The sequence below is a fragment of the Candidatus Avelusimicrobium faecicola genome, from assembly GCA_900540405.1.
Taxonomy (GTDB): Bacteria; Elusimicrobiota; Elusimicrobia; order Elusimicrobiales; family Elusimicrobiaceae; genus Avelusimicrobium; species Avelusimicrobium faecicola.
Genome location: UQFW01000001.1, coordinates 1 through 57,671 on the forward strand (window position 1 = coordinate 1; position 57,671 = coordinate 57,671).

Here is a 57,671-nt window from a genome sequence, read left to right on the forward strand (position 1 = left end):
CGCTCCGTTAAAAGCGGGAAAAGTGTGTGCGCCTGTAATCTCCCCATAAAAGCCGCCGCCGTTTTTTTATATACTTTGTATATGGTGCGTAAGATTTTTCAAGATAAATTTTTGCTTTATTTGACGCTGGCCGTACTTCTGTTGCGGGTGGGTCTCTTTTTTTATGTGATGGCTTTTAATCCGCTAGGGAGTGATTTTTTGCACTTCCCGGATTCGCTGTATTATACCGCTCCCGCCCAAACTCTGCTTACTTCCGGCCAATTAACGGACCCTTATTCTTTGGCGCCGCTTACGTTCCGCACGCCCGGCTACCCGGTTTTTTTGGCCCTCATTTATGCCGTAAGCGGCCAAAGCGCGTGGGCGGTAGTGTTTGTGCAAATCCTGCTCATTACGGCGCTAGTCCCGCTCGTATACCATAGCGCGGCGGTGTTTTTATCCAAAACGGCGGCGCGGGCGGCCGGCGTGCTTTGCGCGTTCAGCACGGTTTTAGCGGCGTATGCGTTCGCCCTGCTTTCGGACGTTTTATTTGCTTTTTTGCTGACGGTATTTTTGTTTTTTGCGCTCTGCTATATAAAAAGCGGAAAATGGCCGCGCTTATTGGCGGCGTCCCTCTTTTTGACGGCGGCAATTTTTGTGCGCCCGGTGGCTTATAACTGGCTCTATTTGGGGGCCGTGTTGGTAGGGTTGAAAACGTACCGCCAAGGGTGCCGAAAATGCGTGTGCGCGCTACTGGTTTTCTGCCTGCCCATACTGGCCTGTACCGGCGCTTGGCAATGGCGCAATTACCGCCAGGCCGGATATGCGGGGTTTCACTCCTCGGCCGCGTATAATTTGTATTTTTGGAATTTAGATGCCGTCGGCCACGCGCGCGGGCTCAATGCGCAAGGGGGCGATCAGTTATTGCATCAGGCACTCCCGGCCGGATTTTGGCAATTTTCGCCCACGCAAAAAGATGAGTGGCTGTTGGCACACGCTAAACCCATGTTGCGCAAGTTCTGGCCTTATAAACTGGCGCACGCGCCATATTGGTTAGCCAAAACATTACTGGGCGGTTCTTACACCCAAATCAGCCGTATTATAAGGGGAACGCCGCCCCTTTCCCAAGCGGAGTTTGACTATCAGCTGAACAAAACAACCGCGCTTCCCACGCAACATTTGCGCACTTGGCAGGACTACATCTTGTTGGGATTATGCGGCGCGCAAACCTTGCTTACGGCGTTATTGGCCGGATTGGGCGCAGTGATTTTGTGGATAAACAAACGGCGCGCGGAAACGGTTTTTTTAGGGTTGTTTGCCGGATATTTTTGGGCCATTTCGTCCGTATTTTTCGGCGCGGGCGGGCGCTACCGCCTGCCGTTTGAAACGGCCCTTTGCCTGTTGGGCGGCGCGGGTTTAGCGTGGTTGTGTTCCAAACTCCGCCCCCGCCTTAATCGTTAACACCCCGCTTTCCTGTATGCGTTCCAACGCCGTTTGCGCGGTAATGCTTGCCAGGCAAACAGGGTTTTCTAGCATACAGCGCTCTTGCCAAGTTTTAGAATAAAATTCACAATGGATGGGACACGCTTGCGAAGATAAATTGATATTTTCACTATATCCGAATACTTCCGCAGAAGTGGGACCAAAAAACACGCAACTGGGGCCCCCTCGCAACGCATGGCGCAAATGAACGAGCCCGCCGTCACAATCTATATGCAGGGCGGCGTGTTTGAGAAGAACTTTTATTTCTTCCAAAGAGGTTTTACCCACCAAACTGCTATGCGTATTCCCCAAGCGTTGGCCGCGCCCGCACCCCACTTCTACCAGTGTATAGGCCGGATACGCTTGCTTTAATAAATCTATCAGTTGACGGTAGTGGTTTAACGGCCACAGTTTGGTGCTTTCTGTCGTTTTTGCAAAGCCGACCTCTCTGTTTACCGTAATAAATTTTTTGGTTGTCAGCTCAAAGCGCGTCAAAGTGTCCGCCTCTTGGATTAAAGGTATTTCCCATAAAAATTTTTCCTGCAAGTGGTAGGCGTCCACCCAATCCGGCTGATGCCAACGCTTTATGCACGGGGAAAAGATATTTTGGGTGATCGCGTCTTTATAGGGCGTTAGAGCTATCAAGGGTGCGTGTTCTTTTTCAAAGGCCAGTAATGTGGAAACATATTCAGCCAAGGGTGCGGGCAAGCGTTCTGCGGCGGCGTATTGCACCACAGGCACCCGTATACACGTTATTTGTAAGTCATACGCAACGGCGTTTTGCTGGCGCGGGGCGGATATGTGACGCACAAACGCCGGGGCGAGCGCGGCCACCATTTTGGGGTTTTGAAAACAAACGTCTATTTGCATGGAGTGGTCAGTATTCCATCTTTTTTCAAAAGCGCACGCCCAGTTTAGGCCGATTAACAAATCCCCTAGCCCGCCTTCAAAGGTTAAACAAACCTGCAAGGGGGCGTTTGTAGTATTCGGGCGGGGTGTCCGCCACCACATCAGCCGCAAGCACGACAGCGCTAAATGCAGGGCAATTTGAGGGGCGGTGTGGTATTTTTCCGCATAGCGGGCTAATCGGGCCGATAAATAATTTAAGCCGGCCTTTATTTGCAACCTTTGCCGAAGCCAACGCCGGCTATCCGCCCGCTTGGCAAACAAGGCGGATTGTTCCAAAATTTCAGCGTCGCGTTCTGTGCGGGCCTGCCGCTCCGCCCGGGCTTTTATTTTAATTTCCGGATATTTTTTCAGGCAACTCTGCCACAACAGCGGCCCCTGTAAACAAAAGCGGAGGGCGTGGCTTAGACGTAAGAGCGGGTCCTGCACGTTTTTCCATACAAACAGCGTGCGGTTGCGTTTGGATAAAAATTTGGTGTAGGGGTTGGTTTTGCTTTGGATTGTGCCGCCGCATTTGTGCCGGGGGCGGGTATCGGGTGCGTATACAATTTTCCACCCACGTTTTAAGCCGCGGTATGCCAGGTCCGTTTCTTCCAACATATACGGGTCAAACAGCTCATCAAACCCGCCTAATTGTTCAAAATGGGCCCGTTGACAAAAGAAATAGGCCCCCTGTACGCCCCATGAAAAATAAGTTTCTTGCTTAGGAAGATTTTGGTTATAGATGTTTTGGGTAAAGCGCGGAAACCCGTGTTTCCAGTAAATCAGTTTTACGCCGTCTAACGGCTCCAACCGGCCGTTTGCCGCGGGCGCGGCTTTGTAGCCGGCGCAGGCCACGCAAAAGGCTTCGGGGCGCAGGTATTTGGCGGCCGTATTAAAAAACTCCGGCTCTAAAAAAACGTCATTATCTAAAAAGCAGAGCCAAGTTCCCTTGCTTTGCCGGGCCCCAAAATTGCGCGCGGAGCAGACCCCGCTTTTCGGGTTTTTTACAAAAGTAATGGCCGGAAACAGCGCGGGCCCCATTTGCAGGGTTTCATCTTGGGAATTATCGTCTACCACTATAATTTGAGCAGTTCCGTGGAAGTTTCGGGCGGCCGCCACTACCGTAGGCAAACACTCTTTTAAGTGCTTAAACCCGTTTTTAGAAGCAATTACAACATCTATTTGCATAGGTTTCTCTCAGTAATTTCATGGGTGGAAGGCTACCGCCCGCGCCGGTTTACACCGGGAAAGGAACCCTATATGCAAGGCATAAAAAACGGCTGAATAATGCCAAGTCTGAGAGAAGCCTTGCCATTAGACAGCCGTGGTTCCGCCCCTATACAGGTGCGAAACACTCGGCAGAAGATAAAGGGCTCATGACTTCCCTTTACCTTCTGCCTAAACCAGCTGCTTTTGGACTCTCTCAGCGCTTTGGATTTCTCCAAAGCCTTCCTATTCTTCATAGGATTCCAAAAACAGAATAAATTGTATCAGGCACAAAGCCTGTAATAATGCTAATTTATTGTAGCTTATTTTGCAACTATAAACAAAAACTATAAGATAATTCCGCCGCCAATTACAGGCCGAGGGTCAGGCTGTCTATCAAAAAGGCGGGCAGTTTGGCGGCAAGCATTTTTTGTTGGGTGGGGCGGAAATCGTATTCCTGGCGGATAAAACGGAACGTGCCGGCCGCCGTGTCCCAAATGCCAAACGAGGCCCGCGGGTCATTATCGCGCGGTTTGCCCACGGAGCCGGGGTTGATAACATAGCGCATGGCCGGGTCCAGCTTTACGGTAAAATCGGCCTTGCGGTTCAAAAAAATGCCACATTCTTCTGCGTTCCCGCGGATAAAAAACGGCAAATGGGTGTGCCCCACAAAGCAAATTTGCCCTTTCCAAAGCGGATAATTCACCTTAAATTGCGTACAGCTGGAAAAATACTCTTTAATGGGGTCCAGCGGCGTGCCGTGTACGGCGGTAAAATTTTTCCCCTGGTATTTTTTGGGCAGGGTGGCTACATAGCGCACGCTTTCGTCACTCATTTTACTGCGGCTGTAATCCAGGGCCAGGGCGGCCTCCCGGTTGAAGAAACTTTCCAGCTCCGGCAACACAAAAACGGCATCATGGTTGCCCATCACGCACACCAGGTTTTTGAGTGCCCGCACGCGCTTGACACATTCTTCCGGGTCCGGGCCGTAGCCTATCAAATCCCCACAGCAAATGTAATGGCTTACGCCCTCTTTTTTCAGGCGCTCCAAACAGGCCGTTAAGGCTTCCAAATTCCCGTGCGGGTCCGAAAATACACCGTACTTCACTTATCCCTCCGCCATGGATTCAATTTCTTCTTTCTTTTGCATGCCGGCCACGGTGCGGTCTTCCAAATTAACAGACATTACTTTGGATACGCCGCTCTCTTCCATGGTAATCCCATACAGCATGCGGGCCGATTCCATGGTGCGCTTGTTGTGCGTGACGACAATAAATTGCGTGGTTTTGGAAAACTCTTTAATTAGGTTTACATACCGCTCCACGTTGGCTTCGTCCAGCGCGGCGTCCGCCTCGTCCATAATGCAGAACGGGGACGGATTGTGCGTAAAGAATGCAAATAATAACGAGAGCGCCGTGAGTGTCTTTTCCCCACCGGACATAGACGAAATGTTGAGCAGTTTTTTGCCCGGCGGCTGGGCGTAAATTTCTATGCCGGTTTCTAGCAGATTTTCCGGCTGGGTGAGTACCAAATCACACTCGCCGCCGCGGAACAGCGTTTGGTAGATGTTTCTAAAGTGCATACGCACTTGGTCAAACGTGTATTTGAAATTTTCCCGCGTGGTTTGGTTGATTTTATTGATAGCGGCTTTTAAGTCTTTCTTGGCGGAGTCCAAATCCCCAATTTGCGTTTTTAAGAACGTGTGCCGCTCGGTCAGCGCGTCGTATTCTTCCGGCGCGGTCATATTAACGGCCCCCATATTTTCTATGCGTTTGCGCATCATTTTTACGCGCTCGTAATCCACGGGTTTATCGCCAAAATTCATAGCGGCTTCTTCCGGCGTGATGTTCCAACTTTCAAACAGGTTGTTTACAACCGTGGTGCGTTGGCGGCGCGCGTTGGAGAGGGCGTTTTCCAAATCGTTCTTTTTAATGGTTAAGTCCGCCTGTTGTTTTTTGGTGGTGTTGAGCGCGGCGGTTTTATCGCTGAAGTCTTTTTTAAGAGCTTCTAATTCTTGGCGCAGTTGGTGTTCGTCCAACTCCAGTTTGGCCAATGTGTCGCGCTCGCCGGACAGTTTGGCCTGGGTGGACAGTTTTTCGTCCGCCAACGCTTTTAAGCGCGCGTTGGAGGCGGCCATTTTTTCGTTGCGTTTGCCTTCGCCGTCCAGCAAGGCGCGGTATTCAAAATCGGTGGATTTCAAATCCAGCTCCACATTATTTTTTTTGATTTTTACTTCGTACAGCTTGGAGCTTAACGCATTAATTTGCGTTTTTAAGTTTTCGCCTTCCTGCTGTAAAACAGCTTTGCGGGAGGTGGCTTCTTCGGCTTGCCGCACCAGGCCGTCTTGTTGGGCTTTTAATTCGTCCAACGTCTTTTTTAAGGCTTCCGCGGCGTGTTTGCGGCTTTCCAACCGGGCCGTCATTTCCTGCTTGCGGGCCGCCGCACGGGCTAACTGGGCCTGCGTTTGGCGGACTTCGTTTTCTTTGTTGGAAAGCTCGTTGCGCACGGAGTTTTGCGCCAGTAATTCTTCCTGATATTTGGCGCGTTGTTGGCGCAAGGCTTCTTCCGCCTTGGAAAGCAAATCGTAATTAGCAATAATTTCTTTGCTGACGGCTTCTTCTTCCTGCGCGCGCTCCTGCGCCTGCCGCCGGACGGATTCTTCTTCCCCCCAGTAGGCTTCCGGCGCTTTTACGCCCGCGGCCCCGCCGGCCACAAAAAAGGCATCACGCACTTCGCCTTCCGCCGGGCAGTTGTATCCGCCAATGATAAAATTAATTAAATTTTCCAATTCCGGCGCATAAGTAAGCTGCGTTTTTAAGGTGCCGTTCTGCGTTGCCGTTTGCGGCACTTGCGGCAAAATAATAAATTTGGCGCGCGCCTTGCCGTGTTCTTTCAGTTTGGCAATCGCACTGTCTGCGGCGGCGGCGTTTTCACACAAAACGGCATCTAAATATTTGCCGAACGCATCTTCCACCGCCACCCCTAACGCGGCCGGATATTTTAAGGCTTTGCGCAAAGTACCTTTGATACCGCCGATACCGCTTTGCGTGACGGTTTGCACGCCCACCCAATAGGGGTCGTTTTTCCCTTGGGTTTGGATGAGTTCCAATTTGGCGGCCAACGCGGCGCGGGCGGATTTTACGCCGGAGAGTTTTTCGTTCAGCGCGGCGCGTGCGTTTTGCAAGGCGCGCAGTTTTTCTTCGTCGGCGGTGATGGCGGCTTTGGCGCTTTCGGCCGCGCGGCGTTTTTCTTCCAGCCGGGCGCGGATTTCCTGCGCCGCCTGTTCCAACCCGGCCAGGCCGCTTTGGGCCGCTTGGTTGGATTTTTCCAGGGTGATTAAATCTTCGTTTTCGCGCTGGGCGGAAGATTCTTCAATAGAAATTTTATTGGAAACTTCCATTTGGCGTTGCACCAGGCGCATGCGCTCGTTACTCGCGCGTTGGGCTTGCGTATCGGCTTGGCGCAAATCCTGTTCCAACTTTTGGGAAGAAGCTACTTTTTGGTTGTATTCGGCCTGGAGCGGTTCCAGCTCTTTGGCCACGGTTTGGAGCTGTTCTTTTAAGCGGGTGAGCGCCGGGCCGAGTTCCGCAATACGGCTCTGCCCGCGTTGGGCTTCGGCCCCGCTGGCGGCTAACTGGTTGGTTAGCTCCGCGGTTAAATTGTCACAATTTTTAATGGCGCCTTCCAACAAGCCCACCTGGTATTTACAGGCGGAAATTTTTTCGTTAAAGGCGCTGGCTTCTTTTTGTTTATGGGTTAAATTTAAGTCCAGCGCGGCGGTTTGCCCTTCCTGCGCGGAAATGCGGTTGTCCAAATCGGCCAGTTGCCGGACGACCGGGTCTAACTCGCCGGACAGGCGGGCAATCGTCTGGTCGGATTCTTTAATGGAACAAACGGAAATGGCAATTTCGCTTTCTTTTAGTTCTTCGCGGTAGCGTTGGTACAGGCGGGCTTTTTTGGCTTCACTGTCCAACTTTTTGATTTGTTCTTCTATGAGCGCCACCGTGTCGGCCAGGCGGGCCAAATCCAAATCCACGCGCTCCAACCGCTTGATACATTCTTCCCGCTTTACTTTATATTTGGATACGCCGGCCACTTCTTCAAACATTTCGCGGCGCTGTTCCGGCGAGGCCGCCAACACGGTATCTACCCCGCCCTGGTCAATAATGGCGTAGCCTTCCCCGCCGATACCCGTATCCAAAAACAAATCACGTATATCACGCAAGCGGCATTGTACTTTGTTCAAAAAGTATTCGCTTTCCCCAGTGCGGAAAATTTTGCGCGTGACGGTAATTTCATCAAAATCCAGTGGCAGTTGGCGCGTGGCGTTATCAAACACCATGCTCACTTGTGCCATATTTAAGGGGGCGCGTTTGGCGGTGCCGTTAAAAATAATATCTACCATGGAGGAGGAACGCAGGGACTTCCAGCTCATTTCGCCAATGGCCCAACGCACGGAGTCAATCACGTTGGATTTGCCGCACCCGTTCGGCCCTACCACGCAGGTAATGCCGGGCTCAAAATCCAGGCGGGATTTATCGGCAAATGACTTAAAACCGATGATTTCTATTGCTTTCAAATACATATACAGTCCCCTTTAGGCAGATATATTCCCATTATACCATTTCCCTATACCTTATATAAGGCAAAAAGCGGATTCCGCGCGCGCGGGGGAGGCTCTCTCGGAACATAGACGGAAAAAACTGCTTGCAAAGTATTCGTTTTTTTATTAGACTTTTTCTGTAAGACTGTTTTTCCTTAGAAAGGAGGATACTTCACATGGCAGAAAAAGTGCTTAAAGTTGGAATGGAACGCGAAGACGGCTTCCTGTACTACATTGATAAAGACGGTGATATTGCCCGTGTGCAAATGGCCCGCGGCGGCAAAAAAGGCGGTAAGCCGAAGAAAGTTGAAAAATGCGGCATCAAAAAAGAAAAAGGATATTTGTATTTCTTGGATAAGAAAGGCGATATCTCCAGAGCCAAAATGGTGAACGCAAAATAAATTTAAGAACCCCGCATAAGCGGGGTTTTTTATAGCTTTTAACGGAATACTTTTGCCCAAAAAGAAAATCTTTTTGTGCCAAAACGCCCGGCCAATGCCAAGAAAAAGTTTATTCTCCACCTCCCAGTGCAGTTGCAAAATTCTTTATCCCGTTGCAAATAGATGAATGCGCGTTTTACAACGGTGTCGTTTTCTAAACAGGCACCCCCTTTATTTAACTGCCGCAATGCACCTATTACACATCTTAATAAAGCAATAGCTACTTCCGGGGTTAAAAAGCCCCGCCGGGCAAATTCATCACATAAATAGAGCCGGTTGTGCAGAGTGCCGTGGTCCATGGTGTGTTTTTGTGAGGTAATACAGAAAGGAACTTCCCTCCTGTAATAATAATTGCTTTTAGGAACGGTATGTATGCGCTTTGCCGTCATAAAAGTAAGAATACTGAAAGACGAATCCTCGGCGGTGGCTCCGGTTAGAAATTTTATCTGCTCTTTTTTAATAAAATCGGCGCGGTATAATTTACCCCAAACCACGGGGTCATAATAACCGGCCAAAAAACGCTGTTTGGGCGTAGAACCGATGGGGCGGAAAAAACTGCTGCCGCAAAAGGGTTTTTGCCATTTTTTTGTTTGTTCGTTCCATTCCTTAAAGAAACACCGCGTTATATCCGCCTGATTTTTTTGGGCGGCGGAGTACAGGTCTTCCAAATAGGTGGGGGCTACCCAATCGTCTGCATCCACAAAAGCTAAAAATTTCCCGTACGCTTCTTGCAAAAGCCGGTTGCGGGTGGCCCCTACCCCGGCATTCGGTTGGTTTATAAAGCGGAAACGCACGTTGCCGGCCGCAAATTGTTCCAGGATTTTTTGCGATTGGTCTTTAGAGCCGTCATTGATACAGAGAACTTCAAAATCTGTAAAGGTCTGCTCTTGCAGAGAACGCAGGCAAGCGGGTAAAAATTTTTCGGCATTGTATACAGGAATTAATACAGATACGGCGGGGTGTTTCATAGGGATTCTCCTTGAACCCCAAGGAAGAACAAAAACGGCCATTTGCCCCGAGCCACATCACTAACCCGAAACAAACAGCCGTAGCCTTTTGCCATATAAAAATATGGCAAAAAGCATTCAACACAACCTATGCGGGTAATTAGTCCGCACGGGTTGTGTTTCAAAACGGCTGTTTTTGGAGTGATGTGTGCCGCGGTATACGGCGCATCCCGTTCTTCGCGGGATTCCAAAAACAGCTAAAATTGTACAGGGAAACGGCCCCTGTTTTATCCGGCACTAAAAACGAAAGAAATAGCACCTTTACCCTATCATAGCAAATTTATTTTTTAGGGGTTGATTTTTTTGTTCTCCGGCGTATACTACCAATAAGCATTAGCCACAGGGGAGGACATCAAATAACCGCTATTCTTGCCGGGTAGTATGCACCGCCTAAAGGCCGCCTTGGCCTGTTGAATGAGTTGTAAATTCCGTTAACGTCCGTACGCGTTGACACACCTTTTTATTAATGGTTTAATTAGTATACGGGGAAAACTCGCAATTCCTATACGGAGGCATTTTATGGATATTAAAATTACTGCCAAAAACATTAAACTCACGCCTGCCATTAAAAAACACATTAATGAACGCGTCAGCAAGATTGAAAACTTTTTTGACAATATTGTTTCTGTGCAAGTGTTAATTTCTGTGGAAAAGAAAATTAACCAACGCGCGGAAATTATTGTACACACCGGCGCCAAAACCACGCTGACCGCCAGCGCCGTGGAAGAAAACTTGTACAAAGCCATTGATTCCGCCGCTGTAAAAGTGGAAAGCCAGGCTAAAAAAGTAAAAAGCAAAGCGCAGGCCCGCAAAGTGGCCAAAAAAGCCGTAAAAGAAGTAGCCGAAATTAACCCGTTTGCGGACCATGTACTCCTGCCGCAGAACGACGTTAAATTCTCCGTGATTAAACAGGTGGAAGTTTCCCCGATGAACCCGGAAGATGCCGCTTATGAAATGGAACGCCTGGGGTATTCCTTCTGGATGTTCTTAGACGAAGATTCCAAACAAATCAACCTGATTTTCAAACGGTTGGACGGCACTTACGGTTTAATTAAACCGATTAAAAAGAAATAACCGGCCCCGCCGGGAGAAGGCGTTATAGCGCAATTTACAAAGTCTGTCACAGTTAGCGAACTGCTCCAGGTTAAGCGCCTTAACCTGGAGCTGGTTTGCGGCAAGCGGTATATCCACCGGGAAATTACGCAGCCTAGCGTAAACCGCCCGGGCCTGGCTTTGTGCGGGCATTTGGATAATTTCCGCGCCCATTCCGTGCAGGTGTTCGGCCAGGGGGAACAAGCGTTCTGCCAGCGGGCCAACAAAACCAAATTGCGCCAAAATGTGGAAAAATTATTGAGCGAAGGGTCTGTTCCGTGCGTGATTATGGCGGCGGATTTGGACCCTTTGCCCGCTATTAAAAAGGCGTGTTTAAGCGCGGATGTGCCCGTCTTAAAAACCTCGTTGGATTCGTCGGCCTTTTTGGCGGCGTTTTCCCGCTGGTTGGACGAAAAACTTTCGCCCGTCACCCATATCCACGGGGTGTTGGTGGGCGTAAGCGGCATTGGCGTTTTAATCCGCGGGGCGGCGGGTATCGGCAAGAGCGAATGTGCGCTGGAGCTGATTAAACGCGGACATATTTTAGTGGCGGATGACGTAGTGGAAGTACAAGCGCGGTGGAACCGCTTTTTGGTGGGCTCTTGCCCGGCCATGCTCCGGCATTATATGGAAGTGCGCGGCCTGGGCATTATAGATGTGGAGCTGTTGTTTGGGGTGGGCTCCACGCTGGACGAAATGAATATAGAGTTGGAAGTCGTCCTGACCCCGCCGTTAAAAACCGGCCTAGACCGCTTGGGGGTGGACCAAAAAACCACCAAAATTTTAGGGGTAGAAATACCGTCTTTAACGCTGCCGGTCACGCCGGGGCGCAACTTGGCGGTACTAATAGAAGTGGCCGCCTTAAACCAGCGGTTAAAATCTCAGGGGATATTCTCGGCCAAAGAATTTAGTAAAAAAATTCTGGACCGTATGAAAAAAACAGCCAATAAAGATGAAAAATAAACGCAAAATTTTTATTATTACCGGTATGAGCGGCGCGGGCAAATCCCAAGCGCTCAAAATTTTTGGGGACTTCGGTTTCTACTGTGTAGATAACCTGCCTTTGGCTTTATTTGGCAATTTTATTGAATATGTTTCCGGCCGGGCGGACTTAAATAATGTGGCGTTGGGCATTGACATCCGCGAGGGGGAAAGCCTGAAAGAAATGCCCAAACTGTTAAAAACCCTCAACCGCAACGATTTTGCCCCCAAAGTGATTTTTTTAGACGCGGGCGACGAGTGTTTAATCCGGCGGTTTTCCGAAACGAAACACAAACACCCCCTGCATAAAAAACTGGCCGCGGCCATTGCGCACGAGCGGCAACTGTTAAGCCCCATCCAGGTTTTGGCCGATAAAGTAATAGATACGTCCGACTTAAAACTGGGCGAACTAAAAGAAAAACTTTCTGCGCTGTTGGAATCCAAGCGGGAAGACGATATGCAAATTTCCGTAGTGTCTTTCGGGTTCAAACACGGCATTTTGAAAGATTGTGATATTGTAATGGACGTGCGGTTTTTGCCAAACCCGTATTACATCCCGGAATTAAAGGAAAAAACTGGCTTGGATAAAGCGGTGCAAGATTATATTATGTCTTTTAAGGAAACCGGCGAATTTATTGAAAAATTTGCGGACCTTATCAAATATTTGATACCAAAGTATATAAAGGAAGGTAAAAGTTATTTAACTATCGCCATGGGTTGCACGGGCGGGCACCACCGCAGCGTGTTTATGGCGCACGAGCTGGCACAACGCCTGCGCAAGGCGGGGCTGACGGCTTCCGAATTTCATAGGGATATAGGAATTTAATATATGGTAAAAATTATTTTAGTCACCCACGGCAATTTAGCCCGGGAAATGTTAAACACCACGGCGCAAATTATCGGCAAAACGCCGGACGATTTTGCAACGCTGTCTATTGCGGCGGCGTCTTCGGTAGAAGCAGAAGCGGCCAAACTGAAAGCGTTGCTGAGCGACTGCCCGGACGGCGCCGTGATTTTGACGGATATTTTTGGGGGCAGTGCCACCAATGTTGCGCTGACCGCCAGCAAAGATAACCCCAAATGCAACGTCATTACGGGGCTCAACTTGAGTATGCTACTAACCGCGGTAAACAACCGCAAAAAATTATCCGCCAAAGAATTGGCAGAAAAAATTGAAGCAGACGGCAAACGCGCCGTTATTAACGCCACGGAATTGTTGATTAAAGGATTATAATGCCTATCGTTTTCGCGCGCGTGGATGACCGGCTTATCCACGGGCAAATTGTGCAAGCATGGTTGCCGGAGCTGAACGTTGATGAAATTGTCATTCCCCGCTCTCCCAAAGCGCAGGGGAACTTCAACGAGGGGCTCCTGCGCCTTAGTTTGCCGTACGAATATGAATTAACCGTGTTGGATGCGCACCGCTGTAAAGATTATATAGAACATTCCGCCAAAAATATTTTTCTGTTGGCCGCCTCACTGGCGGACGTCATGCCGCTACTGGAAGACGGGCTAAAAGTAAAATCCTTAAACATTGGCGGTATGCACTTTAAGCAGGGCGCGCAAAAACTGGATGACAATGTGTTTTTGGACGAGCAGGATAAACGCCTGTTGTCTATTTTCAAAACATTGGGCTTAAATATAGAAACCCGCGCGGTGCCGAATTCTAAATCCATCTCGTTGGAGGCTGTATTGCCATGACCGCATCTATTATCGTGCTTTGCTTACTGGCGGCCTTGTTGGAACTGGATACTACTTACGCGGGGCAGTGGCTTATTTCCCGCCCGATTATCGCGGGGCCGCTGTTCGGGCTGATTACCGGGGATTTAATGGCCGGGATACAAGTGGGGGTGTTTGCGGAACTTTTGTTTGTGGATATTTCCCCTTTGGGCGGCATTATTCCGCCCAGCGGGGTCATGACGGCGGCTATCCCCATGATTTTGTATTCTTTGGGCATAGAGCTGTACTTCGGGTTTTTCCTGGGCGTACTGGCCGGTATTTTGTATGCCCAGTTGGACCGTTGGTTGCGCAAAACCCGCTTTAGACTGATGGTATTTTTGGAAAAAAACGCCGCCGCACATCCGCAGGCTATCGGCCGTACGGTGGGGTGGCTGTTATTAACGGTTTTTTTAATGAATTTGATTTTTGTTTCCGTTTGCGCGTGGATTTGCACCCAGTTGATGTACAACATTGTGGCGTATATTCCCATTAAGGCGTATGCGGCGTTTAAGTTTGCTTATATGTCGGTACCGTGGATTGGCCTGGCCACATTAATCCCGGCGTTCCGGTTGAAAACAAGGTAGCGTATGATGAATTTTTCCATGCATTTGCGTTTATTTTTACGCTCGTTTTTCTTACAAACGGGGTGGAATTATGTAAAATTCCAAAATTTAGGGCTCACTTATATTATGATGCCCTTTCTCACCCGCTTGTATGCGCAGGACAAAGAGGCCCTGCCCGCGGTGACCACCCGCTATTTGGACACCTTTAACACCCAGCCGGTGATGGCTTCCTTTTGCATTGGCGCACTGGCTAAAAAGGAAGAAGCCGTGGCGCAGGCCAAAAGCGTGACCGATTTTAAGGAGCGCGTGGCCGAATGGATAGGGGCGCGGCGCGGGCTTTCCATTACGGCGGCTTCTATTGGGGACCGTTTGTTTTGGGGCACCTTAAAACCGCTCACCCTGCTGTTGGCCATTTTTATTTGGCTGTGCCTGGGGGTCAACTTTTTTGAAATTGAATTATTGGAAAACCCACTGCCGCTGGATGCTTTTTGTGCCGGAGCCGCCGCCTTTTTTGTATATAACAGCGTGGCTTTGTTCGTGCGGTGGGAAGGTATTACCATTGGCTATAATTCCGACGAAAAAACCTGCTTCGGCCTGACTAAATTTGATTGGAACAAAACCATTTATAATGCCAAACGCCTGGGCATGGTGCTGGCGGCCGGGCTCATGTTGTTTGGGGTGTATTATTATTTCAAAAATTTAGCGTTGGATTTGCATTTTATTACCCGCGCTATATTGGTGTTGTTTTTTGTAATAATCAGTTTTTTAACGCGCAAATTAAAAGTGCCTAATATGTATTTGTATTTGGCGGCAGTAATTATTTTTAATATTGCGTGCTATTTATAAAAAGGGGAATTAAGTGATTACGGAAACTGTTAAAATTTCCAACCGTTCGGGCTTGCACGCCCGGCCTGCTATGATGATTGTGCAAAAAGCGGGCGAATTTAACTGCGATATTACTATTGCTAAAGAGGATGTAAAAGTAAACGCCAAAAGCATTATGGGGGTTATGATGCTGGCGGCGGAATACGGCGCCAGTATTACGCTGACGGCCGACGGTGCCGACGAACGCGCGGCACTGGATGCCCTCAAACAACTTTTTGACGAAAAATTTAACGAAGAATACTAAAGGGATGGGTATGTTTGTAATAAAAGGCGTAGGGGCCAGCCCCGGGGTGTCTATCGGACCGGCTGTTATTTTGCCGGGGGATTCTTTTGCCGTTGCCCGGCAGTATGTGGAACCGGGCGAGGCCAAAAACGAACTTGCCAAAATGAAAGCCGCCGTGGATAACACCATGCGCGAATTGGACAGTTGCGAAAAAAAAGTGCTTGCCACTTTGGGGCAGGAATACGCGCAGCTGTTGTCCACCCATAAACTCATTTTGCAAGACCCTACGTTGCACCAATCCGTACGCCATAAAATTTTGGATGAACATCTTTCGGCCCAAGCGGCTATTTTTATTACTTTGCAGGAGCTTGCCGCCAGTTTTGAAAAAATAGAAGACCCCTTTTTTAAGGAGCGCCGCAACGACGTTTTTGACGTGGGCAAGCGCCTAGCTAAAAATTTGGAGGGCGATAAGGGCGAGTTTTTGGCTTCCATAAAAAAGCCGTCTGTTTTAATTGCCCATAATTTGTACCCTTCCGATACGATTAACCTGCAAGAAAACCAGGTACTCGGTTTTTGTACGGACGTGGGCGGCAAAACAAGCCACACGGCCATTTTGGCCCAAAGCCTTAAAATGCCCGCCGTGGTGGGGCTTTCCAACGCTACTAAAAAAATCCAAAACGGCGATACCGTCATTGTGGACGGGGATAACGGCCTGCTCATTATCAACCCGGACCGCTACACCCTGGCCAACTATAAAAAAATCCAGCGGGAAAACAAAAAAGCGGAAGCGTTGCTGAAAACCATTAACCATTTGCCGGTTATCACGCAAGACGGCCACCCGCTAAAGCTGTTTGTAAATTTTGACCCCCGCACCGATACCAAAGAAAATAAAAAGCTGATTACGGACGGCCTGGGGCTGTTGCGTACGGAATTTTTATATATGAATACCCCCGTGCCGCCCACGGAAGACGACCAGTACCAAATGTACTTGTCTATTGCCAAACGCTTTGATATGCGCCCGGTCACTATCCGCTTGGCGGATTTGGGGGGCGACAAAATGCCGCAGTTCCCGCTGGACGAGTTTGAATTGGAACAAAACCCATTTATGGGGTGCCGGGGTATCCGGCTGTTCTTAAAAAACCCGGAACTTTTGCACACCCAACTGCGGGCCATTTTGCGCGCCGCGTGCGAAGTGCCCGCCCAAGTGCGCATTATGATTCCCATGGTGTCGTCGGTAGAAGAAGTCCGCCATGTGCGCGCCGCGTATGAGGCGGCCCTGAAAGCGTTGGAAACGCAGGGTAAAAAGCCCATCAACCGGGTGGCGTTGGGGGCCATGATAGAGGTCCCCGCCGCGGCCATGGCATTAGACGGCATGATTGGATTATTGGATTTTGTTTCCATTGGCACGAATGACTTGATACAATATCTAATAGCGGTAGACCGCATTAACCAGGAAGTGGCCCACATGTACGACCCTTGCCACCCGGCGGTTATCCGCACCTTAAATTTAATTATCCAAACTGCGCATAAACGCGGCAAGAAAGTAAGCATTTGCGGGGAGCTGGCCTCTGATTCCAAAATGTTGCCCTTGTTGTTGGGGTTGGAAATAGATGCCTTATCCGTCACGCCGCGTATGTTTTTACGCGTAAAAAACAACATCCGCAATTTGAATTTTGAAACCTGTTCCGACCTGGCCCAAGCTGCACTTTTAATGGGCAGTTCGGAAGATATACGCAATTTAATTGAGCAAAACAAAAATGAAGATTCGTAATTTTTCTATCGTGGCACATATTGACCACGGCAAAACCACCCTTTCGGACCGTATTTTGGAAGACACCGGCACCGTGCCCAAGCGCAAAATGCAGGCCCAACTGTTAGACGGTATGGACCTGGAGCGCGAACGCGGCATTACCATTAAAGCCAAAGCGGTACGCATCAAATATAAAGATTATATTTTGAACCTGATTGACACCCCCGGCCATGTGGATTTTTCCTACGAGGTGGCCCGCTCCCTGCGCGCGTGCGAAGGGGTACTGCTGTTGGTGGATGCCTCGCAAGGGGTGGAAGCGCAAACGGTGGCGCACGCCCATTTGGCCAAAAAATTAGGGCTTACCATTATCCCGGTCATGAACAAGGTGGATTTGTCCCAGGCGGATGCGGACTCGTCCGAAGAACAACTGTGGGATATTTTGGGCGAGCCCATTGAGGCGGAGCGCGTCAGCGCCAAAACCGGGCTGGGGATAGAACATCTGCTGGACCGCATTATTGCGGATATTCCCGCCCCGCAAGGGGATGAAAACGCCCCCGTGCGCGCCCTGATTTTTGACTCTTTTTATGATGCTTTCCGCGGCGTAATTATGTATGTGCGCATGGTAGACGGCACTGTAAAACCGGGGCAAACCATCCGGTTTATGTCGTCCGGCGCTACTTACAAAATTGAAGAACTGGGCTACATGACCCCCAAACAACTGCATAAAGACACGCAGTTAAGCGCGGGGGAAGTGGGCTATTTAGTGGCTGGCATTAAAGATATTCACCAGGTAAAAGTGGGGGATACCGTCACCCTGGCCGAGCGCCCGGCCCAAACGCCCTTACCAGGGTACGAAGACGCCAAACCGGTGGTTTTTGCCAGTATCTTCCCCATAGAAACTACCGATTTCCCGCTCTTGCGTACGGCGCTTGAAAAACTGAATTTGTCGGATTCTTCTTTCCACTACCAGAGCGAAACTTCCAAGGCACTTGGCTTTGGGTTTCGCCTGGGTTTTATGGGTATTTTACATATAGAAATTGTAAAAGAGCGTTTGGAAAGAGAGTTTAATTTATCGTTGATTGCCACCGCTCCAAACGTGGTGTATCACGTTAAATTTACGCCGCGCAAAACGCACCCGCAGGAGCTTTCCGCCTTGCCGGACGCGACGGACGACCCGGGCTATAAAATTATTGATAACCCGGCCAACTTCCCGCCGCACGGCGATATTATAGACATCAAAGAGCCCGTTATCCACATTACCATTGTCACGCCGGTTGAATTTATGGACGGAGTCATGACTTTGCTGAAAGAAAAACGCGGTACGTTTATGAATTTAGACCACCTTTCCAACCAGCGCGTTATTGTGAAGTATGAAATGCCCATGGGCGAAATGGTGATAGACTTTTACAACAAGTTAAAATCCGTTTCCAAGGGGTACGCTTCGTTTGATTACGAGGTGGCCGGGTTCCGCAGTTCGGACGTGGTACTTATGGAAATTTTACTGCACGGGACCCCGGTGGATGCGCTTTCCGTAGTGGTGCATAAAGACAAAGCCCAAACGCTGGGCCGCGCGTTGTGCGCCAAGTTAAAAGAGCTTATCGGCCGCCAGCAGTTTGAAGTAGCCGTGCAAGCCGCCGTCAACGGCAAAGTAATTGCGCGTGAAACGATTCCCGCCTTCCGCAAAGACGTAATTGCCAAATGTTATGGGGGGGATATTTCCCGCAAGCGCAAACTGTTGGAAAAACAGAAAGAAGGTAAAAAACGCATGAAGTCTATCGGCAGCCTGAACATTCCGCAGGAAGCCTTTGTTTCCATGCTTAAAATCAGCGAAGAATAACGCCGCCCCCGGGCCGGACGTTAAAATTTGGTAAAATATCCGTAATATGCTTTTAGAAGGAAAAACACTTGCCGCAACTATACGCCAAAGCCTGCCGGAGCGGGCGGAAGCCGTGCGCCGTAAATTGGGCCGCGCGCTCAAGCTCTATGCCTATGGTAATGCGGACGATTACGCCGCGTATGTGTATTTGCATAAAGAAGTGCAGGCCGCCCAAAAGTTAGGGGTGGAAACTAAAATTTTCCCCTTATCGGACGACATGGGCGCGGCGGCGTTTTTGGAAATGCTGACTAACGCTTCCAAAGACCCGGCGGTGGATGCCATTTTAATCGCGCGGCCGTTGCCTGCGCAGTTGGCGGCCTGCGGCTACGAGCGCGTACTGGCGCCGGAAAAAGATATAGACGGTATGTCTTGCGCCAATATGGGTAATTTGTTTTTGTGTAAAACCTGGCAGGAAGTGGAACAACTCCCCGGTTTTGTGCCGTGTACGGCGCGGGCCGTGGTGCGGTTGCTCCAATACCACCATATTCCCTTGGAAGGGGTGGAAGCCGCGGTAATCGGCCGTTCCCCCACGGTGGGCCGGCCGCTGGCGCATTTGCTGACGTGCCAAAATGCCACGGTAAAAATCTGCCATACCAAAACGCAGGATTTGAAGCAGTCCTTGGCGGGGGCGCAGTTAATTTGTTGCGCCGCCGGCAAAGCGGGCCTGTTGCGCGCGGATATGGTGTGCGGCGGCAGTACGGTGATTGATATTGCCACCAACTTATCGCCCGACGGCGCTTTGTGCGGGGATGCGGACAGCGCCGCCCTGCTGGCTAAGGGGTGTAAAGTTTCCCCGGTGCCGGGCGGTGTGGGGCCGGTCACGCTTGCGTGCCTGCTGGAAAACATTATATTATCAGGTGAGAGGAAAATTTAAGGAGAATCTATGAAAACATTGTCCCAAGTGATTGCGTTGTTGCTGTGCGCAGGGCTGTTGGCCGCCTGTACCAGTAATGCGCGCAAAGCAAAATACAACCGCAAAATTTATTTGACGGAAGAAGATTATCTGTCCGACTTGGCCCCGCAGGCCGAAAGAGAACGCCGCGAGGCGCCGCCGGTGGCGGAATCGGAATATATTTTTAATTTGGAGCCGTCCCCAGACCAAAAGAATATTTATTTTTATGATGACCGCCAACAGCCGCAAGTGCCCGGCGTGCCGAACGACGGGGACTATAAAAAGGAAAAACGCCTTTGGCAAAAGCCTAAACGCTATGCCCCGGGCGAATACGGCGCCGCGCCGGCCGAGTCCGCCACGGAAGAATCTGCCCCGGCGGATGATGTGGGTAGCGAAGAATACGATTAAGCCTTTGTTTGAGCCCGGCCTAAAATCCGGCCGGGTTTTACGGCTGAAAAACGCATAACGCCCGGTTTAGGGGCGTAATTATAAAATTTGCTAAAAGGTAGTTGTTGCGGCATACAAGCCATACCGCCCTGGGCGGTAAGTGTATGCCGGCACTTGGGGCAAAAGGGGAGTTTTGCTTTTTTGCAAAAAAAACTTTCCTTTTGGCTTAAATTCTGTATAATAAGGGATATACTGCTTTTTTATACATACAAATTGGAGGATAAATGAGAAAGTTTCTCGTTGCAGTTTTGTTCGTAATGCTTGCCCCCTTGTTTGCGCAGGCACAAAATATTCAAATGAACTGGGACGGCCAAAATCATTACCGTGAAATTACGGATGATTCCAACGATAATAAATCGTTGGCTATCGTCGGTGCCGGTTCCATAGATACCGGGGCGATTGATGGCGCTTCCATGACGGTCAACGGCAAAAAAATCAATATTAATACTGATGCGGTGGCCAAAAAGGTTTATGACTCGGTGGACCGCTCCAGTGCCGAGGCTATTACCTTTGGTATTCCGGTGTCCGGCACAGAAACCATCGGTTCGTATGTGGCCGGTGGTGCCGCGTACAGAAATAACGTCACCAACAGCTCCGTAAGCATGACGGGCACTACCTTGCAGGGTAGAGATGTAATGGGTGGCGCTTCTTTTCTGTTAGACGGCTCGGCCCGCTTGGGCGATTTTTCGGCCAACAATAACTCCGTCACTATCAGCGGCGGAAGCCTTAGTTTTTATAATTATACCGCCCCCGGCGCCACGGCCCCTGAATCCTATGGCGGAAATGTATATGGCGGTTATACGATGTTTGCCAAAGGCACGGCCAATAATAACACCGTTATTATTAAGGACGGCGCTAACGTGGCGGGCAACGTTTTCGGCGGTGTGACAGACCCCCGCTTAACGGACGAAGACCAACAAAAAACCAATATATTAGATACCAGAGCCAACGGCAACTATGTATTAGTGCAAGATTCTACCGTAGGCGGTATGGTGTCTGGTGCTTTAGGCGCGGCTACCGCTAACGATAACACCGTTATTATTGATAATTCTAATGTAGGTTCGGCGTTTGGGGCCTCTATTGGCAGAGGTATTACTAACGGTACGGAATCTGTTGTTAATATGAACAACAACACGGTTATTGTCAAAAACGGCAGTACGGTGGGCACCACGGCTATGGCTGTTATGAACCAGTCCGTCAACGCGCAAGGCAATACCATGACGTTGGATAATTCTACTATGGCCAACGGCGCGGCTTACTCCGTTTTGATGTATTTGGGCAAAGACACTTCTGGCGGCCTGGTTCAATCCGTGGTAGCCAACAACACCTTAAACCTGAATAATTTAACCAGCACTTTTAAGGAAGTGGGCGGTTCTCTCAACTTTGCCGGTACCTCCAACGGCAACACCGTAAACATCCTTAAATCTAATGTGACTTTAACAAATGCCAGCCGGAAATTTTTTGACGAGCAGTTGGATTTTACTAAGTTAGCCGCGGCCAACCTGTTGCCTGCGGATGTTCCTGCGGATAAAGGGCTTATTTTTGGCGGTGCCAGCATGGACTATACCGCCACAACCAACTCCACCCCGTCCCCCGAGGCACCGGAAGAAAAGGCGGTTGCCTTTAACGGTACGAACAGTGACGGCAACTTGGTAAATATTGCGGGCGGTGATTCCGTAAAAACCGTAGATGCCAACGTCTTCGGCGGTTTCTCGGCCTATATCCGCGAAGTGGATTATAAAACGGTGGACGAATCCGGCGTGATTGAAACGGTTAAGAAAAACGGTTTAACCACCACGACCACCTCCTCCGACCCGGCCGCTGAACCCACAGAGCCGGAAACGGCCGAAAAAGTGGATAATATCCATTCTGCCTCTAACAATACGGTCGTTTTGGATAACGTAAAATTTAAGGGTAAAGTATACGGCGGTTATGTGTATGGGGCGGAGCTGAAAGCAGAGAATATGCGCACCCAAAACAACACCGTTATTTTGCGCAACAAAGTGGAATTGGACCCGACGGCCGTTATTTACGGCGGAAACAATGGCATGGGTCGCACCACCAACCAGCTGGTCTTTGACCGCACGATTGGTACGTTTACGGATAAAAACCAATTCCGCAACTTTAACTCGTGGTGGACGATTAACGCAGACTTTAACACCAAGTTGAATTTTAAATTTGACGTCCACGCCAGAATGTTGTTGGATAAATCCGCCATGAAAGAAGGTTCTGAAGTCGTAGTCACCACCAAGACCGACGCATCTTTAACAGGCATTGAGGAAGGCGGCGTGGTGTATGAATTGTTGGATAGCGGCATTGTGCTGACCCAAAAGAAAGTGGGTGTGTTCTCCTATTCTTTAACCCCCACCAAAGAAGGCACCGGAAACTTGGTCAACTGGACTTTGACCAGCACGAAAGATAAAGCCAATGCTGAAGTTTACGGCCAGTTGCCGTTAGTCGGTTTGGCGTTAATCAGCGAAGGGCCGGAAATGCTTACCCAAACCTTAAATGATTTGTGGCAGAGCGAAACCGAACAGAACACCTTTGTCAACGGTGGCTACCACCACACCCGCTATAAAACAGGCAGCGGCTTTGATTTGGACTCCGGCCTTATGCAAGCGGGCGCTTGGAAGAAATTTACGAACGATTGGGCCTTAGGTCTGTTTGCTAAATATTCGGGCGGCTCTTACGAAACCTACCCGATTAAAGTGACCGGGGATGCCAGCGTGTACGGCGGCGGGTTGTTGACCTCCTTGCGGTATAGCGAAACGGGCCGCTTGGAAGCCACCGTGGAAGCCGGGTATGTGGACGCTAAATTCCAATCGGACGAATTGTTATCCAGCTTTAAGAGCAAAGGAATGTATTACGGCGCCAGCGCAGGCTTTGTGGAAAACCCGTTGGATGATTTGAGCATGTTTGCCAACTTCAACTGGAAACGCAAAGCGTCTGACGATATTACCGACGATTTGGACCAGAAAATTGAATTTGACACCTTGCAAAGCATGGCCCTGCGTTTCGGCGGTGACTATACGTTCAACTCGTGGGACTTAAACGGCGTAATTCCCGCTATCGGTGCCAGTGCCATTTACGAAATGGACGGCAAATCTACCGTGACGGTGGAAAACGTAAAGAGCAGCGAAGCCTCTATGAAAGGTATGAGCGGGCGCGGGCAATTAGTCCTGTCCTATCATAACAAAGATACGTTCCTGCCGTTGCACTCCGTACTGACCGTTTACGGCCAATTAGGTAAACGCGAAGGTTTCGGCGGCGAAGTGACGATTGCGTTTGAGTTCTAAAAAATCAAACCTCTGTTTTAGTAAAGGCCCTTCGGGGCCTTTGCTATTTTAGGCCGCCCTTTGTCCTGCGGCGCCATTCTTTTATACCCGCTTAACGGCGGGTTTTTTGTGCCCAAGGGGCGGGTATCCCCTAAAGTTATATTTTGGGCCCCTTATTTGACATTTTGGCTTATAACCACTACAATAATAGTAAGGAGCCCCCCTTATGAAAAAACAAATCTTAGTAGGTGTCGCGTTCTGTTCCCTCTGCCTAAATGCGTATGCGTTTAATCCGGCGGCCGAAAAGGCCCAGGATGCCCAACCGGTGTCTTGCAATATCCCGGCCATGTTAAATGATGCCAAAAATGCCCAATGGTTTAGGCCCCAATGTATCCGCATTTTAGCCGCCAGTGAAGCCCGCGGAAACCTGAACCAAAGCCAGAAAGCGCAATTAAAAGAAGTGCTTGTGCCCGCCTATCAAAACATTATGGAGTATTATTCTGTCCGTTTGGATGACGAAAGGGCACAAAAAGAAGCGCCCCATTTTATGGAGTTAAACAAAAGCCTGGCGCTGCTAGCGGATGAACAAGGCACCTATGGTTTAACGCCCGGAACAGGGGTTTACCGGCTTAAAAAAGACAAAAAAATAGAAGGCAGTTCCAAAACCGTAGAAGTTGTGGGCCGGAAAGCGGATGTTAAGATGGGCAAGGCCCCGCTGTATAACCTGCTAGTTAATGTGGATACAAAGGTTTCTTTGGCCCAGCAATCCCAAGCGGAAAATGCCGCCCATCTGCGCAAAAGAAAACCGGGCGAGCTGACAGCCGGGCTGCCGAAAGACTCCCGGGGGGAGACGTTCGCGCCCGCGTTTGATGTCCGCCATTTGGAAAATGTGTTTTGTTTTGACAATGATGCCCAATTAGAAGAAAAAGATTTTGTTTTTGATATTCACCTTTTGAACGATATGTTAAAAGAGCGGCGCGATTTTATGCCGCTACTGAACTTTATGGCAGAAAACGCCTCTTTTAACAAAAATCATCCCAATTATATTCCGCCCCGCTTTGTGCGGTTGGTACTAGCCTATCATGCGGAAAATTTGGCACCGAAAGAAGCCTCCCAACTGGTTAAGTATGTGGCAAACCCTAAATATGCGCCGGATTTCCGCTTTTTGGCGGGCACGGTAGCCTCCGCGTATGCGTATTCTAAGGGGTCCAATGCGTCTTACAAAGGCAAATTCCGCTACTCCCCCAAAGAGGCCGCCGCTATTATGGGCGTACTGCAACAGAAAGCCACCGGCGCCCCCCAGGATGCCGCGCAAGTGGAGCTTTTGAGCCGCCGGGTGCGCCCGTATATGAAAGGGCAACTGCTTCTTCCCGTGGAAAAAAACAAAAAAGCCGAGTGGCTGAATGGGGCAGCGCTTACCAGGGCGTTGGCCACAACGATTACAAGCGAAGAATTTATTTCTTTGGCGAAGGCCAGCGCGCCGGAAAGCCTGCTTGTCAGCGGGGGAATCTTGGTCCTTGGTGGCGCGGCTCATGCCGTTTCTGAGGCGTTTTCTCCCTTGTACCGCAAGCAATTTAAGGAGTCGTTAGAGAACACCTTGTATGTGGAAGTGCCGGAAAAATATATCCCCGCCAGCACGGCTGAAAATATGGACGATTATGAGGTAGTCAACGGAAACATGCTTATTCCAACGACGGACGCCGCCGCGCAAACCCGGCAGGCAAAGGCTGTACTGGAGGAAATTTTTGGAAATGTAGAACTGGACGAGGATGGCGAGCTTATGCGGATGGCTCCCGTTATTTGGGATAAATTTACCATGGCCCGCGTGGGCACCAGCGCCACCAAACTGGAAGCTGAAAAAGAGAAGGAGCCTACCTGCCATTATGATGACAAAGTAAGTAAAAACCTCCATATTCCATTATATTTGGTTGGTAATTTATTGAACCCGGGGGATAAAACTACCCGGTTGCGGGCCTGGCAGTTGCGTAGCTGTTTGGCTAAAAGAGGGTATTGCCCGCCCTTAACACCCGGGCAGGAAGAAGGCGCGGTGTCCAGTTGGTTTTTGGGGTGCAAAAACACCCATTTGAACCGTGTAAAAGTGAGCGCGGAATGTCGGGCAGATGCACAAGAATTGAACCGGATATTCAAACAGCTAACTTCTTTTAAGGATAATAAAGGCCGGAGATTGTATGCGCGGGCGGTTTATTATCAGGGTAAATGGGTGGCGGAGGCAGAAATGGGTGTTTTTTCCAGAGGGCCGTTGGTAGACATGTTGTCTTCATGGATACAAGATGCCATTTTGAATAACGGTAAATTGCGTATAACCGATGGGCCGGAAAGTATCGGCAAAAATTATGTATACCGTAATGGCACCCATGAACAGAGCACCCGCTATCACTTTTCAGAAGAAACAAATGAAATCGGTAAAGGGGGGAAGTTGCAGCATTTCCATTACGAGGAAATTAAACCGTACGCCTATACATATAATAAGCAGATGTATAGGGGTATTTTCAAATGCAACCACAGCATTGTGTATCAGCCTAAATAGGGCGTGATGACCGGGTGCGGGGTATTAAAATGGAGTTCCGGCCCGGGGTTTAGAATGGTTTTTCTATAAAAATCTGCCGCCCATGCGCGGCAGATTTTTTGTCTGTCTTGCGTTTGCGGGCCCCGGTTGGCGGTAGCGCTCTGTTGCGCTTGTAAGTGTGATACTTAAAACCACGCAGGAATGGGCACTATGGCCCAAAATTGGGCGCGCTGTTGTTGCGTGTAGAAGTGATACTTAAATCCGCAATATGGGACGTATAAGGGGAAAATAGGTATCTGGCGGTGGAAAATTTTTTTCAAACAAAAAACCGCTTATTCTAGGCGCAAGCGAGGGAGGAATACTGTGGGCACTCGCGCGGCAGCGCGGAGGTATCCGACCAAGCGCGCAACAACGAATAAACGGTTTTTAGGAAGAAAAATGGTGCCCAGTATAGAGATTGGCCACAAGTCGCCTCGTTGACCCTCGGCGCTCGCGGCCCCGCCTCGCCATGCTCGCCTTTCGCGTTGCTCAAACTCGCATAAGGCTGCGGCTTTCAATCCCTAACGCGGGCAAAGCAGTTTGCCCGCTTACGGGCACAAAAAAACCACCCTTTCGGGTGGTTTCTAAATGGTGCCCAGTATAGGGATTGAACCTATGACCTTTCCCATGTCAAGGGAACGCGCTACCGCTGCGCCAACTGGGCTTAAATTTGTTTGACTACTTATTTATTATACAAAATAACCCGCCTTAAATAAAGAAAATCCTTTATTGTCTGTCGTAAAGCGCACCGAAACGGCCGGCCGTTCCGCACACCCCACCCGCCAAAATCCGCTCCGCTCGTTTTGCCTGCGTTTATTTCATGTCGGATAAAACGAACACAAAGAAACCCCCGGTATAGCCGGTGGCAAAAACACGACAATTAAAATAACGCCCTCTTGCTTGCGTAAGAAGGCGTTATCTATATTTGGTATCCCAACTTGGATTTACAGTTCGTTTTGGGCGAGGACCTCTTTTAAGGTTTGGGCGGATTTTTGCAGGTCGGCCGTTTCCTGCGCGTTAATTTCCAGCGGAACGTGCGTTTCTACGCCGTTGCGGCCCACAATCGCCGGCATACTCAGCGCAATATCCGTAATGCCGTATTGGCCTTTCATCAGGGCGGAAATGGGCAGAATGGATTTCTCGTTGCGGACAATCGCTTCGCAAATGCGGCGCACCGCCATAGCAATCCCGTAATAAGTGGCTTTTTTGCGTTTGATAATTTCGTACGCGCTGTTTTTTACTTCGTCGGCAATACGTTTCATGGCTTCTTCGTGTTGGAAGTATCCGCGCATTTCGCAAAATTTGTTTAGTTTAATGCCGGACACGTTGGCACAGCTCCAAGCGGCAATTTCGCTATCGCCGTGTTCGCCGATGATAAACGCGTGTACACTGCGGCTGTCTACGTCCAAATGTTGGCCCAGGTTATATTTCAGGCGGGCGGTATCCAAAACGGTGCCGGAGCCGAACACGCGGTTAGCCGGCAAGCCGCTTAATTTAATGGCTACCGTGGTTAAAATATCCACCGGGTTGGCTACCACCAGTAAAATCCCTTTGAAATTAATTTTTTTAATTTCCGGCAAGATGGACTTAAAAATAGCAATATTCTTTTTGACGAGGTCCAACCGGGTTTCGCCGGGTTTTTGGTTGGCGCCTGCGGTAATTACAATCAGGCCGGCATCTTTCAGATTTTCGTAATCTCCGGCGTAAATTTTCATCGGTTTGGCAAACGGCAGGCCGTGGCTGATGTCCAGCGCTTCGCCTTCGGCGCGGGCCTTGTCGGCATCTATCAGTACCATTTCGGTAAACATCCCGCTCTGCATTAAGCTAAACGCTGTGGACGAGCCCACAAAGCCGCAGCCGATAATGCCAATTTTACTAAAATTAATATAATTTGTTTCCATACTTTTCCTTCCCCCTTGGGGTGTTTGGCCCCTCTATACTATTATATAAAATCCGTTTGGGGCGGATTAGGCCGAAAACAGATTAGGCCCTTACTTAAAACGCCAACTGGTGCCTAGCGTGTTTTCTATAAATTCCAACAAGGCCCGGTGCAGAAAAATAGATTTGTGCGTGCGCACCAATAATTTTTTCGTCGGGTCGGCCTTGGTGGGTACTTCCAAAAATACTTGTGTGGTGCCTTTGGTCATATCCAAATAAGTGCTTAATTTTTGCAGTTGGTCTTTGGTATATTTGGGCGGAAGCTCCACAATAAATTCTTTGGCGGCGGTGGCTAAAACGTCCGTCACACTGCCCACGCTTTGCAGGGTCAGTTCGCACCGGGCGCTTTCGTCGTCCACGTTAATCTTGCCGGAAAAATTCAAAATAGCATTGGGGCCTAATTTGTGCCCGAATTCCTCAAAAGTGCGCGCAAACGCATTGACGGGGAGCGAGCCGGTGCAGTCTTCTATCACAAATTGGGCCCATTCCTTTTTTTGTTTATTTTGGCGCTTTTTGAACAGCGTAATAATGCCCAGTACATTTAAGTTGCCGGTGGCTTTGCCGTCCAAAATATCCCGGATAGGCGTGGCATGCAGTTGGGCCAAATGCTCTTGGTATTTGGCCATGGGGTGCCCGCTGAAATACAGGCCCAGCACTTCTTTTTCAAAGTTGAGCAGTTCGCTTTGGGTGAGCGGGTGGACGCGCTGTTTGGTTTGCGGTTGTTTGACGCTTAACATCGTGCCGAAGTCGTCCCCGAATAAGCTGGCTGTGTTGTTGGCTTGCTTTTCTTTAGCTACCAAATGGGCGGTATCTACGGCTTGGTCTATCCCGGCCAGCAAAATCGCGCGGGCTTCTTTGGGGTCTTTGTCCGGCAGTAAACTATCCAGTGCGCCCGCTTTGGTTAAACTTTCAATGGTTTTTTTGTTGGCTTGGAAAATATCAATCCGGCTGCAAAGTTCGTCTAACGATTTATACGGCCCGTCTTTTTCCCGCTCTGCCACAATGGATTTACACCCCTCGGAGCCGGCGCTTTTAATGGCTTCCAACGCAAAGCGGATACACTCTTTGCCGTCTTTGGTTTCTACGGAGAACTCCGGCTGGGAGGCATTTACATCCGGCGGCAGAATTTCAAAACCCATTTTTTTGGATTCTTCCAAATAGGTGACGATTTTGTTTTCTTTATCGTCGGAGCCAATCGCGTTGTGGCCGATTTCGTTCGTCAGCGCGGCGCACATAAATTCTATGGGGTAGTTGGCCTTTAGGTAGGCCGTCTGGTACGAAACCAACCCGTATGCAAACGAGTGCGATTTGTTGAAGCCGTATCCGGCAAAGGCTTTCATCTGCTCGTAAATATGGGAGGCAACTTTTTCGGAAATATTATTGGCTTTGCACCCTTCCACAAATTTCTTGCCGAATTTTTCCATAACGTCCAGTTTCTTTTTACCCATGGCTTTGCGCAGGGTGTCGGCCTCGCCGGGGGTAAACCCGCCCAGCGTTTTGGAAATTTGCATGATTTGTTCCTGGTATACCATACAGCCGTAAGTGTCTTTTAATACGGATTCCAAAAGCGGGGTTTCGTACTTGATTTGTTCCTGCCCGTTTTTGCGGCGCACGAACATATCCATCATGCCGGATTCCATCGGCCCGGGGCGGTACAAGGCCACCAAGGCGGAAACGTCGCTGAATTGGGAGGGCTGCAACTTTTTAATTAAGTCGCGCATGCCGCCGCTTTCTAACTGGAAAATACCCAGCGTTTTGCAACTGGAGAGCAGGTCATACGTTTTTTTGTCGTCCAGCGGGATTTCGTTAATATCAAATTTGGGGTCATGGCGTTTGCGAATCATCTTTTCCGCATTATCAATAACGGTTAAGGTGCGCAGACCCAAAAAGTCCATTTTTAATAAGCCTAAATTGGAACACGGCTCCCCTTCAAACTGGGTGGTAATGGAATCGCGCGCCCCGCGGGAAAGCGGCACATATTCGGACACCGCGTCTTTGGTAATCAGCACCCCGGCGGCGTGGATACCCGTATGGCGTTTGAGGCCCTCCAACTTATGGGCCATATCAAACAGGCGTTTGCTTTGGGGGTTGGTGTCAATTTCTTTTTTAAGCTCGTTGATTTCCAAGGCTTTATCCAGGGTCATTTTGGGGTCGTTGGGAATCATTTTGGCAATACGGTTGGCCTCGGCTACCGGTATGCTCATGGCGCGGGCGACGTCTTTTAAGGCCAGTTTGGCTTTCATGGTACCAAAGGTAATAATTTGGGAAACGCGGTCATGCCCGTATTTGCCGCGCACATAGTCAATCACGCGCCCGCGGCCCGCGTCCGACATATCAATATCCAAGTCCGGCATGCTTACGCGGTCCGGGTTCAAAAAGCGTTCAAACAGCAGTTTGTTTTTGATAGGGTCCACGCGCGTAATATCCATACTGTACGCCACCAAAGAACCGGCGCCGGAGCCGCGCCCCGGGCCTATGGGAATATCGTTCGCGCGGGCCCAGTTGATAAAGTCCTGCACAATCAGGAAGTAGCAGTCAAACCCCATGGTAATAATTACATTAAATTCAAATTCCAACTGTTTCCAATAGTCGTCCGGCACGTTGCCGTGCATTTTTTTAACCAGCCCTTTGCGGCAAATATCCTTAAAATATTCGGCCGAGTTGGGGAACTCTTTGGGGATTTCAAAATTCGGCAAAATAAAGCCGTGTTTGGGGAATTCCAAATTGCACTTTTCCGCAATTTCCAGCGTGTTGGCGCAGGCTTCGGGCGTGTGGGCAAACAGCGCGCACATTTCTTCCGGCGTTTTGAAATACAGCTCGTGCGACATTTGCAGGCGGTCCGGGTCGTTTAAGGTTTTGTTGGTGGCTACGCAAACGGCTACGTCGTGGGCTTCCCAATCTTCTTTTTTCTCGTAGTGGCAGTCGTTCGTGGCCACAACGGGTATGCCCGTCATTTTGGCAATATCTTTTAAGATGGGTAAAGATTCCACTTCTTCTTTAATGCCGTGGTCCATCAGCTCAATGTAATAATTGCCCTTGCCGAAAATATCCTCGTACTCTTTGGCCAGCGCGCAACATTGTTCAAAAGTTTTGGTGCGGGTGTATTCGGATAAAAAGCCTTTTAAGCAGCCGGAGAGGCAGAGTAGCCCGCCCGCGTGTTTGGCTAAAATTTCTTTATCTATGCGGGGTTTGTGGTAAAAGCCGTCCACCCACGCCAGCGAATTGAGCTTCATTAAATTGAGGTAGCCCTCGTGGTTGCGGGCCAGCAGGGTTAAGTGGCCGCGGTATTCGTTGGGGTCTTTTTCGGTATATTTACCGTTGGTGATGTAAAACTCGCACCCGACAATCGGCTTTAGGCCAATAGAGCGCGCGGTATCGTAAAAATCCAACGCGCCGTACATATTGCCGTGGTCGGTCAGGCCCATGGCTTTAATGCCCTGTTCCACTAAACTTTTTAGAAAGGGGGACGGTTTGTGGCTTTCCGAAATGCGCAACATTCCGTCTAAAAGGGAGTAATCGCTATGATTATGTAATTGGACAAATTCAGCCATGTAAACATCCTTTGGGTATTGCCGGCGCGGCGTGTGCGGGGCTTGAGCGGCCCCTGCCGGGCCAAAATTTTATAAGATTATCTATATGAAACATTATAGTAAATTAAAAGAAACAAAAATTTCCTCCAAAACCTTGTACGAAGGCATTTTGAATGTAAAGTTGGATGAGGTGCGCCTGATTAACGGCAAAACCTCCAACCGCCTGTATTTTGACCACCGCGGCGCCAGCGGCATTTTGCCGGTGGAAGACGGCAACGTGTATTTGGTGCAACAATTCCGCTACCCGATTGGGCAAACCACCTGGGAAATCCCCGCCGGAAAACGGGAAGAAAACCAAACTTTTTTAATGTGCGCGGAAGCGGAACTGAAACAAGAAACCGGGCTGACGGCCCAACACTTGCAGGAAATTATGGTTTTCCACCCGTGTAATGCGTTTTCCAACGAAGTGCAACACCTGTATTTGGCTACCGGCCTGACCCGCGGGGAAGACCAGCCGGACGAAGACGAATTTTTGAATCTTAAAAAATTCCCGCTGGAAGAAGCCTACCAAATGATAGCCGACGGCCGCATTACCGATGCCAAAACTATCATTACCTTACAGTGGTATCAGTTGCACGCAAATAAATAGAAAAGGGCCTTAAAATGCCCTTTTTTAGCGGAATTGTTTGGATTTGGTGCCGCCGTCATAACGGTAGGCCAGTTTGCGTTTTAACAGTTCTTGGGCCAGGTTTTGGCCGTTTACGTCCACGTCACACAACAGGCGGAAGTATTTATCCCGCCCGCAGTTGGATAAATTAACCTCCCCGCGCGATAAAAAATCTTTCGTAAACGCTTTGGCTTTTTGCGCCAGGCGTTTTTCCCGCTCGGTTTTGCCTTTTATTTCCGGGCAGTCTATGCCGCGCACGCGCACCGGCACTTTTTCACAAAATACACTCATAGAACAATTTAAGTTTATTTTGAAGGTGTCCCCGTCGTACACACTGGCTATTTGGGCGTTTTCAAACGTATCGCCCTCCACTTGGCTGACGGGTTTGCCCGTTTGTTGGAAAACCGCCAGCGCGGCGGCAATAAGCGCCGTCACCCACCAGGGGGCTTTGGAAGAACGGCGGCTTGTTTTGCGTTTTCTTCTGGGAGCCATAATTAAGGAATCAGCACGTTTAAGGCCGCGGGCAAAATTTTAATTTCCAGTTGGTCCTGCGTTTTTTTGGGTTCGCCGTCCAAATGGTAAATAATTTCGCCCGGTTGGCGTAAAAGAACGTGTTTTACGCGGGTGGTGTCCGTCACGCCCAAATGGGTTGAATCATCCGTAAAAAAAGTAGGCGCGGCGGCCAGTAATTTTAATTTATGGACGTTTTTTATTACAACCTTTTCCAACCAGCCGTCCGTCAGGCTGGCCTGCGGCGCAATTTTGAAGTTGCTGCCGTATTGCGTACCGTTGGCAAACGTCACGGAAAGCGGGCGGAGTGTTTCCCGGCGGCCGTCGTATTCCAACTGCATTTCTTGGGGTTGGTAAGTAAACGCATCTTTGGCGCCTAACTTAAAATACGGCCACATGCCCCGTTTGCCGGTTTTGCCGTATTGCATAAAATCGTACGCAATTTGGGCCTCTATGCCCACCCCCGCTAAATTGAGGAATAACTCCCCATTGGCTTGCCCCACATCACAACGCACCGTTTTGGCTTTTTGCAGACAAAAAACGGCTTCTTGCAAGTGGAGCGGCATACGCAGTTCGCGCGCGAAACCGTTGCCGCTTCCGCCGGGAATCACCCCCAACGCCGTGGGCGTGTTTACCAGGGCTTGGGCGGTTTCGTTAATGGTGCCGTCACCGCCCACGGCCACTACGGCTTCGTACTGTTGGCTGACGGCTTTGGCGGCCAGTTCGGTGGCGTGGCGCGGGCCGGTTGTCAGGGCCCAGGCGGCCTGCGGAAAGTTTAATTTAATGCAGTTGACTATATCTTGCGGGTCGCGCCCTTTGCCGCTTTTGGGGTTAATAATAAATAAAATTTTCATAGTTTTTTAAGGGTTTTTAGGTCGTCTTTGTCGGTCAGGTCCAGTTGGCTTAACGCATCATAAATGCGCTCGGTCTTTAATAAATGGATGCCCAAATGGCCCACGCGCGCCCCTACGGAGGCAAAAAATAACATCAAAACGGCAAATAACGCCGTATTGGCCAGCGTATTAATGCCGTCTGCAGGCACGGTGACGGTGCCTTGCGGGGCCTGGACGGTAATATCACGCATATTTACAATATGGGGTACCGGGGATACCCGGACGAATGTTTTATACATTCCGTTCCCCGCAAAAAAGATTAAAAACAGCCCGGCGCATAATAATAAATAACCTAATATTTTGTGCATAAAATTCCTCTTAAAAAATTATAACAAATGGCGCAAACCGCCCGCGCGTGCGGCGTTTTGCCCGTGCTTAAACGCGCCGCAGGGCAGAGCCGCCCCTGTATTTGATATACTTTAATTATACAGTTTATAGAGGTACTATCAGGTTATTATTATGAAAAGCACAGAAATCAGAGACGGTTATTTGAACTTTTTTCACTCCAAAGGGTTGCCTATAAAACCCTCCAGCTCGTTAATTCCCCACTCGGACCCGACGCTCCTTTTTACTTCGGCGGGTATGGTGCAGTTTAAGGCCAATTTTTTAGGGATAGATGACTCCCTCAAAAATGCGGCCTCTTGCCAAAAATGCGTGCGCACCACGGATATTGACAGCGTGGGTTTTACGGAACGCCACCTGACCTTTTTTGAAATGTTGGGCAATTTTTCCTTTGGGGATTATTTTAAGAAAGAAGCCATTGACTGGGCTTGGGAATATTTAACCAAAACGCTCCACATTCCGGCCGATAAACTTTATGTAAGCATTTACAAAGGCGGCATTGCCCCGCGCGACGAAGAAGCCTACAACCAATGGCTGAAATATGTACCCGCGGAACGCATTTTTGAATTGGGCGAAGCCGATAACTTTTGGACCATGGGCCCCACCGGCCCCTGCGGCCCCTGCACGGAAATTTATTACGATTTTGGCGATAAAGGCTGTAAAAATCCGCATTGTGATATTACTTGCGATTGCGGGCGCTTTGTGGAAATTTGGAACATCGTTTTTGAAAGCTACAACCGCCAGGAAGACGGCACTTTCAAACCCTTGCCGCATAACAACATTGATACCGGCATGGGGTTAGAACGCCTTTGTATGGTGATGCAAAAGGTAAACAACATTTTTGAAACCGACCTGTTTACTCCCATCATCAACCAAGCCAAACAGGATTTGCACTTAAAAGGCGAAACGAAAGAGGAAATTTCTTCCCTGCGTATTATTGCGGACCATGTGCGCAGTTCCAGCTTTTTAATTGCGGAAGGGATTTTGCCCTCTAACGAAGGCCGCGGCTATATTTTGCGCCGCTTAATCCGCCGCGCGGCGCGTTATGCGCGCTTAATGGGTGCCGATAAGCCGTATTTGTATACGTTGGCCCCCAAAGTGAAAGAAATTTTTAACGGTTTATACCCGGAAATTGATAAAAATATGCCGCACATCCAAGATGTGCTTAAAATGGAAGAAACCACGTTCTTAAAAACATTAGTGACCGGGGAAGAAAAACTTTCCGCCCTGTTGGCGGACGGTGCGGACACCCTGTCCGGCGAGGAAGCCTTCCACTTGCACGAAACGTACGGTTTCCCCTTGGAACTGACGAAAGAAATTGCCTCTGCCAAAGGCGTAAAAGTGGACGAAGCCGGCTACGAAAAAGCCAAAGCCGCCGCGCAGGCCAAAAGCCGCTCCTATGCCGACGAAATGACCAAAGACAAAGCCTACATGATGCAACATGTGGAAACCCACAACCCGGCTACGGTGTTTACCGGCTATGATACGCTGACGGACGACGGCACCGTGCTGATGCTACTGAATGAAAAATTTGAACTGACGGACGAAGTTTCCGGCACCGGGTACGCCGTATTTGATAAAACCCCGTTCTATGCCGAATCCGGCGGACAGGTGGGCGATAAAGGCGCCGTTTTATCGGACGGAAAAGAAATTGCCCGCGTGGAAGACGTCCAAAAACCGATTAGCAAAGTGTTCTTGCATAAATTTTCCGGCACGCTTAAAAAAGGCCAAAAAGTGCGCCTGTGTGTGGACGGTGCCTTGCGCAAACGCTGTATGGCTAACCATAGCGCCATTCACTTGGTAAACGCCGCGTTGCGCCAGGTGTTCGGCACCGGGGTTCACCAGAGCGGCTCCTTTGTTTCGCCGGAGCGTTTCCGCTTTGACTACACGCTTTCCCGCACGCCGAAAGCGGAAGAATTAAACCGCGCGTGGGAAATTGCCAACCGGGCGGTGGAAGCGGCCCTGCCGGTAAATTGCCAAGTGCGCCCGCTGGCGGATGCGGAAAAGTTAGGCGCCGTCACTCTGCTGGGGGAAACGTATGCGGACCCGGCCCGCTTTGTGCTGATGGGCGGCAGTTTTGCGCGTCCGCAAGATAAATACAGTTTGGAACTTTGCGCCGGAACGCACGTTAAAAACACGGCGGACGTAATGACGGTACTGGTGCTGAAAGAATCTTCCGTTTCCGCCGGGGTGCGCCGTATTGAAGGCGTGGCCGGTGCGGCGGCGCTAGACTATTTGAAAAACGTAAATCTTCAGGCCGAAACCCTGGCCGCCCGCTTAGAAGTACCGTCCAAAGATGTTTTTACCCGCGTAAATGCCATTATGGACGAGCTGAAAGAGGTTAAAAAGCGCTATATGCAATTCCGCGAGCGCACGTTGGCCGCCGGCGGTGTGGACGAAATGAGCTTTACGCTTAAAAACGGGGTCAACCTGGTGGTGCGCAAGGCGGACGGCGCGGAGCCGAAAGAGTTGCGCAATATCGCCGATACGATTGCCCAAAAATACCAAAAAGCCGTGGTGTTGGTCTCTTGCGATAAGGACGGCAAACGCGCCTTTGTGGTTAAAATGGTGGGCAAGTTTGAACATATTGACGCCGTGACGGTTGCCAAACAAATTGCGGCGGATTTGAACGGCCGCGCCGGCGGACGGGCAGACTTTGCCCAAGGCGGCGGCGAAGCCAAACGCCCCTGGCAGGAACTGGTGGCCGGCTTAAAAGACACGCTGTAAAACGCTATTCATAAATATCCCCCGCTTGAGGCGGGGGATATTTTTTATATAAAGGGTGCAAAATGGGGGGGGGAAAGCAGTTTGCCTGCTTTCCTACAAAATTAAAACCCCGCTTGCGCGGGGTCTTAAATTTTGGTAGGAATAGGATTCGAACCTATGTAGGGCGTAGCCCGACGGTTTTACAGACCGTTGCTTTTGACCGCTCAGCCATCCTACCGAACAAATTATTACTTTACTTAAACAACTAGGTAAATATATTATAGCAAAAAAAATTAAAAGTGTCTGCTTTGGTTTGATATTTTTTCTTCCTAGAGGGGATTAGCCTATAAATGCGGTTTATCCCCGCGCCGGAAATTGCTAAAATAGGGGTATGCAAAATCCGGCAACTACCCCACTTATGAAGCAATATACCGAGATTAAACAAAAAAATCCGGGCGTTATTCTGTTTTTCCGCCTGGGGGATTTTTATGAAATGTTCGGTGATGAAGCGCGCGAAGTAAGCGCTTTACTGGGCCTTACGCTTACGGCCCGCCACGGCGTGCCTATGTGCGGTATTCCGTATCATGCGGCCAATAACTACATTGTGCGTTTATTAAAAGCCGGTAAAAAAATTGCCATTTGCGAGCAAGTGGGCACCCCCGGCGCCAATAATACCAAACTGTTTGAACGCAAAGTCATCCGCGTGATTACGCCGGGTACCGTAATGGAAGACACCCTGTTGGATGCCAACCAATCTAACTATTTGGTGTTTGTGCTGGTGCATAAACAAGGTTGGGCGCTAGCGTGTGTGGACGTTTCCACCGGCGAATTTTGGGTGACCCAAAACGACAAAGACCCCGCTTTAATGAACTTGGCCGCGGCCCTGGCCTCCATTAACCCGGCCGAAATTGCGGGGGATGCGGCTTCCTTAAAAGATTTACAGGCCAAAGTGGTTATTCCCAACGGTTTCGGGCTTACTACGCGCCCCGCGTTTGACGGGGATTATACGTTGCCGGAAAATTGGCCGGCCCTCGGCGCGTGGGAAGGCAAGCGCGCGGCCCTGGCGTGTGCGTTGCAAATTATGCGCTATGTCAATGTGACGGAGCCCAGTTTTAAGCAAACCTTAATTCCCACCTACCGGGAGCTGAAAGATAATTTAATTATAGACGAAAACGCCGTCACCGCGCTAGAGCTGGTCAAAAGCCAAGAGGGCACCCGCAAAGGCAGTTTATGGGATTTGTTGGACCGCACCCAAACTTCCGGCGGCAGCCGCACCTTAAAAGAATGGATTTTACACCCGCTGATGGACGTGGCGGATATTACCCGCCGCCAAAACTGCGTGGAAGGCTTTGTAAAAGGGCAGGAAGCCTGCGCGGGCTTGCTGTCTATCCTTAAAAATATATCCGACGTAGAGCGCATAGCCACCCGCACGGCCACCGGCACGGCTTCCCCGCGGGATTTATCCGGCTTGCGCCGCTCTTTACTGAACGCGGAGCCGCTTAAAAACTGGTTTGAAAAATTCCCGGCCGTGGCCCCGCATTTAACGCACCGTTTTGAAACTTTATATACGGATTTGGAAGCCATGTCCCGCCTGTTATACAGCGCCATTAACGAGGACCCGCCCCTGCGCATTTCCGACGGAAACATCATTCGCGAGGGCTATAATGCGGAGCTGGACGAACTGCGCTCCCTGCGCCACAACGGCGGCAAAACCATGGAAGAAATTTGCGCCCGCGAACGCGAAAAAACAGGCATTTCGTCCATGAAAGTCGGCTTTAATTCCGTTTTCGGTTATTATTTTGAAGTGACCAAAATGCACATTTCCAAAGTGCCGTATAATTATGTGCGCAAGCAAACCTTAACCAATGCGGAACGCTACATTACTGAAGAATTAAAAGATTTGGAAAATAAAATTTTGAACGCAGAGCAAAAAATCTTGCGTTTGGAATCGGCTCTGTTTGACGAAGTGCGTAAAACCTTGGCCCTCAAGACGGACGCGCTCAAACAATTTGCCCGCCTGGTGGCGGAGCTGGATGTTTACCTTTCTTTGGCGCAAAGCGCTATTGCGCACCAATACGTCCGTCCGGTGGTGGATACTTCTTCCCGCCTGTTTTATAAAGGTGGGCGCCACCCTATGGTGGAAAACCTGTTGCCGCCCGGCAGTTTTGTGCCGAACGATTTGGAGGCGGATTCCACCCAAACCCAAATTATGCTCATTACCGGCCCCAATATGGGCGGTAAGAGCGTGTTTCTCAAGCAAACCGCCATTTTGGTTATTTTGGCCCAAATGGGGGCGTTTGTGCCGGCGCAGGAAGCCACCGTGGGAATTGTGGACCGGATTATGACCCGCATTGGCGCGCATGATGCGCTTTCCCGCGGCAATTCTACCTTTATGGTGGAAATGAACGAAACGGCGCACATTTTGGCTTCCATGACGCCGCGCAGTTTAATTTTATTGGACGAAGTCGGCCGCGGAACGTCCACTTTTGACGGTATTTCTATTGCGTGGGCCATTGTGGAATATTTATATAAGCCTAGCGGCGGCCCCAAAGTGCTGTTTGCCACGCATTATTTTGAACTGACCGATTTAGCCAATAAATACCCGGCGGTTCAAAATTACCATGTGCAGGCGCAGGAGTATAAAGACGAATCCGGCCAAAGCAAACTGGCGTTTTTGTACCGCATATTGCCCGGCGCGGCAGACCAATCGTATGGGATACATGTGGCCGAAATTGCCGGGTTGCCGGCGGCTTGCACGTTGCGGGCGCGTAAAGTGCTGAAAGATTTGGAAGCCAAAAAAGGCGGCACCAAAATTTCCGTTAAAGAAAAAGATATGGTCAAAGATTTGTTTTCTTCCCCCATTGTGGAAGAAATCAAAATGGCGGATACGGACCAACTGACCCCGTTGGCCGCTTTACAGTTAATTTGCGAATGGAAAAAGAGGATTAATGAGTAAAATTACCGTTTTAGACCCGTCCACCGCCAGTAAAATAGCCGCGGGGGAAGTAATAGAGCGCCCCGCCGGGGTGCTTAAAGAGCTGTTGGAAAACGCCGTAGATGCCGGCGCCACCGCCATTAATATAGATATTGAGGGCGCGGGCAAAGAACTCATCCGCATTAACGATAACGGCTGCGGTATGGACGAACAGGATTTGGAATTAAGCGTCCGCCGCCATGCCACCAGTAAAATCTGCTCGTTTGAAGATTTAGCCCATTTGCATACGTTCGGTTTCCGCGGGGAGGCGTTGTTTTCCGTGGCGGCGGTGTCGCGCATGAGCATTAGCAGTTGCACCGCGGGCGGGCAAGGGCACCGCTTGGAACTTTCCGGCGGAGAAATTATTTGCCGCGCCCCGGCCCCGGCTATGCCCGGGACCACGGTGGAAATACGCGATTTGTTTTTTAACACGCCCGCGCGGCGCAAATTCTTAAAAAGTGATTCGTACGAGCGCGCCTGCCTGTTAAAAGTAGCGGAAGAAAGCGCCCTGGCCAACTGCCGGGTGGGCTACCGGGTGCGTATCGGCGGGCGGGAAATATATAATTTGCCGGCCCAAACCGGCCCGCAGGAAGCGGCCGTCCGCGCCCGCGCGCGGGAAATTTTAGGCGGCCCGGTGACGGAAAGCCTAGTTTATAAAAAATTTGATGATTGCGGCTTGCAGTTGTTTTTAACCCCGCCGGATAAATTGGTGGCGGTGCGGGATTTCCAAATGATATTTATTAACCGCCGCCCGATAGAATCCAAAACCATTCAGCAGGCTATTTACAAGGCGTTGCAAAACGTCCGCCCCAAAGACCGCCACCCGGCGTTTTTGGTGTACCTGACGTTGGAGCCGGGGGAATTTGATGTAAACATTCATCCGCAAAAGCGGGAAGTGCGTTTTGTGGACGAAAATAAAATTTTCAGGCTGATTCTAAACAGCGCCGGGGAAACGGCCTTCGGTAATGCCCGCCCGGTAGCGGCGGCCCCGGTCATTCCGGCGGTGGATTTATCGCTATCCGCCCGCCCGGCCGCCCAACAGCTTTTTCAGCCCAAATTGGCCCCGGCCGCCCCGCCCGTTGCGCCGCAACCCCCGCAAGAGCCGCAGGCAACCCATGTGCAGGATATTTTCAAACCTGCCGGAACGCCGCGTTTTATGGTGCGGGAAACCGAAGACCCCGTGGCCTATGAAGCCCGCCGCCCGGAGCCGGAGCCGCTCCCTGCGCCCGCAGGCCCGGCCTGGTATGTGGGGCCGTATCATTATTTGGGTCAGCTCCAGCGCAGTTATTTACTGTTTGAAAACCCGGAAGGCTTGGTGCTGATAGACCAACACGCCGCACAAGAGCGCGTTTTGTTTGAAAAATATATGGACGCTTTTGAAAAACGCGATATAAAAGTGCAGGAGTTAATGTTTCCGATTCAGGTGGACTTAACCCCCAGTAATGCCGAAAGCCTGATGAGTTGGGCCCCCTGGCTCAAAACGGCCGGGTTTGAGCTTACCCGCTTTTCCCCGCGCACGGTACAGGTTAAAACCATGCCTTATGTGGTGCGGTTTAAGGAAGACGACATGAAGCGGTTTGTGGAATCGTTAGCCGCCGTGGTGGGGGACCCGGCCAAATCTACCGAAACCCTCAAACGCAAAATGGTGGCTATGCTGGCCTGCAAAAAAGCGGTCAAGGCGCATGATTCTATGACGGCGGCCGAGGCCGAAGCCCTGCTTGAAAATATGAAAAACTGCAAAGACGGTATGCACTGCCCGCACGGGCGCGCGTGTGTAGCCCAACTGCACATCCGCGAGATTGGCAAGCTGTTCGGCCGTTAAAGCCTGTTTTACCGCCCCGGAGCCGCCCGGGGCTTTTTTAGGCGGTGCCACTTTATTTTCTGCCTAAAAAAAGGTATCCTTTTATATATATTCCTATTGGAGGGACTATGTCTGATATTCCGGTTTTGGAACGTGTTTTATTTTCGCAGGAACAATTAACTAAAAGAGCAGAAGAATTGGGCCGCCAAATCTCGGCCGATTACCGCGGCAAACAACCGTTGTTTGTGGGCATTTTGCGCGGATGTATTCTGTTTTATGCCGATTTAATGAAAAATATTAGCGTAGATTGCAATATGGATTTTATGTGCCTGTCTTCTTATGCGGGCGGCACCGCCACCACCGGCCAGGTGCGCACCATGTTGGATTTGCGCGAAAGCATTAAAGGCCGCCATGTGGTCATTGTGGAAGATATTGTAGATACGGGCCTGACGTTGGATTATTTGTTGGGCAACTTGAAAAACCGCGGCGCGGCCAGTATAGAAATTTGCTGCTTACTGGATAAGCCTTGCAACCGCAGAGCGGAAGTACACCCCAAATATGTGGGTTTCACCGTTGGTGATGAATTTGTTATCGGCTATGGGCTAGATTATAACGAACTGTACCGCAACTTGCCGTATATCGGAGTATTTAAGAAACAATGAAGAACAAAAACGTGAGCAACCGCAGGATAGTGTCCGTCGGCCAAATTTTGGTATGGGTAGTTATTTTTGCCGCGGCGGTTTTCTTTTTTAATAACCCGGGTTCCAAACCGGCTGTGTTGGATTATTCCGACTTTAAGCAAAAAGTGTCCGTGGGCGAAGTGTCCGATTTGACCGTCGCCCCCGGCGTGATTAGCGGGTTATATAAAAACGAAAAAGGCGAATTTGCCAAATTCAAAACCGTACGCATGGAAGACCCTAAACTGGTGGAAGAACTTGCCGCTGGGAAAATAAAATTTAAGGCGGAGCAGGACAACAGTTGGATAGGGAACATCCTGTTTAATCTCATGTGGATTGTGTTGCTCATCGGTTTTTGGTGGTTTGTGTTTATCCGCCCGCAACGCAGCGACGGCAAAAGCGCCATGAACTTTGCGCGCAGTAAAGCCAAAATGCAGGACCCGTCCAAGCAAACCGTCACGTTTAAGGATGTGGCCGGGTGCGAAGAAGCCAAAGAAGAATTGGAAGACGTTATCAAATTCTTAAAAAACCCTAAAAAATTCCAAAAATTAGGCGGCAAACTGCCCAAAGGCGTGCTTTTATACGGCGCGCCGGGTACGGGCAAAACCCTGTTGGCTAAAGCCGTGGCGGGGGAAGCGGGCGTGGCGTTCTTTTCCGCCTCTGCCTCCGAATTTGTGGAAATGTTTGTCGGCGTCGGCGCGGCGCGCGTGCGTGATTTGTTTGACCAAGCCAAAAAGAACTCCCCGGCTATTATTTTTATTGACGAATTGGATGCCGTGGGCCGCCGCCGCTTTGCCGGTATTGGCGGGGGGCACGACGAACGCGAACAAACCCTCAACCAACTGTTAATTGAACTGGACGGTTTTGAAAGCAAACAAGGCATTATTTTAATGGCCTCCACCAACCGCCCGGACGTGTTGGACCCGGCGTTAATCCGCCCCGGTCGTTTTGACCGCCATATTTCCGTACCGGCGCCGGACTTAAAAGGGCGCGAAGAAATTTTGGCCGTTCACGCTAAAAAAGTAAAATTAGCGCCGGAAGTGGATTTGAAAACGGTAGCCAAAGGCACCCCCGGTTTTGTAGGGGCCGATTTGGCTAACGTCATTAACGAGGCCGCCATTTTGGCCGCCCGCGCCGATAAAGAGGCCGTAAGCACGGCCGATTTGGACGAAGCCGTGGAGCGCGTAATTGCGGGCCCGCAAAAAAAGAGCCGCATTATCTCCCCAAAAGAACAGCACATTATTGCCGCGCACGAATGCGGGCATACCATTGTGGCGCGCTTAACCAATCATTCCGACCCGGTGCATAAAGTGACCATTATTCCCCGCGGGCAAGCGTTGGGCTACACGTTGCAACTGCCGTTGGAAGATAAATTTTTAACCAGCAAATCCGAAATTTTGGATAAGATTTGCATTTTACTGGCCGGCCGCGCCGCGGAACAAATTGTATTTGGGGAAATTACCTCCGGCGCCAGTGACGACCTGAACAAAGCCACCGCCTATGCGCGCAAAATGGTGGTGGAACTGGGCATGAGTGACAAAATCGGCCCGATTGCCTTGCCGAACGGAGATGACAGCGAAGTCTTCCTGGGGCGTGATTTATCCCGCCATAAAACGTATTCCGAGGAATTGGCGCGCAACATTGATGCGGAAATTGTGGATTTAATGAAATCTTCTTACGAACGGGCGCAGGAAATTATTTTAACCAACCGCGCCGCGTTTGATGTGTTGGTAAAAACCCTGCTTGAAAAAGAAGTGGTGGAAGCCAACGAAATTGATGCTATTTTGGGCTTGAAACCCGCCGCGCAGGAAACTCCCGCCCCCAAGGGCGCGGATAGCGCGCCCAAGCCCGCGCAAGAAGCCGCGCAAGAACAACAACCGAAGGCGCCGAAAGCCGAACGGCCGGAGGCTAAACAGGCGGAATTGTTCTAGCAACAGCAACCTGCGCAAGCGGGGCAAGTACGCAGCGGACGCCGTTGTTTTCGCCTCCGCGCGAAGGACTTATATTCTATGGGAAAATACTTCGGAACAGACGGAATACGCGCCGTTGCGGGCACGTTTCCGTTGACGGACGAGTTTATTGAAAAATTGGGCTGGTGCGCTTTGGACGAGCTTAAAAAAAGCGCGCAAGCCCGCGGACTTAAAAACCAAGTAATTATCGCGCAGGATTCGCGCGCTTCCGGCCCGGCCATTTTGGCGGCCCTGCAAAAAGGGATTCGCGCCGCGGGCGTAAACGTGGTTAGTATCGGGGTGGCTCCCACTCCGGCCGTAGCCAACATTGTGCGCCAAACGGGCAGTTTGTGCGGTATTGTTATTTCCGCCAGCCATAACCCGGCGGAATTTAACGGCATTAAATTCTTTACCAATCACGGCTCCAAACTGCCGGAAACGATGGAAGCCGCCATTGAAACCCGCATAGACGGCTGCTCTGCCGTGCCTGCCCCCCGGGCGGACTATTGCGAAGATTTATCGTTGGTGGAACTCTATAAAAATTTCTTAAAATCCACGGTGGATGCCGCACTCCTCAAAGGCACCAAAATTGTGCTGGACTGCGCCAACGGGGCCAGCTCCCAAATTGCGGTAGATGTTTTCAGCGCGCTGGGGATGGAATTGACCGTCACCGGGGCCAAGCCGGACGGCACCAACATCAACCGGGGCGTGGGGGCCTTGCACACCCAATTTATGCAGGATTTAACCAAGCGCGAGGGCGCATTTGCCGGGTTCAGCTTTGACGGCGATGCCGACCGCGTGATTGCCTCCGACGAACAAGGCCGCCAATTAGACGGCGATAACATTATTGCCTCTTCCGCCTTGTGCCTCAAACAAGAAGGCCGCCTGCACGCCAATAAAGCCGTACTAACCATTATGGCCAATTTGGGCTGTATTAATTACCTCAAAGAACACGGCGTGGACGTGGTGCTGACCAAGGTGGGGGACAAATATGTGTCCGAAGCCATGGAAAAAGAGGACTTGTCTATCGGCGGGGAAACTTCCGGCCATATTATTTTTAGGGAGTTTTCCAACACCGGGGATGGGTTGCTGTCCGCCTTGCAATTTTTACAATGTGTTAAAAAATCGGGCAAACCGATGAGCTGGTTTTTGGACCAATGGAAAAAATATCCCAGCCTGTTGCGTGCCGTGCAGGTTAGCAGTAAGCCGGCATTGGAAACGCTGGACGGCTTTTTGCCCGGCGTGGCCGAGTTGGAAAAACAAATGAACGGCCGCGGCCGCGTGATTGTGCGTTATAGCGGTACGGAGCCGAAATTCCGCATTTTGGTAGAGGGGGAAGATTCCGCGTTAGTCAGCCATATTGCCGGCGAAGTGGAAAAACTCTACCGCGCTAAAACGGAGGTATTGGCATGAGTTTGGCTTTAGGGGTAAATATAGACCATATTGCAACACTGCGCCAGGCGCGCCGGGCCTCCTTCCCGGACCCGTTGGCGTTTGCCACATTGGCGCTTGCGTGCGGGGCGGATTACATTGTAGCGCACCTGCGCCGGGACCGCCGCCATATTCAAGAAGAAGACTTGAAACGGCTATGTAAAAAATTTCGTAATAAAATTCACTTGGAATGTTCTTATACGCCCGAAATGCAAAAAGCGGCTTTAGCTTTGCGGCCGTATTCCGTATGTATTGTGCCGGAACTGCCGGGCGAAGTGACCACCACCGGCGGGTTGAAGTTTACGCCTGCCGTGCAAAAGCGCGTGGGAGAAATGACCGCCGCCCTGCAAAAAAAAGGCGTTAAAGTCAGTTTGTTTGTAAGCCCGGCGGCGGAGGACATCCGCACGGCGGCTAAACTGGGGGCGGATATTGTGGAACTTTGCACGCGCGATTACAGCGAAGCCACCACCCAAAAACAAGCGCAAAAACTCCTGCAGGATTTGGCCCTTTCTACGCTACTGGCTAAAGAATTGGGACTTGAGGTTCACGCCGGGCACGGGTTGGATTATACCAATGTGCTGGCGGTGGCGGATATTGGCGGCATGGCCTGTATGAACATTGGTTTTGCCATTATTGCCCGCGCGTTGGAAGTGGGTTTACCTTCTGCCGTGGCAGAGATGAAAGAACTGCTTTAATCAGCACCGAGAGGATTTTTTATGTGTGGAATTATCGGCTACGTTGGCAAAAAAAACAGCGTGCCTTATATTATTGACGGATTAAAAAAACTGGAATACCGCGGGTATGATTCCGCCGGGATTTCCATTTTGCAAGACGGCCATTTAATTACCGTGCGCGCCGTGGGCAAAGTGGCGGAACTGGAAAAAGCCACCTTGCTGGCTAACCCCCAAGGCCAAAGCGGTATCGGCCACACCCGTTGGGCCACGCACGGCAAACCGTGTGAAGAAAACTCCCACCCGCACCGGGATTGCTCCGGCGATTTGGTGGTAGTCCACAACGGGATTATTGAAAACTTTTTAACCTTGCGCGAAAAACTTTCCGCGCTGGGGCATAAATTCAAAAGTGAAACGGACACGGAAGTAATTGCCCACCTGATAGAAGAAAACCTAAAAACCGCCCCCGGGCAGACAAACCAGGAACGCCTTTTTAATGCCGTGCGCAAAACCAACGGGGAAATTTCCGGCGCGTATGCGTATGGGGTGTTGTGGGCCCAAACGCCCGATTTTCTAATCGGCGTGAAAAACCAAAGCCCGATGGTGGTGGGTTTAGGTAAAAACGAAAACTTTTTAGCTTCCGACGTGCCCGCTTTTCTAAAACATACCAACAAAGTTTTGTTTTTGGAAGACGGCGAAATGGTGACGCTGACCTCCAAAGGGGTCACGCTGTTTGGCAAAGACGGGCAGGAAAAACCGTTCAAACCTACCAAAATAACGTGGGACCAAAAAACGGCCGAAAAGGGCGGTTATGAGCATTTTATGCTCAAAGAAATTTATGACCAACCCCAAGCCATAGAGGACACCTTGCGCACCGCGCAGACGGATTTTGGCAAACTGGTGGGGCTCAAAATGGGAGACCTGCGCGCTTTGCAAAATGTGCATATTGTGGCGTGCGGTACGGCCTATCATGCCGGGTTGGTGGCTAAATATTATATAGAAAATTTTGCCGGTATTCCCGTGACGGTGGATTTAGCCAGTGAATACAAATACCGCACCGTGCCCCGCACCCCGCACACGCTGGCCGTGGCGGTCAGCCAATCCGGCGAAACCGCCGACACGATTGGCGCCGTGCGCAAAGCGCAGGAGCTGGGCTTCAAAACCTTGGCTATTTGCAACGTGTTGGGCTCTACCATTACTCGCGTGTGTGACGGCACTTTTTATACGCATTGCGGGCCGGAAATCAGCGTGGCTTCCACCAAAGCGTTTACCAGCCAGTTGACCTCGCTGTATGTGTTGGCACTCTTTTTGGGCAAAGCCAACGGCAACATCAGCGCCACGGTTTTTAATAAGCTGTATAAAGAGTTATTAACGCTTTCCAAATATATGGCGGAAACGGTTAAAATTGAATATGACGTGCGCCATATCACCAAAAAAGTATACAAAGCCCCGCACTTTTTATTTTTGGGGCGGAATGTAAACTTCCCGATAGCGTTGGAAGGCGCCTTAAAATTAAAAGAAGTTTCCTACCGCAGTGCGGAAGGTTTTGCCGCGGGGGAAATTAAACACGGGCCGATTTCCATTATTGAAAAGGGCACTCCCACCATTGTACTGATGCCGCCGGACGAGCTGTTTGAAAAAATGCTTTCCGCCTGCCAGGAATGCCGGGCGCGGGGCGCGTTTGTAATTGCCGTCACCACCCAAGAGGGCGCGCAAAAAGCCAAAGATTGCATAGATAAAGCCATTGTAGTACCTTATGCGGGCGAATTTTTACAGCCCATTTTGAATGTGGTGGCATTGCAATTTTTTGCCTACTGGACGGCCAAACGGTTGGGGTGCGATATTGACCAACCCCGCAATTTAGCTAAAAGTGTGACGGTGGAATAATGAAAAAAATAACCCGTAAAGATATTAAAAAAAGTTTTCCTGCCCGCCCGCTGACGGCCAACAAAGGCACGTTTGGGCGGGTGTTGGTGGTGGCCGGGTCTGCTTCCATGACGGGTGCCGCCGTTTTGTGCGCCAAAAGCGCCTTAATGGCCGGGGCCGGGCTGGTCACGTTAGCGTTGCCGGAAAGCCGCCAACAAATAGCCGCTTCTTCCGCGCCGGAAGTAATTACGGTGCCGTTGCCGGAAACGGACGGCTTAATCAATTTACACGCCTTGCCGGTGCTGGATGCTTATATTAAAACCAGGAAACCCTCCCTGGCGGTTATCGGCCCGGGGTTGGGGGCCTCTTCCGCCGCGGTGCCGTTTATGAAACAATGCGGTTTGCCGTTGGTGGCGGATGCGGATGCGCTCAACCGTCTGGCGGCCAGCGGGTTGGATGCGGTTTTCCCGCGCCGGGAGCCGGGCATTTTAACCCCGCACCCCGGGGAAATGGGCCGCTTGCTCAAAGAGCCGGTGGCTTTGGATGAGCCGGCCCGGCAGTATCAAGTGCAAACGCTGTTTGAACGCACCGGGGCCGTCAGCCTGATTAAAGGGTATGGTACCTTGGTGTACGCCGGAGAAGATACCTGGCAGAACACCACCGGCGGCCCGGCGTTGGCAAAAGCGGGCTCCGGGGACGTGCTATGCGGGCTGATTGCCGGGTTTTGGGCACAGCTGGGTATGGCGAACGGGTTTGACACGCAAAGTGCTTTTCAGGCGGTTTTGTGCGGAGTCTATTTGCATGGGCTTTGCGGAGATTTGGCCGCAAAAGATTTAACGGATACTTGCGTATTGGCCGGGGATTTACTGCGTTATCTTCCGGCGGCAATTAAAAAAACAGTTCAATAAGGCTTTTTATGGCTTGGTGGCAATGGATATTGGCAGTGCTTGCGGGGTTGGGTATCCTGGCGGTGGGGCTTATGGAATTATGCGCCTACATCGCCCGGAAAGTGTTGCACCCGGTTTCCAAGCGCAAACCCCTCTACCAGTGGCCGGACCAATATAAAATGCCGTACGAAGATGTTTCCTTTTTGACGGAAGACAAAGTACAGCTGAAAGGGTGGTTTATCCCGTGTGACAATTCCGAAAAAACCGTTATTTTAATGCACGGTTGGGGGATGAACCGCTCGGACATTTTGAAAAATACCTATTATCTGCATGATTTGGGGTTCAACTTGTTGTATTTTGATTTCCGCGCGTTGGGGGAAAGCGGCGGAAAAGTAAGCTCTATCGGCTACTTGGAAACGCGCGACGCGCAGGCCGCTATCCGCTTTTTGCAGGAAACCCGCCCGGAAAGCTGTAAAAAAATAGGGTTGTACGGGCTTTCTATGGGGGCCATGGTGGCCGTGAGCGAGGGCGCCCGCAACCCGGCCGTAAATTGCGTGGTGGCGGAAGCGTGTTATTATTCGTTCCGCCGGGTGGTGGCGCGTTGGGCGTGGGTGCATTACCGGGTGCCGCCTTTCCCCTTAATTCCCATGGTGTTGCACTATGTCCGCCGGTATCTGCGCGTAAACCCGGAGCGGTTCAGCCCCAAATACAACGTGGCTAAAATTGCCCCGCGCCCGGTGTTTATTATCCATGGGCGGTATGATAACATTGTCCCGCCGTTCCAAGCCAAATTGTTGTTTAAGCACGCCGGGGAGCCGAAGGAAATTTGGTTAGTGCCCGGGGCCAAACATAATAAATGTGCGGAATTGGGCGGGTTTGAATATAAACAGCGGCTCAGCAATTTTTTCCGCCGGTATTTATAAATTTTAAGCAGGCCGCCCCTCAGGGCGGCTTTCATCTGTACAGGAGTAAAACGTGAACACACAACTGGTTATTTTTGATTTAGACGGTACTTTATTAAATACAATCGCGGATTTAGCCGCTTCGGCCAATTATGCGTTGGAAAAGCTGGGTTATCCGCGCCGCAGTGAAACCCAATGCCGCGCTTTTGTGGGCAACGGCGTGACGAAACTGCTGGAGCGCGCCTTGCCGGACGGCGCCAAAACGCCCGAAAACGTGGCCCGGATGCGCGCCGTTTTTCAAGCGCATTACGACGCACATAATGCGGATGCCACCTTTGCCTACCCGGGCATGGCGGACGTGCTTGCCACGCTTGCCCAAAAAGGGATAAAACTGGCGGTGGCTTCCAACAAATACCAAAGCGCTACGGAAAAATTGGTGCGGTTGTATTTCCCGCAGGTGGAGTTTTGCGCCGTTTTGGGCGCGCGGGAAAATGTGCCCGTCAAGCCGGACCCGCAAATCGTGCGCGACATTTTGCAAGCGGCCGGCGTAGCCAAAGAAAACGTGTTGTATGTGGGGGATAGTGATGTGGATATGCAGACCGCGCAAAATGCGCAAGTAAAGGCGTGCGCCGTCACTTGGGGGTTCCGCACGCGGGAACAGCTGTTGCCGTATGCGCCGGCGGCGTGGGCCGATAAAGCAACGGATATTTTGAACGCGCTGTAATCAAAACAGCAAAAATAACACAGGCGGGAATGGGATTCCCGCCTTTTTTGTGGGGTTATAAACTTTTGCAAAGTTGCGCCAGGTATTTGGCGGCGTGGGCGCGGCTTTGTTCCGGGGTGGGGGCAAAATCCGCCAGAACGGCTATTTGCTGGGGGGCCAGCGGATTATGGCGCAAGCAGGTTTCGTCCAAAACTCCGCAGATAAATAAAACGGGTTTTTGGTATTTTTTGGCCAATTTTAATACGGCCAGCGGCGCTTTTCCGCCGAAGGTTTGGCGGTCTAATTTGCCTTCTGCGGTAATAATCAAATCGGCGGTGCGGGCGTATTTTTCAAATCCCGCTTTCTTAAATAAATACTCCGCCCCCAGTAAAATGCGGGCATTAAAACAACCGTAAAGCCCCGCGCAAATGGCCCCGGCCGCGGCGGTGGACGGCGTGTGGGCAATATCCTTGCCGGTAGCCTTTTTTAATACGCGGGCATATACGCCCAGGGCTTTATCTAAAATTTTTACTTGTTCGGGCGTGGCCCCTTTTTGCGGGCCGAATACTTTGGCGGAACTGCGGGGGCCTAACAGCGGGTTGGTGACGTCCGCCACGGCGTATATTTTAATGCCGCGGAAATGTTGTTTGAGGGCGGACACACGGACTTGGGCCAATTTTAATAAGGCTTGTGCGCCTAACGCAATCGGCGCGCCTTGTTTATCCAGCAGTTGGGCCCCGCACGCGGCGGCGGCTCCGGCTCCCCCGTCATTACACGCCACCCCGCCTAGCCCGACATAAATGGTTTTAGCCCCGTGTTTGACGGCGTGCAGTAATACTTCGCCCACCCCATAAGAGGTGGCGTTCAGCGGGTCTAAATCTTGCGGCTTGGCGGAGCCTAACCCGCAGATGCGGGCGGTTTCCAAAATGGCGGTTTTGCCGTCCGGCAAAATTAAGTAAGCGGTTTTGGCCGGGCGGTTAAACGCGTTGCGGGCCGTTAAGTGGCGCAGTTTGGCCGACGGATAAAGCGTTTTGAAAAAATCAATAAACCCGTCCCCGCCGTCGGACACCGGGAATGCGGCTACCCGGTGGCGCGGGGACAAGTTTTTCTGCAAAAGAAGCGCGGCCGAAGCCGCGCTTAAAGAGCCCTTAAAGGCATTGGGTAAAGCCAGTATTTTCATTGGAATTTCCAACTGACTTGGGCGGTAAACACCGTGTTGGAAGCGGCGGAGTCTTTCAGCTCGTTGGAGCGGGTGGAAAATTGCTGCCGTACTTCCGCCCCCAACATTAAATCGTCCACGCGGGTTTCCACGCCCAGGCCACCGCCGGCCGAAAAGCCGTTGGATTTAATGCTGTCGCTTTTCATTTCTCCGCGGTAGTTGAGCGTAAGCATTTCGTACCCGGCGTTCCCGGTCAAATAAAATACCACGCGGCTTTTGGGGTTCAAATAATAATTGGCACTGACGCCCAAACTTATAAATTGCCCGCTCGTTTTAATTTGGGGGTCCGGGTACAGCGGCGCGCCGGTGGAGTCCGTCGCGGCCAGGGTATCCGGGTCTAAATCGTCAAACGTGTTGTTGGCAATATTGGCAATAGACAAATTGGGCCCCAACCATAAATTGCTGTCCATCAGGCGCCATAAAAACTTGCCGGAAGCCACTACGCTGGTGCCGCCTACATCTTTGGGCTCTTTTTCGGCGGAAAAGCCGGGCCGTTCGGACACGTTTAATTTTAAGTCTAACGGCATAGCCCCTAATTGAATGGCCAAATAAGTGCGGAAGTCTTTTTCTTTGGCTTGCGGTTTGTTTTCTTTTTGAGTGTCGGGCTTTTGGGCGGAAAGCGAGTCCTTGGCTTGGGCCGCGTATTGCTGTTGGGAAACCGCCCCCGTTTTAACCCCTTTCAAGAAGGCTTCTTCGTCCGTCAGCGGGCGCGGGGCCGCGGGTGTGACGGAAACGGTGGGCACCGCGCTTACGGCTTGGCCGTTGACTACGGTTGCTTTTTGGGTATCAAAAACTTTGTCAATGTCCGAATCAAACGCGAGCCCGCCTGCCGCCTGCACGGCCCCGGTTTGGGCCACTTGTTCTTGGCGGGCTTTTTCTTCCTGTGCGGTTTCTATTTTTTGTTCCACATAGGTTTGTTGGGTTTTGGGGGCTTGGTCGTAATCGTACACTTCAATATTGGCAATTTGCGGCATATCAATATTTACAATGCCGTCGTCCGTTTGTAATTTAAGGTTAAATTCGTCCAGGTCTACAATCACGCCCACCAGTTGCGTGCCGCCCTTTAATAAAATGCGGTGCTTATCGGGCAAAATTTGTTCAATTTCTTTTTGGTTGAGCGTGACCGTGCCGAAAGAGGTGGCTAAATTAAGGGTATATTGGGTTTGTTCCAAAATGGAACCGCTGATGATGGTGCCGTCTTTCATTTTGATACTTTCGGCTTGCAAAACGGTGGCGCCCAACAGGGTCAGCAGGCAAAGAATTAGGCTTCTTTTCATGTTGTAAAACTCTACTTAAATAAAAAAACGCGGCGGAGCTTGGTGGCCCCGCCGCATAAGGTTTATTTGGATTCTTCTTCCACTACTTCTTCGGTGGTCACTTCGTGTTCCGCTTCGCAGGCGCACGGGGTGAGCGCTTGTTTCATAAAGCGCAAAACTTTAATCATTTTGGCAATCGTCAAGCTCATAATCGTACCCAGCAAAATGGGCGTGACGGTGTTCAAAATAAAGAACCATTTGTTCTGCCCGGCGTTTTCAAACACTCCGGCGGGAACCAACATCGCGCTGATTAAAAAGTACACGGCGGAAACCAGCGTTAAATAGAACAGGGCAATAAATACCCAATACAGGCTTTTCAAGCACAACCAGTTATGCGGCCACCATTTACCGCATTTGCAGCAATTAGACATATTTTCTCCTCCTAACAAGTTTATAAAGGCCGCCACACACACCCCCGGCGGAACCTTCTATACATATTGTATCAAATCAAGCGGCCCTGTAAAGGGCCGGAAACGGTTATTTTGCGCTTGCGCTCCGCCCGGCCTGGGCCAGCAATTCCTGCGCGTGAATATACGCGGCGGATTTAGGGTCCGCGTGGCCGCCCAGCATGCGGGCAATTTCCGCCGTTAGAGCGGGGCCCGTAAGCGGGGTAATGGAAACTTCCGTAGAGTCCTTGCGGGCAGATTTGGCTACATGGAAGTTTTCATCCGCCTGCGCGGCCACTTGCGCCAAATGGGTGACACACAATACTTGCCGCCCGGCAGAAACGCCTTTTAATTTTTCGCCCACCAAAACGGCGGTTTCCCCGCCAATGCCGGCATCTACTTCGTCAAACACCATAACGGGAACGGTGGAGGCCAACACGGTTTTTAAGCCCAACATCACGCGGGAAATTTCCCCGCCGGAGGCTATGTTTTTAAGCGGGCGCAGGGCTTGCCCGGGGTTGGGGGAAAATAAAAATTCCACTTTATCCGCGCCGGTGGGGCCTAAATTTTCTTCGTCCATTTCCACGCAGGCGCGAAAGCGCACCGCGTTAAAGCCGAGCGGGCGGATTTGCTCCGTCAAAAGTGCGGATAATTTTTCGGCCGCCTCTAAACGCTTGTCGTGCAATTCCAACGCTAATTTTAAGAGAACTTTGCGCTCTTTTTCCAATTCTTCCCGCAAGGCTTGTTCGGCTTCGTCACTATGCTCCAGCGCGTGCAGGCGGGCTTTTAAGTCCGCCGCCGTTTTTAATACATCTTGCAGGGTGGGGCCGTATTTGCCCTTGAGCCGTTTGAGTTTTTCGTGGCGGGCCAGCATATCATCCAGTGTTTGGGGGTCTATGCTGATGTCGTCTTTATAAGTAGCCAACGTGTTGGCGGCGTCTTCCAACGCGGCCAATGCGGAATTTAAGTTTTGGGAAAGCTCCGCCAAGGAGTCGTCCAACTCCGCCATATCTTCCAAACAGCGGGCCGCTTTTCCGGCGCGCTCCGTGGCGGAGCCTTCGCCCTCGTATAAATCGTTATAAGCAGTTTCGGCCAGTTCCAACAGTTTTCCGGAGTGCTTCATTTTGGGCAGGGTTTGCTCCAACTGGTCGTCTTCTTCTTGCGTGGGGCGCACGTCTTCTATTTCTTTTAATTGGTACGCGCACATATCCCGCAGGCGGGCTTTTTCCTGTTCCGAAAGGGCGGCCTCGTTAAGGCGGGCTTGCACGGCCTGCATTTTATCGTAAGAGGCACGCACTTTTTGCACCAGGGCATCCTGTTTGGCAAATTTATCTAACAGGGCCAAATGTACGGAGGAATGGAGTAAACTTTGGTGTTCGTGCTGGCCGTGGAAATCCACCAGGTGCCGCCCCAGTTGCGCCAAGGCGGATACCGTGGCCGGTTTGCCGTTGATGAACGCTTTTCCCTTGCCTTTGCGGTCCAGTTCCCGGCTGAGGGTAAAATCGGGCGCGGTAAAGTGGTGGGCGGCGCGCACTTCCTGCGGCAACATATCGGTTGAAAAAACGGCGCTAACGCTCATCTTTTGCGCGCCGTCTTTAATGGTGTCGGCATCCCCGCGTGCGCCCAATACAAAACCCAACGCTTCAATCACAATGGATTTGCCGGCGCCGGTTTCGCCCGAAAAAACATTTAACCCCGGGCCGAACGAAAGTTCCAACCGGGAAATAATGGCAAAGTTTTGTATGGAAAGTTTTGTTAGCATATACAGTTGCCCCACTTTAATTTTTTGCTTAAAACGGTAAAAAAATCACGCCCCGGCAAAGTAATCAGCCGGGCCCGCGTTTTACTGCGGGATAAAATTACTTTATCCCCTTTGGAGAGCGGAAAATTGGTTTGGCCGTCTAAACTGACGGTGGCTTGTTCCCCGGGGTATTTGAAAACCGGCTCAAAGGTCAGCTGTCCGTCCGCCGGTAAAATAAGCGGGCGTTGGCCTAGTGAGTGCGGGCAAATGGGCGTAAGCAAAAACACGTCTACTTCCGGGGCCACAATCGGCCCGCCCGCCGCCAAAGAATACGCCGTGGAGCCCGTGGGCGTGGAAACAATCAGGCCGTCCCCGTAATACGGCTGAAGCAAGCGGCCGTTCAAGCGGGCCTGCAAGCTAAATGCGCGGGCCTGTGCGCAACGCAGGACACAATCATTAAAAGCCAGGGCCGTTTCTTCCGTGCCGTCCGCGCGCACAATAACGGCTTGCAACATAAAGCGTTCGTTCAAAATTCCTTCCCCATTTAATACGCGGGGGAAAGCGGCCTCGGCGTCTGCTTTTTCACAGCCGGATAAAAAGCCCAGCGTGCCGCAGTTAATGCTGAAAACCGGCAAGTTTAAGGCGGCCGCTTGGCGTGCCGCGTGCAAGGTGGTGCCGTCCCCGCCCAAACAGACCACCAAATCCGTTCCGGCCGTTTGCGGGAGTTGGGTTAAATCGGTAATTAGCCGGGCTTGTGCGCCCAGGGCGGTGGCCTGCGCCAATAACTTTTGGGAAGTTTCGTGCGCGCCGGGCTTAAAAGCATTATAAAAAATGACGGGGCGGGTAAATTTCATGGTTCTTCTATTTTAGCAAATATTGCTCCCGCCGCAGTGGGGGCCTAACCCTTTTTCCTGCGGGCATACTACCAATCGGGCGGGTTCAAAATGATATAATATAAATAAGAAAAAAGAGAGGTTTTTATATGTGGGATTATACCGATAAAGTAATGGACCATTTTAAGAATCCGCGCAACGTGGGTTCTATTCCCAATGCAGACGGCACCGGGCAAGTAGGCAGCCTGGTGTGCGGGGATGCACTCAAATTAACCATTAAAGTAAATAAACAGACCGACGTAATTGAAGATGCCAAATTTGAAACCTTCGGCTGTGCCAGCGCAATTGCGTCTTCTTCTATGTTGACGGAACTGATAAAAGGCAAAACAATTGCCGAAGCCTCCAAAATTACCAACCAGGATATTGCCGATGCGCTGGGCACGCTCCCGGCCGAAAAAATGCACTGCTCGGTCATGGGCATGGAAGCCTTGGAAGCGGCCGTAAAAAGCTACCGCCAGGGGGGCGCGCCCGTCACGTTTGAACAACAGGAAGAAAAAATTGTTTGCCATTGTTTTAACGTGTCCGAAGAAACCATTATTAAAGCTATCCGCCAAAACCACTTAACCACGGTGGAAGACGTCACCCACTTTACCAAAGCGGGCGGCGGTTGCGGCCGTTGCAAAGGGGAAATCCAAAAGATTTTGGATAAAGTAAACGCGTGTCAAATTCCCGCGGCCGCGCCGGAAGAAAAAGAATTTGCCAAAATGACGTTGGTTGAAAAAATCCGCCGCATTGAAAAAGTGTTGGAAGAAGACGTACGCCCGAAATTAAATATGGACGGCGGCTCGGTAGAGTTGGTAGATTTAGCCGGCACGGTGGTAAAAGTGCGCCTGCTGGGAATGTGCAGCGGTTGCATGGGTGCGGCCGGAACGCTCAAACACTTGGTGGAAAAAGCCTTGCAGGAAAAAGTAGACCCGTCCTTAACGGTGGAGCAAAACTAGAGAAACTTTTATGAAAACCGTTTATTTGGATAACAACGCCACCACCCAATGTCTGCCGGAAGTTGTAGAGGCTATGTTGCCGTATTTTAGCGAACGCTACGGCAACGCTTCCAGCATGCACACGTTTGGCGGCTCCAACCGCAAAGCGATTGATATTGCCCGCCAGCAAGTGGCCGATTTTATCGGTGCGGAATATGCCGACGAAATCATTTTTACCTCTTGCGCCACGGAAAGCGATAATACGGCTATTTTTTCCGCCGTGCGCACGCAGCCGGAAAAGAAACATTTAATTACTTCCGCTGTGGAACACCCGGCCATTATGACCCCTTATAAATACTTGGAAAGCCAGGGCTACCGGGTGGATTATATCGGCGTGGACGAACACGGCAATTTGGATATGGCCCGCTATAAACAAGTGTTGGATGACGACACGGCGCTTGTTTCGTTTATGTGGGCTAATAGCGAAACCGGCACCCTTTTCCCCATTGAAGAATGTGCGGCGCTAGCTAAAGAGCGCGGTGCTTTATTTCATACGGATGCCGTACAGGTGGGGGGCAAAATTGCGCTAGATATAAAAAATACGGCGGTGGATATGCTTTCGCTGTCCGGGCATAAATTCCACGCGCCCAAAGGCATTGGCGTTTTGTATGTGCGCCGGGGCACCCGTTTTATGCCGTTTATGATGGGCGGCCACCAGGAAAAACACCGCCGCGCCGGAACGGAAAACGTCCCGCTGATTGTGGGGCTCGGCACTGCGGCCGTACTGGCCCAAACCCGGTTGAAAAACGGCACCATGCAGCGCGTAGCCGCATTGCGCGATAAGTTGGAAAAAGGCTTAACCGCGGCTATCCCGGATA

At 50.7% G+C, this 57,671-nt stretch carries 44 protein-coding genes and 2 tRNA genes (1 of these 46 running past the window's edge); 30 read left to right on the forward strand and 16 right to left on the reverse strand.

What is annotated here, in order from left to right:
• On the forward strand, positions 1-1,437 hold a 1,437-nt coding region (locus ACQY18_RS00005; protein ID WP_428038384.1), incomplete at its 5' end, for an ArnT family glycosyltransferase.
• On the opposite strand, the gene ACQY18_RS00010 is transcribed toward ACQY18_RS00005, so the two are convergent.
• The 3 genes from ACQY18_RS00010 to smc all read right to left on the reverse strand — a co-directional run bounded on the left by ACQY18_RS00010 (position 1,393) and on the right by smc (position 8,137).
• Positions 1,393-3,534, reverse strand: a complete 2,142-nt coding sequence (locus tag ACQY18_RS00010; RefSeq protein WP_428038385.1) for a glycosyltransferase — start codon at positions 3,532-3,534, stop codon at positions 1,393-1,395. The two genes, ACQY18_RS00005 and ACQY18_RS00010, sit on opposite strands and share 45 nt — an antisense overlap.
• Positions 3,535-3,922: 388 nt before the next feature.
• Positions 3,923-4,660, reverse strand: coding sequence for a metallophosphoesterase family protein (locus ACQY18_RS00015; RefSeq protein WP_428038386.1), 738 nt, complete (start codon positions 4,658-4,660; stop codon positions 3,923-3,925).
• Entirely contained in the window at positions 4,661-8,137 is a 3,477-nt protein-coding gene (gene smc / locus ACQY18_RS00020) for a chromosome segregation protein SMC (protein WP_428038387.1), read from the reverse strand.
• A gap of 194 nt (positions 8,138-8,331) precedes the next feature.
• On the opposite strand from smc, the gene ACQY18_RS00025 reads away from it, so the two are divergent.
• Positions 8,332-8,556, forward strand: coding sequence for a hypothetical protein (locus ACQY18_RS00025; protein WP_176777614.1), 225 nt, complete (start codon positions 8,332-8,334; stop codon positions 8,554-8,556).
• A gap of 38 nt (positions 8,557-8,594) precedes the next feature.
• Here ACQY18_RS00025 and ACQY18_RS00030 read toward each other — a convergent pair whose 3' ends face one another.
• Positions 8,595-9,563: a glycosyltransferase family 2 protein gene (locus tag ACQY18_RS00030; RefSeq protein WP_428038388.1), complete on the reverse strand. Its 969-nt coding sequence runs from the start codon at positions 9,561-9,563 to the stop codon at positions 8,595-8,597.
• Positions 9,564-10,121: 558 nt separating this feature from the next.
• Here ACQY18_RS00030 and hpf point away from each other — a divergent pair.
• The 14 genes from hpf to ACQY18_RS00100 all read left to right on the forward strand — a co-directional run bounded on the left by hpf (position 10,122) and on the right by ACQY18_RS00100 (position 25,853).
• Positions 10,122-10,676, forward strand: coding sequence for a ribosome hibernation-promoting factor, HPF/YfiA family (hpf, locus tag ACQY18_RS00035; protein ID WP_176777612.1), 555 nt, complete (start codon positions 10,122-10,124; stop codon positions 10,674-10,676).
• Positions 10,677-10,700: 24 nt separating this feature from the next.
• Positions 10,701-11,657: an HPr(Ser) kinase/phosphatase gene (hprK, locus tag ACQY18_RS00040; RefSeq protein WP_428038417.1), complete on the forward strand. Its 957-nt coding sequence runs from the start codon at positions 10,701-10,703 to the stop codon at positions 11,655-11,657.
• On the forward strand, positions 11,647-12,501 hold the full coding sequence (gene rapZ, locus ACQY18_RS00045) for an RNase adapter RapZ (RefSeq protein ID WP_176777611.1): 855 nt from the start codon (positions 11,647-11,649) through the stop codon (positions 12,499-12,501). Before hprK ends, rapZ begins: the two co-directional genes overlap by 11 nt.
• A 3-nt stretch (positions 12,502-12,504) precedes the next feature.
• Positions 12,505-12,909, forward strand: coding sequence for a PTS sugar transporter subunit IIA (locus ACQY18_RS00050; RefSeq protein WP_428038389.1), 405 nt, complete (start codon positions 12,505-12,507; stop codon positions 12,907-12,909).
• Complete coding sequence (locus ACQY18_RS00055; protein WP_176777609.1) at positions 12,909-13,376, forward strand: PTS sugar transporter subunit IIB; 468 nt, start codon at positions 12,909-12,911, stop codon at positions 13,374-13,376. Before ACQY18_RS00050 ends, ACQY18_RS00055 begins: the two co-directional genes overlap by 1 nt.
• Positions 13,373-13,978 (forward strand): PTS sugar transporter subunit IIC, encoded by a 606-nt coding sequence (locus ACQY18_RS00060; protein WP_428038390.1) that lies wholly within the window; start codon positions 13,373-13,375, stop codon positions 13,976-13,978. Before ACQY18_RS00055 ends, ACQY18_RS00060 begins: the two co-directional genes overlap by 4 nt.
• Positions 13,979-13,996: 18 nt before the next feature.
• Complete coding sequence (locus ACQY18_RS00065; RefSeq protein ID WP_428038418.1) at positions 13,997-14,803, forward strand: PTS system mannose/fructose/sorbose family transporter subunit IID; 807 nt, start codon at positions 13,997-13,999, stop codon at positions 14,801-14,803.
• A 13-nt stretch (positions 14,804-14,816) separates the two neighbouring features.
• Positions 14,817-15,086: an HPr family phosphocarrier protein gene (locus ACQY18_RS00070; RefSeq protein WP_428038391.1), complete on the forward strand. Its 270-nt coding sequence runs from the start codon at positions 14,817-14,819 to the stop codon at positions 15,084-15,086.
• 10 nt (positions 15,087-15,096) lie between these two features.
• On the forward strand, positions 15,097-16,836 hold the full coding sequence (gene ptsP, locus ACQY18_RS00075) for a phosphoenolpyruvate--protein phosphotransferase (protein ID WP_176777605.1): 1,740 nt from the start codon (positions 15,097-15,099) through the stop codon (positions 16,834-16,836).
• On the forward strand, positions 16,823-18,652 hold the full coding sequence (lepA, locus tag ACQY18_RS00080; protein WP_428038392.1) for a translation elongation factor 4: 1,830 nt from the start codon (positions 16,823-16,825) through the stop codon (positions 18,650-18,652). Before ptsP ends, lepA begins: the two co-directional genes overlap by 14 nt.
• Positions 18,653-18,698: 46 nt before the next feature.
• Positions 18,699-19,565: a bifunctional 5,10-methylenetetrahydrofolate dehydrogenase/5,10-methenyltetrahydrofolate cyclohydrolase gene (locus ACQY18_RS00085; RefSeq protein ID WP_428038393.1), complete on the forward strand. Its 867-nt coding sequence runs from the start codon at positions 18,699-18,701 to the stop codon at positions 19,563-19,565.
• A gap of 9 nt (positions 19,566-19,574) precedes the next feature.
• Positions 19,575-19,991: a hypothetical protein gene (locus ACQY18_RS00090; RefSeq protein ID WP_428038394.1), complete on the forward strand. Its 417-nt coding sequence runs from the start codon at positions 19,575-19,577 to the stop codon at positions 19,989-19,991.
• A 263-nt stretch (positions 19,992-20,254) separates the two neighbouring features.
• On the forward strand, positions 20,255-23,326 hold the full coding sequence (locus ACQY18_RS00095) for a hypothetical protein (RefSeq protein WP_428038395.1): 3,072 nt from the start codon (positions 20,255-20,257) through the stop codon (positions 23,324-23,326).
• A 205-nt stretch (positions 23,327-23,531) separates the two neighbouring features.
• Positions 23,532-25,853, forward strand: coding sequence for a hypothetical protein (locus tag ACQY18_RS00100; RefSeq protein ID WP_428038396.1), 2,322 nt, complete (start codon positions 23,532-23,534; stop codon positions 25,851-25,853).
• A gap of 607 nt (positions 25,854-26,460) precedes the next feature.
• On the opposite strand, the gene ACQY18_RS00105 is transcribed toward ACQY18_RS00100, so the two are convergent.
• The 3 genes from ACQY18_RS00105 to dnaE form a co-directional block, all read right to left on the reverse strand.
• Positions 26,461-26,535 (reverse strand) — tRNA-Val (locus tag ACQY18_RS00105).
• Positions 26,536-26,815: 280 nt separating this feature from the next.
• A complete protein-coding gene (locus tag ACQY18_RS00110) occupies positions 26,816-27,772 on the reverse strand; it encodes an L-lactate dehydrogenase (protein WP_176777596.1) in 957 nt (318 codons plus the stop codon).
• Between the two features lie 90 nt (positions 27,773-27,862).
• Entirely contained in the window at positions 27,863-31,360 is a 3,498-nt protein-coding gene (gene dnaE, locus ACQY18_RS00115) for a DNA polymerase III subunit alpha (protein ID WP_428038397.1), read from the reverse strand.
• Positions 31,361-31,445: 85 nt separating this feature from the next.
• On the opposite strand from dnaE, the gene ACQY18_RS00120 reads away from it, so the two are divergent.
• Complete coding sequence (locus ACQY18_RS00120) at positions 31,446-31,988, forward strand: NUDIX domain-containing protein (protein WP_176777594.1); 543 nt, start codon at positions 31,446-31,448, stop codon at positions 31,986-31,988.
• 24 nt (positions 31,989-32,012) lie between these two features.
• Here ACQY18_RS00120 and ACQY18_RS00125 read toward each other — a convergent pair whose 3' ends face one another.
• From ACQY18_RS00125 to ACQY18_RS00135, 3 genes are read right to left on the reverse strand one after another with little or no spacing between them, the layout of a single operon-like run.
• A complete protein-coding gene (locus ACQY18_RS00125) occupies positions 32,013-32,498 on the reverse strand; it encodes a thermonuclease family protein (RefSeq protein WP_428038398.1) in 486 nt (161 codons plus the stop codon).
• Between the two features lie 2 nt (positions 32,499-32,500).
• Entirely contained in the window at positions 32,501-33,370 is an 870-nt protein-coding gene (locus ACQY18_RS00130) for a diacylglycerol/lipid kinase family protein (RefSeq protein ID WP_428038399.1), read from the reverse strand.
• The gene (locus ACQY18_RS00135; protein WP_176777591.1) at positions 33,367-33,717 is read right to left on the reverse strand and encodes a hypothetical protein; all 351 of its coding nucleotides are present in this window, start codon (positions 33,715-33,717) and stop codon (positions 33,367-33,369) included. The genes ACQY18_RS00130 and ACQY18_RS00135 overlap by 4 nt, the downstream gene beginning before the upstream one ends.
• A 151-nt stretch (positions 33,718-33,868) precedes the next feature.
• On the opposite strand from ACQY18_RS00135, the gene alaS reads away from it, so the two are divergent.
• The gene (gene alaS, locus ACQY18_RS00140; RefSeq protein WP_428038400.1) at positions 33,869-36,478 is read left to right on the forward strand and encodes an alanine--tRNA ligase; all 2,610 of its coding nucleotides are present in this window, start codon (positions 33,869-33,871) and stop codon (positions 36,476-36,478) included.
• Between the two features lie 133 nt (positions 36,479-36,611).
• Here the strand turns inward: alaS and ACQY18_RS00145 are convergent.
• Positions 36,612-36,695, reverse strand: a tRNA-Tyr gene (locus tag ACQY18_RS00145).
• 153 nt (positions 36,696-36,848) lie between these two features.
• Between ACQY18_RS00145 and mutS the strand changes: the two genes are divergently transcribed.
• The 10 genes from mutS to ACQY18_RS00195 all read left to right on the forward strand — a co-directional run bounded on the left by mutS (position 36,849) and on the right by ACQY18_RS00195 (position 50,339).
• A complete protein-coding gene (gene mutS / locus ACQY18_RS00150) occupies positions 36,849-39,413 on the forward strand; it encodes a DNA mismatch repair protein MutS (protein ID WP_428038401.1) in 2,565 nt (854 codons plus the stop codon).
• Entirely contained in the window at positions 39,406-41,253 is a 1,848-nt protein-coding gene (gene mutL, locus ACQY18_RS00155) for a DNA mismatch repair endonuclease MutL (RefSeq protein WP_428038402.1), read from the forward strand. Before mutS ends, mutL begins: the two co-directional genes overlap by 8 nt.
• 107 nt (positions 41,254-41,360) lie before the next feature.
• Positions 41,361-41,894, forward strand: coding sequence for a hypoxanthine phosphoribosyltransferase (hpt, locus tag ACQY18_RS00160; RefSeq protein WP_428038403.1), 534 nt, complete (start codon positions 41,361-41,363; stop codon positions 41,892-41,894).
• The gene (ftsH, locus tag ACQY18_RS00165) at positions 41,891-43,840 is read left to right on the forward strand and encodes an ATP-dependent zinc metalloprotease FtsH (protein WP_428038404.1); all 1,950 of its coding nucleotides are present in this window, start codon (positions 41,891-41,893) and stop codon (positions 43,838-43,840) included. Before hpt ends, ftsH begins: the two co-directional genes overlap by 4 nt.
• Before the next feature lie 78 nt (positions 43,841-43,918).
• Positions 43,919-45,271 carry a phosphoglucosamine mutase gene (glmM, locus tag ACQY18_RS00170; RefSeq protein WP_428038405.1) on the forward strand — a complete coding sequence of 451 codons (1,353 nt, stop codon included), beginning with the start codon at positions 43,919-43,921 and terminating at the stop codon, positions 45,269-45,271.
• Entirely contained in the window at positions 45,268-45,984 is a 717-nt protein-coding gene (locus tag ACQY18_RS00175; RefSeq protein ID WP_176777584.1) for a pyridoxine 5'-phosphate synthase, read from the forward strand. The genes glmM and ACQY18_RS00175 overlap by 4 nt, the downstream gene beginning before the upstream one ends.
• A 21-nt stretch (positions 45,985-46,005) precedes the next feature.
• Positions 46,006-47,847: a glutamine--fructose-6-phosphate transaminase (isomerizing) gene (glmS, locus tag ACQY18_RS00180; protein WP_176777583.1), complete on the forward strand. Its 1,842-nt coding sequence runs from the start codon at positions 46,006-46,008 to the stop codon at positions 47,845-47,847.
• A complete protein-coding gene (locus ACQY18_RS00185) occupies positions 47,847-48,734 on the forward strand; it encodes an NAD(P)H-hydrate dehydratase (RefSeq protein WP_176777582.1) in 888 nt (295 codons plus the stop codon). Before glmS ends, ACQY18_RS00185 begins: the two co-directional genes overlap by 1 nt.
• A gap of 8 nt (positions 48,735-48,742) precedes the next feature.
• The gene (locus ACQY18_RS00190; protein ID WP_428038406.1) at positions 48,743-49,636 is read left to right on the forward strand and encodes an alpha/beta hydrolase; all 894 of its coding nucleotides are present in this window, start codon (positions 48,743-48,745) and stop codon (positions 49,634-49,636) included.
• A gap of 52 nt (positions 49,637-49,688) precedes the next feature.
• Positions 49,689-50,339 carry an HAD family hydrolase gene (locus tag ACQY18_RS00195; RefSeq protein ID WP_428038407.1) on the forward strand — a complete coding sequence of 217 codons (651 nt, stop codon included), beginning with the start codon at positions 49,689-49,691 and terminating at the stop codon, positions 50,337-50,339.
• Between the two features lie 55 nt (positions 50,340-50,394).
• On the opposite strand, the gene ACQY18_RS00200 is transcribed toward ACQY18_RS00195, so the two are convergent.
• The 5 genes from ACQY18_RS00200 to ACQY18_RS00220 form a co-directional block, all read right to left on the reverse strand.
• On the reverse strand, positions 50,395-51,498 hold the full coding sequence (locus tag ACQY18_RS00200; protein WP_428038408.1) for a glycerate kinase: 1,104 nt from the start codon (positions 51,496-51,498) through the stop codon (positions 50,395-50,397).
• The gene (locus ACQY18_RS00205) at positions 51,495-52,814 is read right to left on the reverse strand and encodes an outer membrane beta-barrel protein (protein WP_428038409.1); all 1,320 of its coding nucleotides are present in this window, start codon (positions 52,812-52,814) and stop codon (positions 51,495-51,497) included. Before ACQY18_RS00205 ends, ACQY18_RS00200 begins: the two co-directional genes overlap by 4 nt.
• 62 nt (positions 52,815-52,876) lie before the next feature.
• Positions 52,877-53,224, reverse strand: coding sequence for a hypothetical protein (locus ACQY18_RS00210; protein ID WP_176777577.1), 348 nt, complete (start codon positions 53,222-53,224; stop codon positions 52,877-52,879).
• Between the two features lie 106 nt (positions 53,225-53,330).
• Positions 53,331-55,001 carry a DNA repair protein RecN gene (gene recN, locus ACQY18_RS00215; protein ID WP_428038410.1) on the reverse strand — a complete coding sequence of 557 codons (1,671 nt, stop codon included), beginning with the start codon at positions 54,999-55,001 and terminating at the stop codon, positions 53,331-53,333.
• Complete coding sequence (locus ACQY18_RS00220) at positions 54,995-55,834, reverse strand: NAD(+)/NADH kinase (protein WP_428038411.1); 840 nt, start codon at positions 55,832-55,834, stop codon at positions 54,995-54,997. Before ACQY18_RS00220 ends, recN begins: the two co-directional genes overlap by 7 nt.
• 128 nt (positions 55,835-55,962) lie before the next feature.
• Between ACQY18_RS00220 and nifU the strand changes: the two genes are divergently transcribed.
• Together nifU and nifS are read left to right on the forward strand one after the other, a co-directional pair.
• On the forward strand, positions 55,963-56,814 hold the full coding sequence (gene nifU / locus ACQY18_RS00225) for a Fe-S cluster assembly protein NifU (protein ID WP_428038412.1): 852 nt from the start codon (positions 55,963-55,965) through the stop codon (positions 56,812-56,814).
• A 10-nt stretch (positions 56,815-56,824) separates the two neighbouring features.
• A protein-coding gene (gene nifS / locus ACQY18_RS00230; protein WP_428038413.1) for a cysteine desulfurase NifS crosses the window boundary here: on the forward strand, positions 56,825-57,671 show its 5' portion. 323 nt of this gene lie beyond the right edge of the window; only the first 847 of its 1,170 coding nucleotides appear in the window; the start codon lies at positions 56,825-56,827; its stop codon lies beyond the right edge, outside the window.

Excerpts from the sequence above, each read along its gene's own strand:
- ACQY18_RS00010 (WP_428038385.1), bottom strand. The coding sequence starts at position 3,534 with ATGCAAATAGATGTTGTAATTGCTTCTAAAAACGGGTTTAAGCACTTA.
- smc (WP_428038387.1), bottom strand. The coding sequence starts at position 8,137 with ATGTATTTGAAAGCAATAGAAATCATCGGTTTTAAGTCATTTGCCGAT.
- ACQY18_RS00025 (WP_176777614.1), top strand. The coding sequence starts at position 8,332 with ATGGCAGAAAAAGTGCTTAAAGTTGGAATGGAACGCGAAGACGGCTTC.
- ACQY18_RS00030 (WP_428038388.1), bottom strand. The coding sequence starts at position 9,563 with ATGAAACACCCCGCCGTATCTGTATTAATTCCTGTATACAATGCCGAA.
- hpf (WP_176777612.1), top strand. The coding sequence starts at position 10,122 with ATGGATATTAAAATTACTGCCAAAAACATTAAACTCACGCCTGCCATT.
- rapZ (WP_176777611.1), top strand. The coding sequence starts at position 11,647 with ATGAAAAATAAACGCAAAATTTTTATTATTACCGGTATGAGCGGCGCG.
- ACQY18_RS00050 (WP_428038389.1), top strand. The coding sequence starts at position 12,505 with ATGGTAAAAATTATTTTAGTCACCCACGGCAATTTAGCCCGGGAAATG.
- ACQY18_RS00055 (WP_176777609.1), top strand. The coding sequence starts at position 12,909 with ATGCCTATCGTTTTCGCGCGCGTGGATGACCGGCTTATCCACGGGCAA.
- ACQY18_RS00060 (WP_428038390.1), top strand. The coding sequence starts at position 13,373 with ATGACCGCATCTATTATCGTGCTTTGCTTACTGGCGGCCTTGTTGGAA.
- ACQY18_RS00065 (WP_428038418.1), top strand. The coding sequence starts at position 13,997 with ATGCATTTGCGTTTATTTTTACGCTCGTTTTTCTTACAAACGGGGTGG.
- ptsP (WP_176777605.1), top strand. The coding sequence starts at position 15,097 with ATGTTTGTAATAAAAGGCGTAGGGGCCAGCCCCGGGGTGTCTATCGGA.
- lepA (WP_428038392.1), top strand. The coding sequence starts at position 16,823 with ATGAAGATTCGTAATTTTTCTATCGTGGCACATATTGACCACGGCAAA.
- ACQY18_RS00085 (WP_428038393.1), top strand. The coding sequence starts at position 18,699 with ATGCTTTTAGAAGGAAAAACACTTGCCGCAACTATACGCCAAAGCCTG.
- ACQY18_RS00090 (WP_428038394.1), top strand. The coding sequence starts at position 19,575 with ATGAAAACATTGTCCCAAGTGATTGCGTTGTTGCTGTGCGCAGGGCTG.
- ACQY18_RS00095 (WP_428038395.1), top strand. The coding sequence starts at position 20,255 with ATGAGAAAGTTTCTCGTTGCAGTTTTGTTCGTAATGCTTGCCCCCTTG.
- ACQY18_RS00100 (WP_428038396.1), top strand. The coding sequence starts at position 23,532 with ATGAAAAAACAAATCTTAGTAGGTGTCGCGTTCTGTTCCCTCTGCCTA.
- ACQY18_RS00110 (WP_176777596.1), bottom strand. The coding sequence starts at position 27,772 with ATGGAAACAAATTATATTAATTTTAGTAAAATTGGCATTATCGGCTGC.
- dnaE (WP_428038397.1), bottom strand. The coding sequence starts at position 31,360 with ATGGCTGAATTTGTCCAATTACATAATCATAGCGATTACTCCCTTTTA.
- ACQY18_RS00120 (WP_176777594.1), top strand. The coding sequence starts at position 31,446 with ATGAAACATTATAGTAAATTAAAAGAAACAAAAATTTCCTCCAAAACC.
- ACQY18_RS00125 (WP_428038398.1), bottom strand. The coding sequence starts at position 32,498 with ATGGCTCCCAGAAGAAAACGCAAAACAAGCCGCCGTTCTTCCAAAGCC.
- ACQY18_RS00130 (WP_428038399.1), bottom strand. The coding sequence starts at position 33,370 with ATGAAAATTTTATTTATTATTAACCCCAAAAGCGGCAAAGGGCGCGAC.
- ACQY18_RS00135 (WP_176777591.1), bottom strand. The coding sequence starts at position 33,717 with ATGCACAAAATATTAGGTTATTTATTATTATGCGCCGGGCTGTTTTTA.
- alaS (WP_428038400.1), top strand. The coding sequence starts at position 33,869 with ATGAAAAGCACAGAAATCAGAGACGGTTATTTGAACTTTTTTCACTCC.
- mutS (WP_428038401.1), top strand. The coding sequence starts at position 36,849 with ATGCAAAATCCGGCAACTACCCCACTTATGAAGCAATATACCGAGATT.
- mutL (WP_428038402.1), top strand. The coding sequence starts at position 39,406 with ATGAGTAAAATTACCGTTTTAGACCCGTCCACCGCCAGTAAAATAGCC.
- hpt (WP_428038403.1), top strand. The coding sequence starts at position 41,361 with ATGTCTGATATTCCGGTTTTGGAACGTGTTTTATTTTCGCAGGAACAA.
- ftsH (WP_428038404.1), top strand. The coding sequence starts at position 41,891 with ATGAAGAACAAAAACGTGAGCAACCGCAGGATAGTGTCCGTCGGCCAA.
- glmM (WP_428038405.1), top strand. The coding sequence starts at position 43,919 with ATGGGAAAATACTTCGGAACAGACGGAATACGCGCCGTTGCGGGCACG.
- ACQY18_RS00175 (WP_176777584.1), top strand. The coding sequence starts at position 45,268 with ATGAGTTTGGCTTTAGGGGTAAATATAGACCATATTGCAACACTGCGC.
- glmS (WP_176777583.1), top strand. The coding sequence starts at position 46,006 with ATGTGTGGAATTATCGGCTACGTTGGCAAAAAAAACAGCGTGCCTTAT.
- ACQY18_RS00185 (WP_176777582.1), top strand. The coding sequence starts at position 47,847 with ATGAAAAAAATAACCCGTAAAGATATTAAAAAAAGTTTTCCTGCCCGC.
- ACQY18_RS00190 (WP_428038406.1), top strand. The coding sequence starts at position 48,743 with ATGGCTTGGTGGCAATGGATATTGGCAGTGCTTGCGGGGTTGGGTATC.
- ACQY18_RS00200 (WP_428038408.1), bottom strand. The coding sequence starts at position 51,498 with ATGAAAATACTGGCTTTACCCAATGCCTTTAAGGGCTCTTTAAGCGCG.
- ACQY18_RS00205 (WP_428038409.1), bottom strand. The coding sequence starts at position 52,814 with ATGAAAAGAAGCCTAATTCTTTGCCTGCTGACCCTGTTGGGCGCCACC.
- ACQY18_RS00210 (WP_176777577.1), bottom strand. The coding sequence starts at position 53,224 with ATGTCTAATTGCTGCAAATGCGGTAAATGGTGGCCGCATAACTGGTTG.
- recN (WP_428038410.1), bottom strand. The coding sequence starts at position 55,001 with ATGCTAACAAAACTTTCCATACAAAACTTTGCCATTATTTCCCGGTTG.
- ACQY18_RS00220 (WP_428038411.1), bottom strand. The coding sequence starts at position 55,834 with ATGAAATTTACCCGCCCCGTCATTTTTTATAATGCTTTTAAGCCCGGC.
- nifU (WP_428038412.1), top strand. The coding sequence starts at position 55,963 with ATGTGGGATTATACCGATAAAGTAATGGACCATTTTAAGAATCCGCGC.